Raw genomic sequence first — 50,695 nt, forward strand, 5'->3', positions numbered from 1 at the left:
ACGCGGTAGCCCACGTCGCCCTTGATGAAGACCTTGCCGCCGCGCATGGCATAGCCGATGACGTCGCCGGCGTTGCCGTAGACGACCACCTTGCCGGAGTTCATGGTATTCCCGATGCCGTCCTGGCCGTTGCCGTGGACGATGACCTCGGGGCCGTCCATGAATATGCCCAGGTCGTTGCCGGGAACGCCGTTGACTTCGATCTTCATTTTCGCTCTCAGGCCGTCGCCGATATACTTCTGGCCGCAGACGTTATCGACCACGACCTCACACTCGCCTCCGGCGGCCAGCGCCCGGATCTTCTCGTTCAGCGCCCGGTAGGGCATGTCCTTTGCGTCGATGTGCGCCATGTTATCGTCCCGCCGGCTTGATGCCGAGAATTTCCAGGGTCTTCTCGTCCAGGCCTATGCCGCGCAGTCTTTCTCTATTGCCGCGCAGGCTTTCGATGGAGTTGATGCCCAGCGCGCCCAGCACTTCCTGGATCTCGTGGCTCCAGGCGCTAAGCAGGTTCGTGAGCCTCTGCGCCCCTATTTCCGGGTCGAGCCGGGAAACGAGGTGCGGCTTCTGCGTGGCGATGCCCCAGGAGCAGTTGCCCGTGTTGCACTTCTGGCAGACGCGGCAGCCCAGCGCCACCAGCGCGGACGTGCCGATCATTACGGCGTCCGCGCCGAGGGCCACGGCTTTGACGACGTCTGCGCTCTGGCGGATGCCTCCGCCCACGACGATCGACGCCTGGTTGCGGATGCCTTCCTGCCTCAGGCGGTCGTCCACGGCGGCGACAGCAAGCTCTATGGGTATGCCGATGTTGTCCCGGAATATCCTGGGTGCGGACCCGGTACCGCCCCGGAAGCCATCGATGGTGACGATGTCGGCGCCGGCCCGGACGATGCCGCTGCTGATGGCCGCGATGTTGTGCACGGCCGCCAGCTTGACGGATACGGGCTTCTTGTACTCGGTCGCCTCTTTAAGGGCATAGATTAGCTGCGACAGGTCCTCTATCGAATAGATATCGTGATGCGGCGCAGGCGACAGGGCGTCTGTGCCTACCGGGATCATCCTGGTCTTTGCGACTTCCTGGTCGATCTTTTCGCCCGGGAGGTGGCCGCCGATGCCGGGCTTTGCGCCCTGGCCGATCTTGATCTCGATGACGGCTCCGGCATTCAGGTATTCTTCGTGGACGCCGAAGCGGCCGGAGGCTACCTGCACGATGACGTTATCCTTATACTTGTAGAAGTCCCGGTGAAGGCCTCCTTCGCCGGTGTTCATGAGGATCCCGTTTTCCCGGGCCGCCAGCATGAGCGCCTTGTGAACGTTATAACTGACTGCGCCGTAGGACATGGCGCCGAAGACGATGGGCAGGTTCAGCTTGAAGTTCGGGGCAAGCTCTGTCTTTAGCTGAATATCCTTGCCGCTGTATTCGAATTCCAGGCGGTCGGGCTTCCTGCCTAAATAGGTCCTCAGCTCCATCGGCTCCCTGAGGGGGTCGATGGACGGGTTCGTGACCTGGCAGGCATCGATGAGCATGTGGTCCCACAGGATCGGATAAGGCTTATCGGTTCCCATGGCAGTGAGCAGGATGCCGCCCGATTCGGCCTGCTTATAGATGTTCTTCCGTATCTCGTCGGTAAAATTCGCGTTCGGCTTGAACGTGAGTGGATTGTGCTCGATGCGGATGGCCTTCTTCGGGCACATAGTGACGCATCTCAAGCACGCGACGCACTTCGAGTCGTCCGCGACGATGCAGTCGAACTCCTTGCTGTATGAGACCGCGCCGAAGCCGCACTCCGTCGTGCACTTCTTGCAGCGCACGCACTTGCGGTCGTTGATATCGACGGTGAACTCGGGAGGAACTGTCGATGGAAGGGCTACCGTACTCATTCCACGTCCTCCTCCACCAGGCCGATGACCGGCGTGCCCGCCTTGGGCGCCCACACGCGGTCCGGCTCGGGCTCGATGATCCGGATGCCGGCCTCTTCGGACGACATATACAGGAAATCGTCCTTCGTAGCCGCGATCATGGGTCTTAGCTTTATGCGGTCGTTGAGGCCGATCATGCCCTTGTTGCAGCCCACGATGATCGAGAACGGGCCGTTCATGAGCGCGCTGCCGTAGACCATGCGTATGGCTTCGTAAACTTTTCTTTTTTGAGCGGGCATCCTGTCGATGTCCTTCCAGAAGGGCGGTGCCAGCGCTCCCGTCGCTATCTCGACGGGCAGCTTGTGCCTCCGGATCAATAAGTCGAATAAGTAGGCGATTACCTCGGTATCGGTCAGTAGCTCTAACTTGTAGCCGAACATCTCGAGGTATCTCTTGTTAATTCCATAGGATGAGATCTCGCCATTGTGGACTACGGACCAGTCCAGCAGGGCGATCGGGTGGGCTCCTCCCCACCAGCCGGGCGTATTCGTCGGGAACCGGCCGTGGGCCGTCCACAGGTAGGCCTTGTAGCCGTCGAGCTTGAAGAATTTGGCGATGTCCTCCGGATACCCGACTCCCTTGAAGCCGCCCATGTTCTTGCCGCTCGAGGAGATGAAGGCGCCGGCGAGGTTCGAGTTGACGTCCATGATCTGGTCGACCACGTAGTCGTCCTCCGGCATGCCGTCGAGCTTCGAGTCGTCGACCTTCACGAAGTAGCGCCAAAGGAGCGGCGGGTCGTGGATGTTGGCGACCTTTGCCGTCGGGATCTTCTCGTCCTTCTCGATGATGAAGCGCTCCGCCAGGAGCTCTTCCAGCCTGGCCTTGCAGTCCTCATCGTCGAACATCACGTGAAAAGCGTAATAATCCTTGTACCTCGGGTAAATGCCGTACGCTGCGAAGCCGCCGCCGAGGCCGTTGGACCGGTCGTGCATGAGAGTTATGGACTTAATGATCTTAGTCCCGTCGATGCGCTTGCCTTTTTTATTCAATATCCCCGATATGGCGCATCCGGAGGGATTCCTCTCGCACCTCACCTTCGTGTCGCACCTCATGCGACACTCACCTCTAAGGTATTTCGATATCTATTAAGCGACTTCATCCGGTTTCAACCCGTTTCCGACTTCAAATATATAAATTGTTCGATGATAGTAGGCAAGGTTATACATAATGTGTATATATAAACTTTGCTAACACCTGACATGGCCAGATATTATTGATTCATTTAATAAGTTTGCGGTATATAACCGTTATCAAAACCAATGGTTAAAAATGAGCCATAGTGCGGGCTTCGGAGCCTGCACCATGCCCTTAGATCTCTTCTTCTTTCTTTTCGGATACCAGCTTGGCTACCGCCACGACGGCGTCCTCTTCGGACTTAAGCGTGATGATCTTCACGCCCTGCGTGTTCCTGCCGATCTCCGAGATGTCTTTTATGTTTATCCGCATCATGATGCCGTCGTGGGTGACGACGAGAAGCTGGTCGTCGTCGGTGACCGAGGCGATCGCCACCACGCCGCCGTTGCGCATGGTCGTCTTGATGTTGATCATGCCCTGGCCACCGCGGTGATGTGGCGTGTACTCCGAAATAGCAGTACGCTTGCCGAAGCCGTTCTCGCAGACCGTCAGGATCGACGACCCCTCGCTCACGACCTCCATGCCGATGACCTTATCCTTCTCGGTGAGACGGATGCCGATAACGCCGCAAGCCTGGCGGCCCATGGCCCGGACCTCGGACTCGTTGAAGCGGTTCGCCTTGCCGTTCCGCGTGGCGATCAGCACTTCCTTCTGGCCGTCCGTCAGCTTAACGGAGATCAGCTCGTCGCCCTCGTCCAGCCCGATGGCGATGATGCCCGTCGACCGGATGTTCTTGAATGCCGAGAGGGACGTCTTTTTGATGGTTCCCTCGCGGGTACACATGATCAGGTTATGCCCATCGTTAAACTCCTTGATCGGGATCATGGCCGTGATGGACTCGTTCGGCAGCAGCGTGAGCAGGTTCACTATCGCCTTGCCCCGGGACTGCCTGCTGGCATCGGGTATCTCGTAGACCTTTAACACGTATACGCGGCCCTTGTTGGTGAAGAAGAGCAGATGGTCGTGCGTGGAGGCTGCAAAGACATCGACGACGAAGTCCTCTTCCTTGGTCTCCATGCCCATGACGCCCATGCCGCCCCGGCGCTGGGTCCGGTACGTATCGACCGGCTGCCTCTTGATGTAGCCCGTATTGGATATCGTAACGACGACATTCTCCACGGGAATGAGGTCCTCGTCCACGATCTCGCCCTCGGACTCCCTGATGATGGTCCTGCGCTCGTCTCCGTACTTCTGCTTAAGCTCCAGGAGCTCGCCCTTGATGATGTCCAGCACCTTCTGCGGGCTGGCCAGCACCTCTTTCAGGTGCTCGATCAGCTTTAATAGCTCGGCGCGCTCGTCCTCGATCTTCCTGCGCTCCAGGCCGGTGAGGCCGCGGAGCCGCATGTCCAGGATCGCCTTCGACTGCTCTTCCGAGAGGCCGTACTTCGACATGAACACGGCCTTCGCGTCGTCGGCGCTCGCGGAATTCCTGAGGATATTGACAAAGTCGTCGATGTTGTCCAGGGCCACGAGCAGGCCCACCAGGATATGTTCCCTGGCCTGGGCCTTCTTCAGCTCGAACTGGCTTCTGCGGGTGACGACTTCCTGCCTGTGCTTGATGTAGTATTCGAGCGTCTCCTTCAGGGTCAGCGTCCTGGGCTGGTTGTCCACCAGCGCCAGGTTATTGACGCCGAAGGTCGTCTCCATCTGGGTGTGCCGGTAGAGCTGGTTCAGCAGCACGCTGGCGTTGGCGCCCTTCTTGAGCTCGATGACAATGCGCATGCCGTCCCGGTCGGACTCGTCTCTCAGGTCGGAAATGCCCTCGAGCTTCTTCTCGCGCACCAGGTCGGCGATATTTTCGATGAGCTTTGCCTTGTTGACCATGTACGGGATCTCGGTGACCAGGATGACGTTCCTGCCGCCCTCCTCGGTGATCTCGGCCCTGGACCTGAGCTTTATGGTGCCCCTGCCGGTGAGATAGGCTTCCTTGATGCCCTCGCGGCCGTAGATGTACGCGCCGGTCGGGAAATCGGGGCCCGTAATGAATTTCAATAGCTCCTGCGGCTCGATGGCCGGGTTGTCGATCAATGCGACCGTGCCGTCGATGACCTCGGAGATGTTGTGCGGCGGAATGTTGGTCGCCATGCCCACGGCAATGCCCGATGAGCCGTTGATGAGCAGGTTCGGGAGCTTTGCCGGCAGCACGGATGGCTCCTTCAGCGACTCGTCGAAGTTAGGAACAAAGTCGACGGTCTCCTTGTCCAGGTCGTCGAGCATCTCGTCCGCGATCTTTGCCATGCGGACCTCGGTGTAACGCATGGCTGCGGCGCCGTCGCCGTCCACGCTGCCGAAGTTGCCCTGGCCGTCGATCAAAGGATAGCGTAGCGAGAAGTCCTGCACCATTCGGACGATGGTATCATAGATCGCCAGGTCGCCGTGCGGGTGGTACTTACCCATGACGTCGCCCACGACCCTGGCCGACTTCTTATAGGGCTTATCGTACGTGTTGCCCAGCTCGTACATGCCGTAAAGTACACGGCGATGAACGGGCTTAAGCCCGTCACGAACATCGGGAAGCGCCCGCCCCACGATAACGCTCATCGCGTAATCGATGTAGGACTTACGCATCTCCTCTTCCAGCTTAACTGGTATTACTGTCTCCTGTGTTGCCATATCTTATACATCCAGGTTCCTTACGAACTTCGCGTTCTGTACGATGAAGTCCCGCCTGGGCTCCACTTTATCTCCCATGAGCAGCGTGAACGTCCTGTCTGCCTCGACAGCGTCTTCCATGGTCACCTGCAGGACGGTCCTCGTCTGCGGGTCCATGGTGGTAGACCACAGCTGTTCGGGGTTCATTTCGCCTAAACCCTTGTAACGGTTTACGGAGACCCCGTTCTTTCCCATCTCCCCGAGGATGCCGGCGAGGGCCTCCTCGTTATACGCGTACCTCTCTTCCTTCCCCTTCTTCGCCCGGAACAGGGGTGGCTGAGCGATGTACACGTAGCCTGCCTCGATCAACGGCTTCATGTGGCGGAAGAAGAATGTCAGCAGCAGCGTTCGTATGTGCGCCCCGTCGACGTCCGCATCGGTCATGAGTATGATCTTATGGTACCGGGCCTTATCGATGACGAACTCTTCGCCAACGCCCGTGCCCATGGCCGTAATGAGGGCCCTGATCTCCTCGCTCGCGAAGACTCTGTCCAGACGGGCCTTTTCCACGTTCAGGATCTTACCCCTGAGCGGGAGGATGGCCTGGAACAGCCGGTTGCGGCCCTGCTTGGCGGAGCCGCCGGCCGAGTCTCCCTCGACGATGTAAAGCTCGCACTTCGAGGGGTCGCGCTCACTGCAGTCGGCCAGCTTGCCGGGCAGCGTTGTGTTCTCCAGCGCCGACTTCCGCCTCGTGAGCTCACGGGCCTTTCTGGCCGCCTCGCGGGCCTGGTACGCCTGTAGAGCCTTTTCGATGATCTTGCGGGCTTCGGACGGGTTCTCCTCCAGGTAATCGTCTAAACCCTCGCCGACGAGCGAGTTCACGATGCCCTGCACTTCGCTGTTGCCCAGCTTGGTCTTCGTCTGGCCCTCGAACTGCGGGCTGGTCAGCTTGACGCTGATGATGGCCGTTAAGCCTTCCCGGATGTCCTCGCCCGAAAACTGCATGTCGCCCTTGAGCAGGTTGTTCTTCTTCGCGTAATCGTTGAAACTGCGCGTAAGTGCCGAGCGGAAGCCGCTGAGGTGCGTGCCGCCCTCCGTGGTATGGATGTTATTGGCAAAGGCAAGGACGATCTCGCTGTAGCCATCGTTGTACTGCATGGCGATCTCAACGTCGGTGGTGTCCTTCTGCTTCTCGAAGTAGATGACCTTCTCGTTGACGGGCGTCTTACCCTCGTTCAGGTACTGGACGAACTGGACGATGCCGCCTTCGTAATGGAAAGTGTCCGAGACTCCCGAGCGGGCGTCCGTCAGGACGATCTTGATGCCCTTGTTCAGGAACGCTAATTCACGCATCCGGTTAACCAGGATTTCGTACTTGAACTCCGTCGTCTCGAAGATCGTGGGGTCGGGCTTAAAAATGGTGGTAGTTCCCGTGCCGATGGCCGTGCCTATCTCGTGGACCTCGTCCTTGGGCTTGCCCCGCATATAATCCTGAACCCAGAGCTTATCGTTCCTGCGGACTTCGACCCTGAGCCACTCGGATAGGGCATTCACTACCGATACGCCTACGCCGTGCAGGCCGCCAGAGACCTTGTAGGTCAGGTTGTCGAACTTGCCGCCCGCGTGGAGCTTTGTCATGACGATCTCCAGGGCCGGCCTCTTGTATTTCTCGTGCATCTCGACGGGGATGCCTCTGCCGTCATCGCTGACGGTCACGCTCCCGTCCTTATTGATCGTGACCTCTATGTTGTGGCAATAGCCGGCCAGCGCCTCGTCAATGCTGTTATCGACGACCTCATAGACCAGGTGGTGCAGCCCCCGGTAGTCCGTGGAGCCGATGTACATGCTGGGCCTTTTCCTTACGGCTTCGAGGCCCTCCAGCACCTGGATGCTCGAGGCATCGTATGCCTGCGCCGGGATTTCGTTTGACATTCTGTGCTCTACCCCTCCTTTTTTACAATGGGAAAAATTTCACGTCCTTTATAAGCTAGAAACTCTCGTATTATCTTAGCCTGTATAAATGAATTTTAGGGCCTATGTTTGCCCTTTCCCCTTCCTAGATTTAATAGTCCGACATCACATATATATTTAGTGCTCGGCACAGTAAATTACATATCCCCGGTAGGCTTTTTAAGGGGTAGAATGAGACTGGACGAGTACCTTGTGAGCGAGGGCCTGGTTCCCTCGAGAAACCGGGCAAAAAAGCTCATCGAAAAGGGCCAGGTCAAAGTGGACGGTAAAACGGCCTCGAAGCCTGCCCAGAAAGTGGACTATGGGCACGAGGTGACCATTGAGGGCGAGGACATGCCGGAGGGCTTTTTTAAGCTTAAGGGCATCCAGGAAGCGTCGGGTATTCTGCACGAGGGCGACGTCGTCCTCGACATCGGCTCCAGCGCCGGCGGATTTTTAATGTTCGCGTCGGGTATCGCTTCCCGGGTCACGGGCATTGAGTTCAGCGAGGAGTTCCGGCCGCCCCTTGAAGAGATCGTGAGCGCGTATCCCCGCGTACACGTGGTCTTCGGCGACGCCTTCAATATGGATGTAACGACGCTGGATGGGCCATATGACGTTATCCTGAACGATATGACCGTGGAGCCTCTTACGTCTGTAAAAGTCTTAAAACGCTTTTTACCGCTGCTTAAAGAGCATGGCCGGGTCGTGCAGGTCGTCAAGCTGGGCCCCAGGGGGGCTCCCGAGCCTATGGTCGAGAAGCTGGAAGAGTCTGGGCTGAAAATTTTGAAAGTTATCCGGCCCCACAAAATGGAAGCTTATATAATCGCTGCGATGTAATCCCCGTTGTGCTTTCGCGGAATATAACAGCGCGCGGGGGCGCCTCCTGATGTTCACCACGGTTCGCACGGTGGTACCACGGAGGGCACGGTTAATTTCTCACCACGGCGACACGGCGAACACGGCGCTCTTTAAAATTCGGCACGGCGGATGCACGGCGGCACGGTTTCCAGATAATATAATTTAGCAGTGGGTCTTCGAGGGGTAAGCAAGAGCGCTCAGCGCGGCGTTAGCCCTCTTCAGGATATTAAAGCAAGCAGGGGGTCTCCGAGGGGGCATCAGCCCCCTTCAGGAATTAAAAGTCCTCCTTGTCCTCCTTGTCCTCCGTGGTGAATAAAGCGACATGCTTGCCACTACTTATTATAAAAAGAGAAATTTAGTGTGGTCGCTCACCCGAAGATGGCGCCCATGCCCGCGGCGGCCTCGTCCTCTTCCTTATGGACGTAGTCGAGGATGTGCTTCTCCTCGTCGCCGGTGATCTTAGCTATAGGGATCTTGGACTCGTCGATGAGCCTCACGGCTTCCTTCATCTTCTCGGGGTTGTCCGCCCGGACGTAGAGATAATAGCCGGTTTTGCGACTGGTGCCCATGATGGCGGCCTCGCGGACGCTCGGGCCCAGGCGCTTGAAGAACTCTTCCTCAAGAAGCTTATCGACGGGCTTCTTCTCCTTATCATCGTAAAAATACACTGCTTCCATTTGAACACCTTCTGGATTTAACACCTTATTGCCAGCGATGGCTCATAAATATAATGCTCGAGGCTCACATGCGGTAATGTTTTCGGAGCTTACTTATCTGCTCGCCCAGGTACTCGATCTTTTCCATCTCGTTTTCGCCCAGGCCGGCCTTTTTCGCCAGCTGCAGATACGGTATCTGTTCCGGCGCCAGGCCCATGATGAACGAGCCCACGGCATCCGTCGCCACGAAGTCCTCGCCGGCGATGACGACGTCCGAGCGGATCGGGTCGCAGGCAAGCTCATGCCCCTGGCACCCGATTATGCCGTCGACGACCGTCAGCTCCGGCCCGAAGGCACGGTTCAGGTCGACGATCTTCTGGTGCAGGTCGTCGTGCATGATGCCCTTGGGCAGGATGCCGCCCATCATGTTCTTCATCGAGAGCGTGGAGAGCGACCAGACGTGCACCTTCAGCTTAGGCACAGACAGGATGCAGTCGTAGTCCAGGAAAGGCTTCGCGACCCGGACGCTCTTCAGGGACTTGCCGCCGGGTATGCTCACTTCCACGTGGGGCTGCGCATTGAGATCATACAGGGTCACGTCATAATCCTCAAGCGCATCCTCCAGCCCGACCACCCGGAAGGTCTCCATCGTGTCGTAGCTCGCCATTCCGCCCTCGCCGACGGCGAACTCCTTATTGCTCCAGCCGTGATCCAGCAGGTACTCGACGATCCCCCGGACGACATTCGGGTCCGTGGTGACGCCGGTCTCGGGGTGGCTGGAGTTCACGTAATTCGGCTTGATAAGCACCCGCTCATAACGGTCGAGGATATCGGCCGCCCCGATCATGTCCAGCGCCTTCTTAGGGCCTTCGATAGGGTCGCCCGTGTGGACTATCGATACGAGGGTGCTCTTCGCCATAGACAATACCAGTATAGTTATTCGTGGCGTGGATTAAAAATATTGCCTGAGCATCCCCGGCCAAAATCCGGACGTTTCTAACTTATTAATTGAAAATAGGCGTATATAGCTACGGTTTTAGCCGTAGCTTAAACAATCGATATATATTGTGCACATATACTATATTGTACAGGTGATTATATTGACAGGAAAATTAACCAATTCGATGCCGCTGGCCCTGTTCGGGCTGGTCATCGTCGGTATGCTTATGGCCTTCACGGCCAGCGTGATGCTGCCGTCACAGGGTGTTACGGCACCGTATGGGCCTGCGGACAACGGCAAAACGATCACTTTAAGCGAGGGATCGACGTTCAAGATCATCCTGAACGAGAACCCGAGCACAGGGTACTCATGGAACACAACTGTATCGTCCGGCCTGCTGGTCGAGACCAGCGATTACGTCCGGGGCGGTAAGCCCGGGCTTATGGGCGCAGGCGGCACGCACGAGTGGGCCATCAAGGCCATCGGCAAGGGCGAACAGCAGTTTACGGCTGTTTACAAGCGCCCCTGGGAGCCTGTAACGGGCAACGAGACAGCATATACGCTGAAAATAATAGTCCAATAAGATTTTCAGGGTCGAAGCTTTATTCGACCCAATTTATTATAACATCATCATTTCTTTCTGGAGCTTTCTGGTTTTCATTCGCGGGGTATCCGAACACGAGCGTTGCCATAAGCCTATAACCCCTCGGGACATTTAATTCGGCCAGCGTCCTATTATCGCTCCCGAGCGGCCCGGCCAGCCCGATCCAGCAGCTGCCCAGGCCCAGCGACCTGGCGGCCAGCATCATGTTCTCAGCCGCGCAGGCGCAGTCCTCGGCTATCAGGCGCCTCTTCGGCGCAAAAATAAACACCAGGGCGGGCGCGTGGTGGAAGATATGCAGTGCAGGCGTATTCATCATTCTAACGTATCGCCTGGCATCACTGCCTCCGATCCCAAGGATAGATATTGCCCTGAACGTGATGCTATTTTTCCAGAGCCGCTTCGCCCGGTCCGCATACCGGTCTATAGCGGCCTTATCGGTCACGACGATAAATCGCCATTGCTGCTGGTTACTGGCCGAGGGTGCATAAATGCCCGCCTTAATGAGCTCAAGCAGCACATCGTCGGGCACCTGGTCGGGCTTATAATTGCGGATGGACCGTCTTCTGTAGATGTTCTCGAACACCGGGTTCGCGTACTTCTCCGATGGCCGGTCGCCCGGCCGTAATTTGTGATCTGTCATTTTATTCCTCCTAACAGCAGCCGCCTGGCGGCTTATCCGTCTCAGCGCCGCCGCCATCGCACGTTTCCGGGCCGCCCCTCAGCGCCGCCTTGATCATCGCCGCAGCGCACCCGACGCCACTTTCGACTTCTATCGCGGTGGTCGGGCAGTTCAGGTAGCAGGCTCCGCACTCCATGCAGGCCTCCTTATTGGCCAGCACCACAGCCTTATCACTGAAGGCAAAGACGGCGTGGGGGCAGACCTTTGTGCACATGCCGCAGCTTGTGCACTCTTCGGGGTCGAACTTTAATGTATTTTCTTTATACGAGTTGAACATTCAGGCCATCCCCAGAAAATGTGCCACGAAAAGTCCGACGAAGGCGAGTATGCCCAGCCCGAACATGACCGCTCCCGGCTTCAAATACGTGTATATCTCCTTCCTGACGCCCGTCCTCGACGTGAACGTCGAGCTTCCCGTGAAGTTCAGCGCCAGGAAAGCCGTGACCGGCGGCATTGCCAGTAAATAGCCCGCCGCGGCTATCGCGTTAAATACTTCAGGCCCAGGCTTCGTGAGCATGTAATATGCGAATGGCAGCGCTACGATCAGCCCCAGGATGAGCCCTTTTACGCTAAAGTCCCTCACGGGTATGAGCGGCAGCAGGATCGGGAATAGCACCGTGCCTGCCAGCACCGATGCCAGTACGGCCAGCGACGCCGTCGGGCCCATGGCAAAATACAGGACTATCGCAGCGATCGCCATGACAAAGAAGACGCTTACGAGCTCGATGGGTATGAGCTGTATACGGTCCCACAAGCCAAAGTGAACCCGGCGCATATCGGGCGTGGCCCTGTGTATCTTCAAATATACGGGCAGGTCATCCGCCCTTACGGGCCCGTATTCGACGTTCCAGCCGCACCATTCCTTCAGCGAGAACGCGGATACGCCTGCAGCGCCCAGCTGCGGCAGTATCAACTTGCGGTGGCTGACCACGCTCTCCAGATCTGTAACCTTAATGCGATTCATCAGCTCTTCGGTGCCGAAGGTGCCCTTACCAGCCGCGCACCAGACATTGATGCCCTTGGTGTCAAGCACCAGGATATAGCAGTCGACGCCTTTTAAATTCGAGCGCAGTGCATCGAAGCTCATCGTATAATTGGCCGTAACTAATACCGGCGATCCGGGCGTAGGCTTTCCCAGCGAATACAGGCCGGGCTCGACCCTGTGGTCGCCTCGATGCCAGCCCCACCTCGCCAAAAAGTGGTCGAAACGATCTTTAAACGTTAACATTGTAGTCGTGGGCTTTATAATCTGTTTATCAACCATTCCATTCGCCCCCTATTTTTTAAAGAGAAGCTCATTCATCACGGGGCCGAGCTTATCGCTAAGCACCCTCATAAAATAATCCGTCTTTATGAGCGAGATGCAACAGATGGTGTCGCCATCCTTTCGGCTGATCACGACCAGCTTATCGCCGGCCTTGATGCCGACCTTCTCCCGGACTTCCTTTGGCAGGACCATCTGGCCGCGCTCGTCGACGCTGATGACCGCCTCCACCCTGCTATCGCCGTCGTCCACGCTGGCCGTGCCGCTGCAACACAGGGCTTCCAGGTCTTTTTTAGATTTTCTTCCCATGGCTACCGCTATGGATTAATGTATTTCTGAATATTAATATTTTTCTGATTAATCAGAAAAAGCTGATAAAATGTATGGCTATTGCTTTTTCATGAACTCGGCGGGCGTATAGACCTCACCCACCCATTGAAAATGCTTTTTATTATTGGTCACAAGCGGTATCTCACGCTTATATGCATATGCTCCGATGCCATAATCGACCGCATTTTCTGAAAAATCATGTCGCTGCTGGGCATTTTTTGCGGCGATCAATGCCTGTCCTTTATCAAATGAAATGATCTCGATATCCAGGCCGTTCAAAATGCCCAGGAACCTGACCATTGATCCGCCCACCCTTTTCATCTCATAGTATGAAAGCTCCATAAAAGCAAGGGGGGATAGATAGCCTTTCACATCTCTTTTTCTCATCCATTCCAAAAAATTCGGATCGCTGCTAAAAACATTAGAATCCAGGCATATATCCATTAGTCAATACCTTCTCTCTTGAGTCTTTTAGCCCATGCTTCCCTGAACTCTTTTTCCGTTTTGTCAAAATCCTTGAAACCCTCTACAACCTCGTATATCAGATCTTTTAGGTTCCGGATGACGACTTTATCGTCCTCCTCCAGGAAAACGACTTTATCGCCGGGTACGATACCCAGCTTATTCCTGACCTCGGCAGGCAAAGTGATCTGGTTTTGGCTCGATACTTTACTCGAACTTGATTCCATTTATCATCACAAATTGTTAAATGGTAGTAATGATATTAAATGTATCTCAATTAACATTTAAATCGTACCAGGAAAGTATTAAAAGCTACGAATGCACTATGGAACCCGACGACAATGACCATCATCGAAACGGCAAAGTGCATTCTTAAGGAGGGCCCTGTTTGTGATTCGTGCCTGGGCCGCCAGTTCGGCAAGCTGTCGACCGGCCTCTCGAACGCCCAGCGCGGCTTCGCCATCAAGACGGAGATGTCCATGCAGGCCGCGGCGGACGGCGATAGGGAAACCCAGCAGCTTCTGGCTCCCGCCTTCCCGCAGGCCCGCAAGGTGCTCAGTATCGAGGGCCAGGACGAGGAATGCTGGCTTTGCCGCGGCCTGTTCCAGAACCAGGAGAACATACAAAAGTGGGCCGGCCGATGTATCGAGTCCGTCAGCGGCTACGAGTACGACACGCTCCTGGTCGGCACGAAAGTGCCGCCCATCTACTCCGAAAAGGAGGAAGTCATCTGGGCCGAGTGCGGCATCGCCAACGCCGAGCCCCTGAAGGCCGAATTAAATCGGGAGGTCGGCAAGGCCGTCTCGCTGAAGACCGGCAAAGAGGTCGACTTCAAGCGCCCTGACGTAGTCTTCACCATCGACCTGGCCGCCGACAAGGTTAAGCCCAAAGTCAATTCCCTGTTCTTTTACGGCCGCTATAAAAAATACGTCAGGGATATCCCCCAGACCCGGTGGCCGTGCCGGGAGTGCGGAGGAAGAGGCAGGAAAGGAGAGGCGGAGTGCGAGCACTGCAAGGGCACGGGCAAGATGTACCCCACCTCCGTGGAGGAGCAGATCAACCACGATGTAATCGACGCATTTAAGGCTGCCGACGCCATCCTGCATGGGGCGGGCCGGGAGGACATCGACGGCCGCATGCTGGGAGACGGCCGCCCGTTCGTCATGGAGGTCATCGGCCCGAGAATACGATGGGCCGACCTCGACGCCCTGAGGGAGCGCATCAACGCTTATGCCTCGGGGAAAGTCGCGGTCTCCGACCTCCACTACGTCGACAAGGACTCCGTAGAACAGGTAAAGAGCATAAAGCCGGACAAGTCGTACAGGCTTAAAGTTATATACAATGACGATATTTCAATAGAAACGCTTAAATCTTCGTTAGCTACTTTATCTAACTCGACTATCTTCCAGCGGACACCCGTAAGGGTCTCGCACCGCCGGGCGGACCTGGAGAGGAAGCGTAAGGTCCACGAGATAACGCTCGAGGAGCTCAACGAAGCCGACAAGTATTTCGTGATAACCGTCCGGTGCGAAGGCGGGCTCTACGTGAAGGAACTGGTATCCGGCGACAACGGCCGGACGAATCCGTCCCTGTCGGCCCTGCTGGGCAGGGAGTGCCGCGTTAAGGAGCTGGACGTCATTAACGTCGAAGGAGGAATATCATGGCAAGATCACATGGTGAAAGAAAAAAGACCAGGTACAAGTTCACAAAGGCGCTAAGGGAGAGGGGCTTCTCGCCCGTCAGCCGCGCCGTCCAGGAGTTCACGGTCGGGCAAAAGGTCCACATCGACATCGACCCGAGTGTCCACAAGGGCATGCCGTACCGCCGCTTCCAGGGCAGGACGTGCACCGTCATCGGGACCCGGGGCAGGGCTTACCTGCTGGAGATGTACGACGGCGGCCTTCGCAAGGAGATAATCGCCCGCCCGCAGCACCTCCGGCCCCAGAAGGACCAGCCCGCTGAGCAGTGACGGTGACGCGGAATGATCATCAAGAAGGTAATGAGCGAAGAATTAATAACCCTCCCTGAAGTCCGGGAGACCCTGAACGCGATCCGCGAAGACCGGGAAAAGGCGGGGCAGGAACTGCGCTACGAGCAGAAGCGCGCGGTCGAGCACGCCAACAAGTTCTCCAAGGTCGGCGCTAAAGAGTCCAGGGACATGGTGAACGAGCTTCTTACCCTCGAAAAGATGAAGCTGGACATCGCCATCAAGATCGCCAACCTCTGTCCCCGCTCAAAGGATGAGCTGCGGGCTATCTATGCGAAAGAGCGTTTCACTCTCAACGACGCGGAGCTTAAGAATATCTTAGACATCGTCGCTAAGTATCTCTAAGCAATCTTTTTTTATTAAAACGTGTTATATTGTATGAGGGCGACCCTTGATGCCGATGACCCATACTACTGATATTAAAGAGCAATACGCCTATATCATCGATTTTCTACCCACCGGGCATGCAGAGGATACCAGGCCAATACACCTGCGCAAGCCTCTGGCCCAATCGCTCGGGGCGGACTATTTCATCCTGCTCGAGCTGAGTGTCAAGGAAGACATCCGCATCGAGATCGAGAGTAAGGTATTCGTGGGCAAGGGCGAGAGGGACGTCGTTAAGCACGTCGAGAAGCGCCTGACGTACGAGGAGCTGACGCCGAGCGCCAGGGTCGAGCTTCCCTACATGATCGAGAAGATCGTGCGCGAGAACGAGGCCAAATACGTGGACTTCTTCAACAACGCGCAGCCCATCACGACGCGGCTCCACATGCTGGAGCTGCTGCCCGGCATCGGCAAGAAGATGATGTGGGCCATCATCGACGAGCGCAAGAAGGGCAAGTTCAAGAGCTTTGCGGACATCGAGGCGCGCATCAAGGGCCTGCACCACCCGGATAAGCTCATCGCCAAGCGCATCGAGCAGGAGATCCAGGACGAGCTGATGAAGTACCGGATGTTCGCCCGCTAAATGAAGCCCGATTTCGGCGTGGTCCCCGATAAGCGCAGGGACCAGCACTTTTTAATCGACCTTAATATTCTTAAAAAGATAGTTAGTTTTGCCGATATTCAGAAAGATGAGGATATCCTGGAGATCGGCGCCGGCCCCGGCAACCTGACGGAGCTCCTGGCACAAAAAGCCCGCCACGTCTACGCCATCGAGATGGACCCTTCCCTCGTTGAGCGACTGGAGGAGAAGTTCAATGGCACCAACGTTATGGTGATAAAGGGTAACGCCCTGAAGATAGACTTTCCGCGCTTCGACAAGGCCGTGGCCAACCTGCCATACTCCATATCGTCGGACGTCACGTTCAAGCTGCTCAGGCATCCGTTCAAGTACGGCATATTGATGTACCAGCGCGAGTTCGCGGAGCGCATGATCGCCCGCGTCGGGGACCCCGACTATTCGAGGCTTTCCGTGGACGTGCAGCACTTTGCCGGCGTGGAAATACTGATGCGTGTGCCCTCGCAGGCGTTCACGCCGCCCCCGGAAGTAGAATCTTCGGTGGTAAAATTAACCCCGCGGCCGGCGGCCTATTCCGTAAAGGACCGGGAGCTTTTCATGGCGCTGGTGACGGCCGCATTCACCCAGCGGCGCAAGCGACTCCGGAACGCCCTGGTGAATGGCGCCCATATACTGGGTATAAAAAACATGAGGGCGCTGATCTCCCTTCTACCTGGAGACCTGATGGAGAAGCGCGCTGAAGAGGTATCGCCTGAAGAATACGCCGCGCTGGCGGACAGGCTTTATGAGCTGACTGGCCATGAGCATCCGGATATATCGAAATAAAGAGTTCGAGCTGCTGGACGACGTCTACGACCCGGGCGAGGACTCTTACCTGCTGGTCGAGGCTGCTTTAAAAGAAATTAAGCCCGGCGACCGGGTCCTCGAGGTGGGCACGGGCAGTGGGGTAGTATCTCTCTTCATTAAAGATATTTCGCCGTATGTCGTCGCCACCGATATCAGCCCGATCGCATGCCGTAATGCCCGCATCAATGAAGTTCAGGCCATCAGGGCTGATCTTTTTAGCGGCATCTGCTCCCGGTTCGACCTTATCATTTTTAACCCGCCCTACCTGCCGACCGTGCCCGAAGAAAGGCTCGAGACGTGGCTCGACCGGGCATTTAACGGAGGGCTGACCGGCCGCAAAGAGATCGAGCGTTTCGTGAAAGATATCGACCGTATCCTGTCACCTGGCGGCCGCGTCCTGACGGTCATCTCATCGATCACGGGTATCGGCGAGACTGAGGCGCTGTTCAAGGAAAAAGGCTTCCGCATGGAGACCGTGGCCACGGAGAAGGTGCCCTTTGAGAAGCTGGTCGTGCTTAAATTTTCCCGGTAAGCATTATTACATCCTGCCCGATATTAGATTTGAGAGGTAAGTACGTTGAAGCCCGTGACTGTGGAGGAGATGAGGGCGCTCGAGGCGAACGCCGACTATTTTGGCGTAAGCTATGGGGAGCTGATGGAGAACGCCGGCCGCAAGGCTGCCGAGTCGATCATCGCGCTGTTTAAAAAATGCAGCGTGCTCGTCGTCTGCGGCACCGGCAACAATGGCGGCGACGGCTTCGTCACGGCCCGCTACCTGGAGAACGCCGGATACCGGGTTACAGTCATACTGTTGGGCCGGGTGGGGAGCGTGAAGACCGGGCCCGCTCTAGTCAACCTGGAGATCGCACGGGGCATGAACATGCCCGTCATCGAGGCCGATACTGCCGTGAAGATACCGAAGGAAGCCTTTCTGAACTGTGACCTCATCGTCGACGCCGTCCTCGGCACCGGATTTTCCGGCATACCCCGAGAGCCCGCCCTGACTGCGATCCGATGTATGAATGAAAGCCCAATACGAAAAGTATCTCTCGACATCCCCAGTGGCCTGGACGCGCATACGGGCGAAGGCGAGGAACACGTCGACGCCGACCTGGTGATCACTTTCTATGCGCCGAAAAAAGGGCTGGATCGCTACAAGGTCGAAGTGGCGGATATCGGCATTCCGGGGAAGGCATTCACGCATACCGGCCCCGGCAGCCTGGTCGGACTCAAGTCCCGGGGCGATTTCATGGAAAAGGGCGGCGGAGGAAGAGTCCTTATCATTGGCGGCGGGCCGTATACTGGCGCGCCCGCTTTAGCGGCGATGGCCGCGTACCGGGCCGGCGCCGAGATCGTGACCGTTGCGGCCCCGAAGCGCGCCGCGGGCATCATCGCCTCTTTCTCGCCCGACCTGATCGTCCGGCCTTTAAGCGACAGCCAGATCATCGGCGAGGAAGACGTGGAACAATTAAAATCCTTGATATCCCGCCACCATGCCGTGGTCATCGGCATGGGCCTGGGTAAGGAGCCGGGGATTGCAACGGCGATCGCGAAGATATTGCCGGCATGTAAAAAGGTCGTCATCGACGCGGACGCCCTGCAGGCGGGGATGCCTTTGAAGGGCATCATAACTCCCAACGCACATGAATTCGCCAGGATCAGCGGCAACGACATGAAGCCGGACGACCAGGCGGCGCAGGAAAAAGTCCGGGAGTTCTCGAAGGAAAAGGGCGTGGTCACGGTCTGGAAAGGCCGGCCGGCGGTCATCAGCGACGGGGTCGATTTTAAGGTCAACAGCACCGGTAACCCGGCCATGAACGTCGGCGGTACCGGGGATGTCCTCGCAGGCATCATCGGCGCCTTCTACTGCCGTAACGATGCGTATAAAGCGGCGTGCGCGGCCGCCTTTGTCAGCGGCGCGGCGGGCGATATGGCTTACGATGATAAGGGAATTGGACTTGTCGCCACGGATGTCATCCACTGGCTGCCCTATGTGATCAAAAAGTACCGGCCCAAATAAGACGAAAAATAGTTAAGGCACGTCAGCCAACTTTTCTTATCATGCGTTCCACCGATTTTACCCACGTCGAGGGCGATAAGGTCAAAATGGTCGACGTGGGCGCCAAGGAGGAGGTCGCCCGATTCGCCCGGGCGAGCGGCGTCATCCATTTAACGGCACAGACGATGGGCCTTATCAAAGAGGGCAACGTAAAGAAGGGCAACGTGCTGGCGACGGCCAGGATAGCGGCCATCCAGGCGGCCAAGCATACCTGGGAGACCATTCCCCTGTGCCACCAGATACCGATCACCGGCATCGACGTCGAGTTCGAGGTCGGCGAGACGACGATAAAGGCCGTCGCCGAAGTCCGTTCCGTCGGCAAGACCGGCGTCGAGATGGAGGCACTCTGCGCCGCCAGCAACGCGCTGCTGACCATCTGGGACATGGTGAAGGCCGTCGAGAAGGACGAGACGGGCAATTATCCCGAGACGAGGATCACCGACATCGTCGTCGAGAAAAAGACCAAGGCAAAGCAATGATCTCCATACGTGTCGTCCTGGTCGAGCCCCAGTACGAGGGCAACGTGGGCTCGGTGTGCAGGTCTATGAAAAATTTCGGCTTCAGTGACCTCGTGCTCGTCAGGCCCTGCAAGCTCGATAATTTTGCGAAGGCGATGGCGTCGCACGCCCAGGACCTGCTGGCTTCAGCCCTCATCGTCGATACTTTTAAGGAGGCGGTCGAGGGCGCAAATCTTCTCGTGGCCACCACGGGCAAGCCCGGCACCCACTTCAATAGCCATGTCCGGTACCCGTTCTATAACCCTAAGGAACTTCGGGAGATGCTCGAGGATAAGTCGGGCGCTGTGGCGCTGATCTTCGGCCGCGAGGATTACGGTCTTCCAAATGAGATCGTGGAGAAATGCGACGTCGTCGCTTACATCCCCACGGCGAATGAGTACCCAATCATGAATCTCTCCCACGCCGCCTCAGTCTTCCTGTACGAGCTGTCGGGCTTTACCGGCGGTAACGTCGCACTTGCGGGCCGGGAAATGATGGATAGGCTATACGGCCATTATGACGAGATGCTGGATAGCATAAACTATCCCGCCCATAAAAAAGATAAGACCCTGATGATGCTCCGGCGCATCTACGGCCGGGCGATGCTGAACCGTCGGGAGTACTACACCATGATGGGCGTGCTCCACGAGATCGGGCTTGCGCTCGAGCGGGCGAAAAAAAGATAATCTTTTAAAAATCATTTTCCATCATGAGATTTTTAGCTGTCACCGATTTTCATGGCAATTATGACAGGACGGTCGATATACTACAAAAAGCGGGCATCGTCGACGGCACACTGCTTGCCGGGGACCTGACCGATTTCGGGCCCGAGGAGAACGCGAAGCGGCTCATCGACATGCTCCCCAGGCCCATCCTTGCCGTGCCCGGCAACTGCGACCCGAAGGAGATCGTGCGGATACTGGAGCGGGAGGGCGTATGCCTCCACCTTGAACGGATCACCTTCGACGGGGTCACGTTCATCGGCATCGGCGGCTCGAACCCGACGCCGTTCGGCACGCCCTTCGAGTTAAGCGAGGGGGAGATAAGGGCTGAGCTGGAGCGGCTGTTGAAAGGCGCAAAAGGCCCGCTCGTGTTAATATCGCACGCCCCGCCCAAGGGCTATCAGGATCGGATCCCCAACGGTGCCCACGTGGGAAGTGAAGCCGTAACCCAGTTCGCCCCGAAGTTCAAGGCGATCATATGCGGCCATATTCACGAGGACCCGGGCATCTCGAAGATAGGCGAGACTCTCGTGGTCAACCCGGGCGTCGCGTTCGAGGGAAATGCCGCCATCGTCGATATCGATGAAAAGGGCAATGTCAGGGCTGAGATGATCAAGGGGTAAGCATGGCCGTAGTCACAAGAACGATATCCTTTCAGACAAAAGGCCGGGACGACATGATAGATATCACTTCGGGCGTCCAGGACATGCTTTATGCATCCGGCCTTAAGGACGGCATCGTGACCGTGTTCGTGCCCGGCAGCACTGCCTCCATTACTACGATAGAGTACGAGCCCGGCCTGCTCAGGGACTTCCCTCGCGCAATGGAAAAGCTGGCGCCCAGGGAAGCGCACTATGACCACGACGCCCGGTGGGGCGACGGCAACGGGCACTCTCACGTCCGCGCATCGACTATAGGGCCAGGCCTCGTCGTTCCTTTTCAAAATGGCCGGCTTATGCTAGGAACATGGCAGCAGATCGTCTTCGTCGACTTCGATAACCGGCCCAGGGCCCGCAACGTCATCGTGCAGGCCATGGGCGAATAAAATGCTTATTTTACGTTGACGTGCTTCTTATTCTCCCATATCCCGTGAAGGTTGCAGCTCTCCCGGGCTATGAGCGTGGTGCTCTTGTCCAGAGCAACCTTGAACGTGACCCTCGGGTATGAAAACTTGGGCTGTAATACCTCCCGGCTCATATCGATGTTACTGTCGGTCCGCCCGAGGCTGATCCATTCGATGAAGTGCGCCAGCTCGCTCGGGTGGTCGATTCCCACGCCGACGTTCACGGATACTTCAAAAGGCTTGTTCGCCTCGACCGAGTCCGGGCACTCGATCCTGGGCCAGTGCTTCTTTTCCAGGTCGGTCATGTTATTCGGGTCTTTCGGGTAGTTGATCTGCTCGAACAGGTTAGGAGTGGTTTCGGCAACTTTCATCATGTTCTTCACCTTGTGGGTAGCTTAGGCTCCAGGCCTATGTGCATTAATTAAATACTACGTATAATTCGCCACGTATAAATAACGTTCTCGAATAAAGTCCACAATGCCGGTACCATGGAAGACGGGAAAATATATACGCTCGCATCGATTATGGGCTACTTGCTATGTTCCGGAAGGCCCTCATCATTGCCGGCTTCCTCGCCTGCGCCTGCTTCGCAGTGGCGGCGAATGCCCAGGAAGCGCAAAACAATACGGCGCTCTACTGGTCGCCCGTGACCCTTGAATATCCGTGCGCGTCATTCACTATCGAGGATGCAAAAGACATTAACTATTCCATTTATGACCAGCTCGGTGCACAGAGCGTCCACGTTTCGGTCATTACAGCACAGCTCTACCTGAACAATGCACCCTACCGCATGGCCGGCATCCCGATCACATTCTCGTCCGATAACGACAGCGTCGCCTACCTGGAGCCTGACAACCGGACCCGGCCGAGCGATGCCAGCGGACAGGCTAAAATACTTCTGATAGCTCACAACCGGACCGGCCTGGTTAACATTACTGCCGAATCCGAGATCATCTACGGGCATAAGCTGAGCGACACCTGCACGGTCCGCGTGGTGGGCTGGGGGACCGTATCGGGCATCGTTACCGACCAGAACCGGAACGGAGTACCGGACGCGACCGTGACGCTGTGGCTCTGGAATGGCACGGCGAACACGAAAATGCTGGCCGCCCACGATAACCCGCAGCTCTCGAACGATGGCCGAACCGCGGCTATCGGCATGTACACATTCGTCTACGTTCCCGCAGGCTCGTATAACGTGACGGCCGAGAAGGACGGCCATCGCTACTATCGCCTGCTAGACATGTACGAGCAATCGGGCACGATCACGGCGAACGTCGCCATACCGGACTACGTGTACGTATCTCCTGCCACTCTGACTCCGACGCCCGTCGCGACGCCTGCAGCCTCGTCATCGGCCTCCACGCCGGTGCCGGTATCGACGCCCGCGCTGCCCGCATTATTCGCTCTGGGCGCCATTGGTGCCGCGGCTTTAATGAAAAGAAGGCTTTAAAGGCCGGAATCGTGCAGGAAGCCTGTGGCCGAGTCCAGTAACGCCACTGCGATCCCGCCGCCGATGAGGCCGCCGAGGAATCCCGTCTCGATGCCGAAAAGATGAATACAGATGGTCACGACCCATATGTACGTGGCAGCCATGATGCTCAAGTACAGCGAACCCATATCGTATTTTCTTTTACGGTTGAAAACAAACTTATGAATAAGAGTGACTCCTACTATGATCGCCGCGAACTCTACGACATAGAATATCAAGTCATGCATATACTTGCCAATAATATGTTATAACTATTTTTATTTATAATATATTATTTATAAATCAACTTTATTTTTGCATATTATCTCGAATTGATGAAAAGTCCCTATTTTTGGCACTAAGTTACAGAGGACACTATTTTTCACCACAAAGGCACCATGGCACAATGATTCACAAAGTCTTTTTTGGATTAAGTTACAAAGGCACAATGACCTGCTTTTTGTGTGTTAAGGCACAATGGATACAATGGCACGATGGCAAAAAGTGCTATCATGTTCATTCCACTGGCCTTTGTATCCTTCGTGCCCTGATGTCAATGAACCGGCTTTGTGTACTTTGTAACTTGCTCGAATTCGAATCCGCGAAACATTTAAAAGAAAACTTTGTGGGCCTCCGTGCCATCGTGCCTTTGTGGTGAAAAATAGTGTCCACTATGCCGTTTATATCTAATTTAAAAAATAGAATATGAATAAAATAAGAAGAGGAGCCTAGCGTACTTTCGTACCTGGCTCCGACGGCTTTTCAGGCGTCAGCAAAGTCGCCCCATTCGAATCCGCGGCCATGACCATGCCGAAGGACTCCACGCCCATTATCTTCGCAGGCTTCAGGTTCGTGATGACGACGACGGTCTTGCCGACCATCTCCTCGGGCGTGTACTGCTCCGCAATGCCGGACACGATCTGCCTGGGATTGCCTTCGCCGACGTCGATCATGTTCTTCAGGAGCTTCTTGCTGCCCTTAATGCGCTCGCTTGACACCACCCGGCCGACCCTGATCTGGATCTTCTGGAACTCCTCGACGGAGACCTGGGGCACTTCTTCAACCTTCTTGCCGCCGGCCCTGGCCTCGGCGACTGCGACGCGCTCGTTCAGGATCTTCTCCATCTCGTCGATCTTTTTGTCCTCCAGCTTGGAGAACAGTATAGCCGGCTTCGGGCGCTGCGTGTTCACGTACGGCAGCAGGGCATCTTCAAGAGGTACATTTGATAACGAGGCCTTATCGTACCCGAGCATGGCCCAGATCTCTTCCGCCTTCGCGGGCATCGCGGGCCAGGACAGGATGGCCAGCGCCTTCACGATCTGGACACAGTTATACAGAACGTTCTCGCAGGCCGCCTTATCCCCCTTAACCAGCTTCCACGGCTCGTGGCCCTGGAAGTAGGTATTGCCAAAATCGGCCAGCGTAATGATAGAGTCGCAGATCTTCTTGAACTCGTAGTTCCCGATCTCGGCCTTCGTGACGTTCAGGGCCGTCCTGATGGCTTCAGCCACGCCAGGTTCCATCTCGCCATTCACGTCCAGGCCTTTGGACTCGATGAACGTCAGCACCCGGTTCACGAAGTTGCCGAAGCTGCCGACTAATTCCTTGTTGACCTTCGTCTGGAACTCCTTCCAGGAGAAGTTGATGTCCTTGGTGTGCGATGTGTAGCTCAGGATATAATAGCGGAGCAGGTCCGGGTGGAACCCGTGGGCCAGGTAGTCGTCCTCGACCCAGACGATGTAGCCCCGGCTCTTCGAGAACTTCTTATCGTTGACCTTGATCATGCCCGAGGCGACGACGCCATACGGGAGCGTGTAGCCGGCGCCCTTGAGCATTGCGGGCCAGAAGATGCAGTGATGGTAAATGATGTCGCCGCCGATGAAGTGGATGATGCGTGAGTCGCCCTTCCAGATCTTCTTCCAGTCCTCGCCGATGGAGTTCATGTACTCCTCGGTAAAGGCGATGTAGCCGATTGGCGCGTCGACCCATACGTAAACGACAAGGTCCTCATGGCCGGGGTACTTGACGCCCCACTCCAAATTACGGGTTATGCACCAGTCCTTCAGGTCCTTCGCCCATTCCTTGGCATAATTGACGTTCGAGGTGGCGTGCAGATGGTTCAGGTAATCGGTCAGGAACGGCCCGAACTCCGATAGCTTAAAGAAGAAGTGCTCTTTTTCTCTTGTTTCAGCCTTGCCCCCGCAGATCCTGCACCTCGGGTCCAGGATGTCGCCCGGCTCCAGGTGCTTCTGGCAGCCGATGTCGCACTCGTCGCCCCGGGCCAGGGCGCCGCAGTACGGGCACGTGCCCTCGACGTAGCGGTCGGGGAGGCCACGCTGGCAGTGGCCGCAGTAGGCGACCTTAATCTTTTTGGGATACACGAAGCCGTTATTCTGCAGGTCCTTGACGATGGACCGCGTCCGCTCGTGGTTCTCGATATCGTCCGTGCTGCCGTAATGGTTAAAGTCGATCTCGAAATTTTTAAAGGTCTTTTCGAAGACCTGGTGATACTTTTTCACCAGCTCCCCGGGCGCGATGCCCTGCTCCTCGGCGTTTACGACGATAGGAGTTCCGTGGGTATCGGAGCCGCAGACGAAGGTCGTATTCTGGCCCATCATCCTCAGAGTCCTCACGAACATATCCGCGGGTATATACGTCCTGAGGTGGCCGATGTGCGCGGCGCCGTTCGCATAGGGCAGGCCGCAGGTCACCAAAACCGGTTTGTCGCTTGGGAACTCTGACATAATCTTCTCCTTTCAAATATATGGCGATTCGAGCGTCGTTGCTCGAATTCAACGATAATAATCTATTCGTATAGTATATAGTTTACCATTTACGGACCATAAGATGATAAAAATAGCATGATGCACTGGCCTTTTCTAGCCCGTCCAGTAATGCCCGTGACCGAGGGAAACTAAGGCCGCGGGCATTACTTAACGTCCCATTGGCATGGATCTCATGCCAGGTGTGGATTTAAATACTTATAAGCTTTCAATGATCATCTCGCCCCTGTGGTATTCCACGATCACCGTGCTTCCCACGGGGTTTTCTAACTTAAGCATATCATATTCCCCGTCCCGGGGATCGTAGTCGATCTCGAATACTTTATTCCCTACCTGAACCAGGGCTTTAAGCGTGTTCGTTATTGAGCTCATGTCGTCATAACCGACGATTTTACCGATATTATGTCCTTCTACAATTTGTCCGTGCATCGACAGCAACTCCGTTTTTGGGTCTAACCCTTGCCTGTCAAGAAATTATTGTTCTTCCATATAATAAATATTTCGATTAAACATTGAAAAACAGCGATAAACAACTATATTTGAGCTAATTTTTAGTTATATTGAATATTTAGAGAACATAATGTTCAAGAAATGAATAAATTAGCAAATATTCGATAAGCCATAATTTTAAAAGTACGTTAATATATAAATAAAAATGTGTTTATGCTCTGGCTCATTTAAAGAAGTAGTGGTAAAAGCCCAGCGACCAGTCGGCAACAGGCTGAGGCAGGCCGCCGGTCGTGTTCAAGTTTACCATGACGGCGCCCAGTCCCGTAAGCAATACAACTGCTATGACGACCAGTACTGCCAGCCCTGCGACGATCTCTACTATCGTACCTATCAGGCCAGGTCCCGTCCTATTTCTCACCGTTATATCCATGCGGTACCGGGGGTTTGGTTGTATATAGGGCTGTTTCTTCCGCGTATTTGCGGAAGGGAGGGGGCTCTTCTTTTGTTTGTCCATAATATGCTCAATTAGCGGCCGCTTATTATATTATATTCATCATAATCTCTATAGTAGTCAATAGTATCCGGGCGAAAGAGAAAAAACGACTTATTATTTGATAGAGCAAATACGGGTAACATCAGCATTATAGAACCGATAGGCCTGTACGGCGGGGTCATGCAGCTTGAAGTCTGGCGTTCGGCCATTCAGGAGTCCTGCTTCCTGGGGCAAAATCGGCAAATATCTTGCACATGAGTAACAGGCATGCCTTCGAAGGCGAGGTCAAGGTCGCTTTCCCGAGATATGGGCCAGGCATGACGGCGTTGACAGGCTTTAAAATGCATGGGGTTTTCTCATCCGTCAGGGAATGTTCACATACCCTTATCGATGGCGCTATCATAGGCCGTCGAGACCTTGTCGCTTCTGAATGAACGGCCCTGCTTCTCTTTATACACGTCATACATGATGTGGTACTGATCGACGCCGTATTGCTCGGCCATCTGGTTCACCAGGTCATAGCTGCGCTGGATAGCCTCGATGCTGTTCTGCATGTCCAGGTCCGCCAGCTCCCGGATATTTTTCTCGTAGATCGGCAGGGACTCCTGTGGTATCAGGAGCCTGTGGTCTTCAGGGGCACCGGGGGCCATTGTCCGGTTCAGCAGACGGCCAAGTATCGGTAAGCGCGGCCCCTGTAAATTATTATTGTCATCGAACAGTTGCAGCGCCACGACCCGGGAAAAAATATACGCGGCTACTTTTGAGAAAGAGATGATGCCACCGGTCACGACGCAGATTGTCATTATAGCCTGGGGTATGATCTTATAGTCGAAGGGCAGAGACGATATTCCTTCGGAACTGATGACGCCCATGTTCAGCAGGCCGTCATAAATTCCAACTCCTGCGACCCCGAGGAGATATCCATAGCAGATGAACAATAGATCGGGGGCATACAGGTATATGGCGATGGCCACGACTCCCGAAATGAGGATGGTGGCCACTTTATTTATGATATAGGCGTTCGCGGCATAGAATGCCCCGAGCCCGGCCAGGATGAAGTCCGGGCTATACCGGCCGCTGAGTAAGTCCACTATATGGCCGGCGTTCAATAGCCAGCCGGCGTCGCCCAGGGTGCTCAGAGAACGTACGCTCGTGCTGCCGCCCGTGAAAATGTCGAAGACGATAAAGGTAAAGGCATCTAGCAGGATCAATGCCACGAGTATGATGAGGCGGTAATCACTTTTCTTTGGCAACTGTCCGTCGGGCATGGTATTACTATTAGATTGTTTGGCGTGGTCCCACTTATAAGCTGTCTATATAATTAATAGAGTACGTTAGATAAATGGTCGGGCATATAGCGGTTTGTATAAATAATTAGAAGGCAGGCAGATACTATATATCCGGATAGCATGCCGGGTCATTGACGACTGATCGCGATTTTCTTAATTTCCCCCGGCCCGATCGTCATTCTCTTCGCGATATTGTCCGTAGCCATATCGATGACAAGGATATCCACGAGATAGCAGACCACGTATAGCATGTTCTCGGCCGGGTCCATGGCCAGTGTCCGGGCCTTGAACTTGGTCTCGATCAGTTTCAAGAGAACACGCGCCTCGAGGTCGACGACCGCAATAGTATTCGAATCGGTCGTCGCGTATAGCTTCTTACCGTCGGGCGTAACCACGATCTCCCCCGGCTTTAGCCGGCGTCCGGTGCCATCTTGAAGCTGGATCGTAGATTCCACATTTAATCCGTTCGCGCGTATCACGAGGATGCCTTCCCGGGCCGTGGACACATAGACCGTGCCACCGTCCGGGCTGATCCCGATGCCACCCGCTGAGCCGTTCAGGCTCAGGGAGCCGTCGATCTTCTTATTGCTCACGTCGATCCTGTAGAGGGCCGACGCCTCCGAATCACCCGCCTTATCCACGATGTATAGGGCACGACAATCGGGCGATACGATGAACATCACGGGATTTCTTGCGGACGGGAGCGTCGAAACGACCTTATTGCTTCCGGGCTCGAGGACAAAGATCGACTTATAGTTCACGAGCGACAGGATCTGGGATATCTCGCTGACGACGAAGAGCCAGGGCGAATCCTGGCAGGTCTCCAGTCGCGTCGGGGCCCGCACGGTTTTGATGGCGTTCGGCACATTGTGCCGCGTATCATACGCGTAGATCGTGTTATTCGCGCTATCGCTGATGAACAGGATATCGGTATGCCTATCCAGGGCAAAATCGTCGAAGTAGCTTTTACCATTGCCGAGCTTGATCCTGTCAAAAAATTTTGTCCGCGGGTTGTATTTTGCGACCTGATCGTTGCTCAGCGTGAAAACTGCGCCCATCGATGACCCTGTAATCGTTAGCCGCGGGGCTTATATAAACATGATATATTTATTTTATTAATCCTATATAGCAGGAGGTTATGGGTTGCGATTTTCAGGAGCGCAGCGCTTTATTAATCAATAATGTTGAAAAGCAGTGGGTCTCCGAGTATTTTACTAGTATCAGGCCCGAGATACGCCATCGCATCGTACGTGAATGGCTATTATACGATCTGCCACGTGCCGTTCGGGAGCAAAAAGCCAATGTCAGTAGTTAAGTGCTTATTGTAGAGGGGCCTGCTTGCTCGCCTTATAATTTCATTCTGGCTTTTAGTCCTCGAAGAGCACTGAGGACACTATTTTCACCACAGGGGGCAGTGGTTCCGTGTTTGTTATGTAGTCGTTTGTCCTTTGTTCGTGTCGTTCGCTGATTTGTCCGGTTTTTCAACACTAAAACACGAAAGACTTTTATATCCCACGTAAGGGGCACGAACCACACTAAAGTAGATGCTTTCACATCAAAACACTAAACAACTTCCCGAATGCGCGAACCTCGCTAAATTAACTTGAAACACTAGAGAAAGCATATTAAATAAAGCATAAGGGTCATGCCGTTCTCGTGGTTCAATCCTTTAGTGTTTTAGTGCCATTGGAGAGGTTGTTTCGTGTTTTAAGCGCCAGGCATGGAACTTAGTGATTTTCGTGCCCCTTACGTGGGATATAAAAATTTTCGTGCTTTCGTGTTGAAAAACCGACGGGCAGTACGAAAGTGGAAAAAGTGGCAAAGGACCACTAAACAAACACGGAACTACTGGACTTTGTGGTGAAAATAGTGTCCTCCGTCACCGTTATGCCTTAAAGAGCAGCAAACCATCATGACACAAACACGGAACTACTAACAGAGATTTTTTCTCGAATTGCATCGTGATACTTGGGCCATGATTTATTATAAAATATTTATATTAAGCCGTATAGGTGTTATTTCAGATATAAATATTAATGCAGAGCGATATATATTAAACCATTTTTTATATGGGACAGTGTCATGACGTCTAAATCCGGATCACAGAAGAAGTCTAAGAGTGCCCGGGGTAGAGATACCGGTGATAAGGATCGGCTAATCTCCGGGCTGAAAGACCGTGTCGCTTTTCTGGAAAACGAGCTCCGGCGAAAGAATGATCTCGATTCTTCGGACACTTCCGAGAGTAATCTGGTGGAGCGGGCGTTACGGGTGAGCGAGAAAAAGGATAGTTATCTCGTCGAACAAGTCAACGACTGGGTATGGGGGATAGACGCAAATGGCCTGTACACCTATGCCGGCCCTCAGGTACGCAAGCTCCTGGGGTATGAACCCGAAGAAATTATCGGGACATCCCCCTTCGACTATATGGCTCCTGAGGAATCGAAGAGGGTCGAAGCGCTATTTAACCCCATTTTTGAGGCACATGAGGAATTCTCCCTTCTCGAGAACAACCTGGTCAAAAAGGATGGAAGTACGGTCACGGTAGAGACGAGCGGCATGCCCGTATTCGACGCTAATGGTGTTTTTACCGGATATCGCGGCATCGACCGGGACATTACCGAGCGCAAGCGGGCAGAGGCGGCGCTGCAGGAGAGCGAAAGGCGATATCGTGGCATCGTCGAGGACCAGACCGAGCTTATCTGCCTTTTCGATGTCAGCGGGAAGATCACTTTCGTGAACGATGCCTATTGCAGATGTTTCGGGAAGAAAAGGGAAGAGCTGGTCGGCCACGAGTTCATGCCCCTGATCGTCGAGGAAGACAGGGAGACCGTTAAAACCTGTATCGCCGGGCTTAGCCTAAAAACCCCAATTGTTACGCTCGAGGAGCGTGTGCATTTACCGGACGGCAGCGTCGGATGGCAGGAGTGGAAGAACCGGATAATTTTCGATGAGCGAGGCGGGATCGCCGGTTACCAGGCCGTCGGAAGAGATATCACGGAGCGTAAGCGGGTCGAAAAAGACCTGAGGCTTACGCAGTTCTCCGTCGACCGGTCGGCGGACATGGCCCTCTGGGTGGCGCCCGACGCCCGCTTCATTTACGCCAACGAGGCTGCATGTAAGGCCTTCGGCTACACCCGGGAAGAATTTCTCTCTCTGAAGGCTTTCGACACTAACCCCTATTTTAACGAGAAGAACTGGGATGAGCACTGGAAAGAAATTAAAGCGCGCGGTTCTTTCACCTTCGAGGCAAGGCTGAGGAAAAAGGATGGCACCTTCTTCCCCGGAGAGATCACCGTGAACTACCTCGTCTATGAAGGCAAGGAGTATAATTGCTCTTATGTCAGGGATACCACGCTGCGCATGCAGGCCGAGGAGGCCGTAAAGTTCACTAATGCATATAATCGAAGCTTGATCGAGGCGAGCCTTGACCCGCTCGTCACCATCTCTCCCGATGGCAAGATCACAGATGTGAACATGGCCACCGAGATGGTGACCGGCATTTCGCGTGATAAGCTCGTGGGCACCGATTTCTTTGATTACTTCACCGATCCGGACATGGCCAGGAAGGGATATAAGAAGGTGTTTGAAGAAGGCTCGATTAAGGACTATCCGCTTGAACTCAGGCATACGGATGGGAGCATTACCCCTGTCCTCTATAATGCTAACGTATATCGCGACGAATCGGGTAAGGTCATCGGGGTGTTCGCGGCCGCTCGCGATATCACCAAACGCAAGCGGGCAGAAGAGTCGCTCATGGAAGCAAAAGCCCAGGCGGAACTCTACGTGGACCTGATGGGCCACGACATCAACAATATGAACCAGATCAGCATGGGCTTCCTCGAGCTGGCCCATAATATTATCGAGATGAATGGCCAGCTAGGCGAGGAGAACATCGTTCTACTGGATAAGGCGATGGATTCATTGAAGAATAGCTCCAGGCTCATCGACAGCGTAAGGAAGTTACAGCGGGAAAGAATGGGCATGTATGAGCCACAGATACTCGATGTTAATCTCGTAATAGAGGATGCCGTGGAACATTTCGATAGGATCCCGGGAAGGGACGTTAATATCATTTATGACCAGAATAAGCACTATCTCGTCAAGGCCAACAGCCTGTTAAAGGACGTGTTCATCAATCTCATCGGCAATGCGATAAAACATTCGAGAGGCCCGCTGGAGATCAACATCCATACTAGCCATGTCATGCATAATGGTAAAGTGTATTGTCGTGTCACTGTGGAGGACGATGGCCCCGGTATCACCGATGAAATGAAGGCGAAATTATTCGACCGGCTCAGCCTGGACACCACGAGGGCCCGGGGCAAGGGCTTCGGCTTATGCCTGATCAAGATGCTCGTGGATGACTACCTTGGCAGATTCTGGGTGGAGGACCGCATCAAGGGCGACTATACCAAAGGTGCCCGGTTCGTGGTCGTTCTACCAGTCATTGAAAAGTGATTATTCGCTTACTTTTTAAGTAAAAGCCCAAAATAAACAGTGCTCCGGGACAATGTACAATTGCCCGTGAACGACGTACCCGGCACCAGATTAAACCTGAATGACGATTATGCCGATGATTCACGATCCTGGCAAAGAAGAACAAGTATTAAAATATTGCATTTTTATTGCTTTTTCACGCCTTTTTAATTTGCGCTGCGTCCTTCGCGATCCCCTTCCAGGCGTTTCCCTGCTTATCCATCCTGGCGAAAATGTTCCTCACGTTATACTCCTGCGAGCTCTTGATATCGTCGAGCTCGTCCCAGGTAATTGGCGTCGCGACGGGCGCCCCATTCTTCGCTCTTACGCCATAGGGCGCCACACCCGTCGCGCCGTAGGAGTTCCGCAGGTAGTCCAGGAAAAGGCGGCCATGGCGCTTCTCTTTTGAAAGTTCGATGGTAAAACGGTCAGGATATTTAGCGGCGAGCTTTTCGCCGAAGCCCCGGGCGAAGGACCTTATAGTATCAAAGTCGGCGCTCCTGTCCAGGGGCACGACGACGTGCAGGCCCCGGGAGCCAGTAGTCATAAGATAAACAGGGTACCCTTCGGCGTCGAGCGCTTCGCGAATGGTCTTTGCCGCAGAGCGTACGGCCTCGAAGTTATTATCGGGCGGGTCCAGGTCGAATATCAGCCTGTCCGGATAGTGTATTTTATCGGCACGGCTCAGAAAGACGTGCGGCGTGATCATCGCCTGGCTCGCAAGGTATACCAGCGTCGCCGCGTTATCACAGACCACCTGGTGCTGGATACCACTATTTCCCAGCTCGAGTATAGCGCGGTGAATCCAGTCAGGAAAATATTCAGAGGCCTCCTTCTGGAAGAAGCCATCTATGCCAATGCCGTCTGGGAAGCGCTGCAGTGTCATGGGCCGACTTTCGACGAGGGGGACCATGTCGTCGGCTATGCGCCGGTAATAATCGACCAGCTCGCCCTTAGTGATCATGTCCCCGGGAAATAGCACCTTTTCGGGGTGCGTGACCTTGATCTCATGGCCTTCGATGTGTAACATATCGATCATTTCGGCACCTCCCGGATGACGTCCCGGGGCGCCTTATCGTAGCGCAGCCCCTCATAGCGAGGCTGCCGGAGCTTTCCCTCCCGGGTCCATTCCTCGAAGGCGATCTGGGCGACCAGCTCCGGCTCAAGCCAGTGGACGTGGTCCCTGAGCCTGACCTCAGCGGAGAACGGCGACGTAGATCGCTCCAGCGGCTTAAAAAGCGACATCAGGTGGCGGAGCGTGGGCTCGTCGAAGCCCGTGCCCACCTTGCCCGCGTACATGAGCTTACCGCCTTTATAATAGCCCAGCAGGAGGGCGCCGAACTCGATGCGCCTGCCACTCGGCTCGGTGTAGCCGCCGATGACCATCTCCTGGTTCTGGACACACTTGAACTTGAGCCACTCGTCCGAGCGGCCATGGACGTATGGGCCGTCCGCCCGCTTGGCAATGAGACCTTCCCAGCCCTTCTCGCAAGCCTCCTTGAGGTAGGCTATGCCGCCGCCGATACGGTCCTCGACGAAGCGGATGGTATCGCCGTACGTGATCGCTTTTTCAAGGATACGCTTTCTTTCGATGAGCGGGACCTGCGTCAGCTCATAGCCTTCGTAGTAGAGAATATCAAAAATATAATAATAGACGATGACGCCTGTCCGGCGCGCTTCCGCCGGGTCCTGCAGGCCCATGCGGGGCTGGAGAAGCTGGAACCGGGTGTTACCATGTTCGTCAAGGGCTACAACCTCCCCGTCGACGATAAAGTCTGCTGAGCGCTCTTTTAGTAGCGCATCGGCGATCTCGGGGAAAGATGCGTTCTCCTCATGGCGGGTACGGGACATGAGCCGTATCTTATCGCCCTTGCAATAGGCGATGCACCTGACCCCGTCCAGCTTCCTTCCGAACGCCCATCCGTGGTCGTCGAACCGCTGGCCCGTGAGCGTCGCGAGCATCGGCTCTTCCCAGTCTGGCTGCTCCGTCTTTACGAGTTTCTTCTTCGCTTCAGGCGGCAGGCTCTCGAGCAGCAGGTCCATCTCATCCCTCTTTTGCGATCTCGTCCAGGCTGCGCCCGGTAAGCGCAGAGTCGGGCTCGGCCTTCTCGATATCCTCGTATGCGCCCTCGCGGGCCTCTTTCATCTTGAAGAACAGCCATCCCCGCTTTTCGAATCCCGTGCGCACGAGCGCGTAGGCGCCCTTGAGCTTCTTTCCCTCCAGCCAGACCTCGAGCTTTCCCTGGTCGTAGGCCTGCTCCATCGTTAACCTGTGTCCCTCGGGCTTCTCTTCCCGGAGGTTCCTGTATGTACCGATATCCCAGACCATAACGGTGCCTCCGCCGTACTGGCCTTCGGGTATTGTGCCCTCGAACGAGGCATAGTCGATCGGGTGGTCATCAGTGGGCATGGCGAGTCTCTTTACTTTCGGGTCCAGCGAGGGGCCTTTCGGTATAGCCCAGGACTTCAGGACGCCGCCCATCTCCAGGCGCAGGTCGTAGTGCAGGTGGCTCGCGTCGTGCTTCTGGATGACGTAGATGGGATGTTGTAACTCTTTATCCTCTCCCCCGGCGGGCTCGGGCGTTTTTTCGAAGTCCCGCTTACTCCTGTAGGGCTCGAGCGATTCTTTCGGGGACATAAAAACTCCAGTTATCTGATATTATGCTCAAAGAAATAAAATCATTTCTTGCATATTCGCGAAATGCTAAATGTCATACATTTGCAATGATAGGGCTAGAGACGTACGTACAACCCTTCGGTTTCTGGCACGAAGCCGAACCATCAAGTGAAAGCCATGCGCACGACTATTTTCCAGATGGCTTTTTAATGATCGAGCTGGTTGTATTTTTCTTCTTCAGCTTCTCAATGAGCCCCGACACCCTCTCTGTTGCCACTTTCGTCGCCTCGATATCTTTGGATATATCAATATCCAGGATGTCGCCTTCCCCTGACCCGCCCGGCAGCATGCACACAGGCAGCTCGAACTCGATGCTCTCGTCCGCCCTCAACAGCAGCACGGCCCACCCGTCCTCCATCCTATCGATCGTAGCCTTCATGTGGCGCACCTCATCGCGCCATACGACGGCGAACATGATAATACCTTAGCCGATGTCATCTCATACTCCGGCGTGACCGTGAAGGCCGTACCATTGGACCTCACGACAATGTTGCCGTTCTGATCGGTGCGGTATACCGCCGAGCCCTTCTGCGCCAGCAGGGAAAGCTCGGCCTTGCTCGGGTGGCCGTACTTATTCGGACCGACCTCGATCACGCTTACCACCGGGGATACTGCCGATATGAAGGCCCAGTATGCCGAGTACTGGCTGCCGTGGTGGGGGACTTTGTATACGTCGCTTTTCAGGTCATAGCCGGAGGATAGTATCTGCATCTCTTCCGGTATCCCGGCGTCGCCCATGAGCAGGAAGGAGACGTTATGGTGTATGACCTTCAGCACGATCGAGTTCTCGTTGACCCCGCCATCGTTCTTCGAGGCCGGAGGCGCCAGCACCTCGACCTTCACGTCGGGCCCAAGCTGGAACGTCTGGCCGGCTTCGGCAACCGTATATGGTATGTTCTTCCGGTCGATCAGCGTAAGGTAATCCTCATAGGTCTTTGTCGTATACGGCATGCCGCTGTCCAGCACTTCCTTCACGGGGATCTCCCGGAGCACGGAGAGCAAGCCGCCGATGTGGTCGGCATGAGGATGCGTGGCCACGAGGACATCGATGGAAGTGATGCCCTGGCTTTTCAAGTAGGACACTAGCTTCGGCCCTTCTACTTGCCGGCCGCCGTCGACGAGCATGCTCTTATCGCCGGCCTTGACCAGGATGGAGTCGCCCTGGCCCACGTCGATGAAGTGCACCTCGACCGGAGCGGCCTTCGATATTCCCGCCTGGCTGTGGCCGCCGAAAAGGGCAAAGTAGCCGATGACCGTGATAGCGAAAATTAGGAAGATCCCGATAGCAATGTCTACTGTCTTCAACCGGCGGCCGTATTCGGACAAATCATTACACCGCTCTACAGGTCAATTTTAATTTATTTAAATCATTTAAGGCATGAATGACGCGCGATGGGTCGTCGGGGCAAATTTTACGCAGGTATGGCGCTCTGGATAGGTACTAAAAGTTAAATTTATTTATTATGGCTAATAAAACATTGACATAAGACTTAGCCGCTTAAATTTATTATAACATTCGTTCGATATGGATAAATAATATAAAGACGTTAACCTAATTCTAAGTTTAGACGATATTAAAACAAATACTCTGATCATTATATTTTTGGACGTGATATAAATGGCGAAGGAAAAGGGTGTCCCGAAAATAGTCGAGTTACCGAAAGTCCCTACAGGGATAAACGGATTTGACGATATCACCTATGGAGGGCTGCCAAAAGGCCGGCCGACGCTGGTCGCGGGCGGGGCAGGCAGCGGTAAGACCATGTTCGCCATGGAATTTATCGCGCATGGGGCTATGCAATTTGGCGAGCCGGGGGTTTACGTCACCTTCGAAGAGAACGTTACCGACCTGAAAAAGAACTTTGCCTCGCTTGGCTTTGACCTTGAAAAGATGATGGAGGAAAAGAAGATCGCCATCGACCACGTCTTCGTGGAGCGAAGCCAGATCGAAGAGACGGGCGAATACAACCTGGAAGCTCTTTTCATTCGGCTGGGATATGCGATCGACTCCATCGGCGCAAAGCGCGTCGCGCTGGACACCATCGAGGTCCTGTTCGCTGGCTTGAGAAACGACGCCATCGTCCGCTCGGAACTATTACGCCTATTCCGCTGGATGAAAGACCGGGGCATCACTGCGGTCGTTACGGGAGAAAGAGGGGAGAAGACTTTAACGCGCTATGGTCTGGAGGAGTACATCGCCGATTGCGTGATCCTGCTGGATAACCGCGTGATGAACGAGCTTGCGACGCGGCGGCTCCGAATCATAAAATACCGCGGCAGCACGCATGGTATCGACGAGTACCCGTTCCTTATTGGAAATAAGGGCATAACGATATTCCCGATCACTTCAATTAAGACGGATTATAAGATATCGAGGGAGCGCGTATCGACGGGCATCGCCAGCCTCGACCATATGTTCGGAGGGAAAGGCTACTTCCGTGGAAGCTCCATCCTCGTATCGGGCACCGCCGGCACCGGCAAGAGCAGCTGTGCTGCGTATTTTGTCGACGCGGCCTGTAGGCGGGGCGAAAAATGCCTTTACTTTGCCTTTGAGGAGACCCAGGACCAGATCATCCGGAACATGGGCTCCATCGGCATCGACCTCCAAAAATGGGTGAAAAAGGGGTTATTAAAGTTCCACATCGCCCGGCCGGCCCTCTATGGCCTGGAGATGCACATCGTAATGATGGAGGACGGCATTAAAAAATTCAATCCCGGGAATGTCGTCGTCGACCCGATCACCGACCTGTCGGCCGTCGGGAGCGGAAGAGAGGTCAAGTCGATGCTCACCCGGCTTAACGACCTGATGAAGGGTCACAGCATCACCGTATTCTTCACCGACCTGATCCGGGGCGATGTTCGACCGGAACATCCCGAGACCTTCATCTCGTCAATGATCGACACGTGGATCATTCTCCGGAACTTCGAGTTTAACGGCGAGCGCAACCGGGGCCTGACGATATTGAAATCCCGGGGCATGCGGCACTCCAACCAGATCAAGGAGTTCGTGATCACCAGTGAGGGCATCGACCTGATACAGCCATACGTTGGCTCGTCCGGCGTGCTTATGGGCAGCGCGAAGATATCCCAGGAGGCCAGGGATAACGCGACGATACTCGATGCCCAGCGCGACATTGAGTATGCGCGTATCAAGCTGGCAGAAAAACAAAAGGAGCTTGATGCCAGGATCGCCGCATTAAAGGTGCAGTACAAGGTGGATGAGAACGATCTGGTAAAAAGCCTGAAGCAGAAAGAGCAGGACCTGGAAATTGCGATGAAAGACCGCGAAATAATGTCCCGGGTCCGGCAGGCACAATGATCGAGGACAGAGAACTATGACATCCAGGATAAGCAAAGGAAAAATGATGAAAGATGGCGAAGAGTTCTGGGATTTACGGATATACGTGGCGGGAGAGACCCCGAAAATGCAGGATTCCGTACGGAAACTCCAAAAGATCTGCGATGAGCACCTGAATGGCAGGTACTCTATCGAAGTCATAGACCTCATGAAAAATCCGCAGCTTGCCGCCGGCGAGCAGATACTCGCCATACCCACGGTCATAAGAAAACTTCCGGAGCCGGTCAAGCGATTGATCGGGGACCTGACGATCGAGGAGAAAGTCATTGTCGGGCTTGATATAAAGAAGAAGGGAACAATATAGTGTCGGTACGGATAACTTGTGAGATCATATCCATGATATCGGTTATGCTTGTCGATGACCAGCCCGAGTTCCAGAGGATGGCTAAAAAATTGCTGGAGAGAGACGGAGGCCTGGATGTCACTGCCGTCGGCTCGGCGGAAGAGGCTCTCGAGCTCCTGAACAAAAAAACTTTTGACGTGATCATATCGGACTATGAGATGCAAGGGATGGATGGCATCGAGCTTTTAGAGACCTTGAGGGCACAGGGGAACGATGTGCCCGTTATCATCTATGCCAGCCAGGGAAAGGAGAACGCCATCATCAGGGCCGTGCGTAGCGGCGCCGAGCTCTTCCTGCAAAAGAGCGCAGACCCGAGATCGCAGCTCACGGAGCTCCGGTTCATCGTCGAGGAGATCGCGAAGCGAAAGCGCACCGAGTCCGCGCTGCGCAGGAGAGAGAATGATTTCCACGTGATCGTCGAGAGGAACGCCGATGCCATGCTCGTCCTCGATAATAGAGGGTCCATCCGGTACGCCAACCCGGCGGCCAATATCCTTTTTAACATGAAGGAATCCGAGCTGATCGGCAAGGTGCTCGGTTTCCCCATCATCCTGCAGGATCCCGTGGAGATGTACATCGTAAGGGGCTACCAGGAATTCGTCGCGGCCGAGATGCGCATGGTCGAGGTCGTGTGGGAAGAGGAGCCGTCGTACCTGATATCGTTCCGGGACGTCACGGGGCACGTACAATATGAGGAAGAGCTGGAAGAGAGGGTCCATGAGCGGACGGCAAAGCTTGAAAATACTAACAGGCAATTGCTTAACGAGATCGAGTCGAGGGTAGCCGCCGAGGAAGAGCTCCGGGCCGATATAGAGGAAAGAAGGACGGCGGAAGAGGAACTAAGGCGCGAGATCGAGCAGAGGGAAGCGGTCGAGAAAGCGCTGATCGAGACAAAGTCCCAGGCCGAGCTGTACCTCGACCTGATGGGCCACGACATCAATAACCTGAACCAGATCGGCATCGGGTATCTCGAGCTGGCCATGGAACTGTCTGACGTCGACGAGATCAAGACGCTCATTGAAAAACCCCTGGAAGCAATGAAGAGTGCCTCAGAGATCATCGATAACGTAAGGAAGCTGAAGCAGGCGACCATCGAGCATTCGGAGTCGGCCAATGCGACAAAGATCATTAATATAAACGATATATTACCGGAGATAATAAAGCGATATGCGCAAGTAACCGGCCGGAATATCACGATAAACGTCCAGTCTCCGAAAATATGCCCGGTGAAGGCGAACGACCTGATAAAGGACGTCTTTTCCAACCTGGTCGGCAACTCGGTCAAGCATTCCGACCCCATCAGGCCGCTTATGATAGATATTAATATAAAGCGTATTAAGGAAAAGGGCAAGGAATATTTCCTTTGCACCGTCGAGGACAACGGGCCCGGCATACCAGACTGGGTCAAGGACAGGGTCTTCCAGCGGTTCGAGAAAGGCGCCACAAAGGCAAAGGGTTCGGGGCTCGGCCTTTATCTTGTAAAAAAGCTGGTAGATGGCTACAACGGGGTCATATGGGTAGAAGATAGAATTCCTGGTGTATATAACCAGGGCGCCAAGTTTATCTTTACGCTACCCGTGGCAGAAATGTAAAAAACAGGCTGGTAACGGTTATCTTATCTGGCTAATCATCATTTTTTCTTAGCATTCGCCTCAGGCTGTAGTTCTCTGCCTTTAGCCGCTCGTTTTCCCGCAATAATTTTTCATGTTCGGCGTTCGTATCAAGAGCTTTTTTAGCCTTAACCTTACGGCCGGCTTCTTCATCCGGATCCTTAATATCGAGCGCGATAAGTACCTTCGACCTCGATGCGAGATCGCCGATCAGCGTCCTTACCGGAAAAGGCAGCTCTTTGATGAGCGCCGGCAGGGCAGAGATATTGTTGTCGACCGCCATTTCCGGGTGCTGTGTCAGGTCAATGACCTCGACAACGCAGCGGCCTTTGAGATCCTTCCGGCAAATGTCCTTTAAGTTCGCGATGGTCAGCCTCGACTTTAGCGTATCTCCGGCAACAAAAAGCCGCAGGACCATCGTACCTTCCGGATAGGGCTTCTGTTTGTCCATCTTAGCAGACCTTAAATTTAGTATAATAGGCAGAGTTGTATAAATAATATTTGATATTACGTTGATGATAATTATTTACCGTGTTGAACATGTCGTTTAAAGCCCCGAAGTTATTCAACACAGCATAAAATATTAAAAAAGATATGAGAGACCCTGTTACTTGGTCTCTTCCTTGCTCAGCACGCGCACGATGTCGCCGCGGACCGTAACGGGGATGGGCACCATAGCCTCCGAAAGCTCGACTGTGATCTCTTCCTTGGTCTCATCCACGCGCTTCACGCGGGCACGCTCACCCTTGAACGGGCCGGATATTAATTCCACGATGTCGCCCTCGGATATGCCGGTGACGACGGGCTTTGGCGCCAGGAAATGCTGGACCTCGGCGATCGAGGATGCGCCCTTGACGACCGCTTTGGCGTGAGGGATGTTCTGGATGGCGTGCTCCACGATCTCGTGCATGGGCGACTCGACGAGCACGTAGCCCTTCAGCTCTTCCGGTACGAGGATGGAGCGGATGTCGTAGTTCTCCTTACGCGCCACCATTGCGATGAGGTTAGCCACCGACCGCTCCTGGTTCGCGGTGGTCTTCACAGCGTATACCGACGCCGTCGGCGTCTCTGCCTGCATTTGTTGTTCCTGGGCCATTTTTTACTACCACCTTATTTTAAGAACATAGTAGGTATCGGAACCATGAGCAGGTAGATGATGAACCCGATGATACCGATGAGTATGATGCCTATGCCCGCGACCTTGGAGATCGTCAGGAACTCGTCCATGCTCGGCTTGCGCGTGAGCTTGAGTATCCTGACATACTGCTTGATGGAATCGGTGATGCGTTCCAGCGATATTGAGCCTGCCTTATTCTCTGCCATAGTGAAGCCTCAAAAAAGGACGATGTGAATTAAGATTTTATCAACATTTATAGTTTTCGTTTATCACCCTACGAAATCCAGCCCGAATTTTTGCGTTTTTAATGTCTTTTGGGGATTGAAGACCGGCTGCTGCTCCTCCTGCGGCTTGCCCAGTATCTGGGAGGAGGACACGCCGGTGATGATGACCATCGTACGGATGACGTCGCCCAGGTCGGGGTCGACCGATGCGCCCCAGATCAGCCTTGCCTCCGGGTCGATGGCGTTATAGACCTCTTCGACGACGGCCTCCGCCTCGCCGATGGTCATGTGCGAGCCGCCGGTGACATTGACGATGGCGGCTTTCGCCCCAGAGATGTCCACGTCCAGCAGCGGGCTGAGCAGCGCGTTGCGCACCGAGAGCTCGGCCGCCTTATCGCCCTTGCCCTCGCCCAGGCCGATCATCGCCACGCCGCCGTTCGACATCACGGTCTTTATGTCCGCGAAGTCCAGGTTCACGAGCCCGGCCTTGGTGACCAGCTCGGTAATGCCCTTGACTGCGTGGGTGAGCACCTCGTCCGCCACCTTGAACGCCTGCTGCAGAGGCAGGTTCGGCACGACTTCCAGGAGCTTATCGTTAGGGACGACGATGACCGTGTCTGCCGACTTCCGGAGCTTCTCGAGGCCTTTTTCCGCGTTGTCCTTCCTGACCGCGCCTTCTACCTTAAAGGGCGTCGTAACGACCGCTATCGTGAGAGCGCCGCCCTCCCGGGCGACCTGCGCCACGACGGGCGCCGAGCCGGTGCCGGTGCCGCCGCCCAGCCCGCAGGTGACGAACACCATGTCGGACTGGCTGATTGCGGCTTTAATTTCCGAGAGGCTTTCTTTCGCCGCGCTCTCCCCGACCTCGGGAAGGCTGCCCGCGCCGAATCCCCTCGTTAATTTTTTGCCGATCAGGAATTTTTTATCCGCCTTCGTATGAAGTAAATGCTGCGCGTCGGTGTTCATGGCGAAGAGCTTTGCGCCCACGATGCCCTCGCTGGACATCCGGGCTATGGAGTTCGAGCCTCCCCCGCCGCAGCCGATGACGATGACGTTGGTCTTGAGGCCCTCCATGACGGCCATGATGTCTTCGTCGGTGTCCCCGACTTTTTCCGGCATCGCACCGGGCGCTTCGCCGTCGATAATATCGCTGGCGCGCTCGTCAGTGTCGATTATCTCGCCGTGATCGTCAATTACCTTCGCAGCTCTGCCAGAGCTGAAAATGCTTGGTTCTCCAGGTTCCATTACCCCATCCCCTACTATTGTATTGGTTGAATAATTATTTAATTTTATTCTCTTAACGCTTTCGGAGAAAACCATTTCCGGAGTGACCGTCGTGCCGTTGACGGTGACGGACTCTCCCTTCACGAGGCGGCCATAGGCCGGCCCCTCGGGAACGCCCAGCGCCTTCGCCTTCTCCGCGTCGAAGCGCCGGTCGATGACGTATAATTGCTCTTCCCAGTGGTCGTACTTGACCGTATATTTCTTCTTCAGCGCATCGATACACGCCTGCGTGATCTCCTTTACCGCCTGATCGACGGCCGCACGGTCCATGCCGCCCAGATACTCCGTGAGGGCCCCATTGTGGTCGTAAAAGAGCACGACGCCCTGCTCTTCCGCCACTTTTTGAACGTCGGCGCGGCCGGCCTTCCAGGCCATGGCCAGTAATTCGCCATTGATGGCGCCGGCGATGCCCATCGGGCAGGCGCCACAGGCGCCGGGCTTACAGTCGCCCATGGCGGCGGCAAGGCTCTTTGTAAATTTAATCTTCAGCGGCGGTGTACGTGAATTCGCGATCTCCAGCAGCCGGGGGCAGCGCAGCCAGGGCTTGCTCAGCTCCCGGATCTCCGTTTCCGTACGCATGGTATACCCGAATTTTTGCAGCATGCCGTCCAGCCGGTCCCGCAGCTCCTTCGGGATGGATTTACGATCGACATAGGCTTCGGCCGTTCCCGACTTATCGAAGGCCTGCTTCAGGACGTCCTCGGTCAGCTCCGGCACGGCGTGGTCTGCGATGATATGGCCGAACGCGACGCCGGTCTCCAGCGCGAGCGTCGTCTCCCGGGGCGCGTAATGGTTGCCCCCGATACCCACGAAGACGGGCATTTCGGGCGATTCTTTTATGCCAAGAATAGCTTTAGCGACGATGACGCCGGCGGACTTATCCGACCACTCCTCCATGGTGCTGCCGATCTCCACGTAGACGGACGGCACCTTCAGCGCCGAGGGCCCGTGATGCGTGGCCTCGTAGGAGACTGCGTACGGGGATACGGCACTCTTGAGGCTTTTTAGTAAGGAGACCGCGATATGCGGCGCGGGCACGGCCAGCTCATGGGGGCTTCCGCCGAACTTGCCCTCGCCGATGTTGCCGGTAAAATGAACGGTGAGCGTTTTTCGGTTTTCCATGCTCCGGTGCTTGGACGCAAAAATTATTGCCTCGGGCTTGAAGCCCATGCCGTCCAGCTTCTCGTCCAGGTTGTCCTGGAAGACGTGGTAATCGCCGATCTCGACCATTGTAAAGGCGCCATGCCGGTATACGCGGTAGTCGCCGTCGAAGGCCCGCTCCCAGCGGGCGAGCTCGAGCAGCCGGTCGCGGATGTTGACGCTCGCGGCGTCCGCAGTCGAGACGATGATCGTATATGTGCGCGCCATTGGACGAGAATTACCTTCAGTGGCTAAAAGTTTTGTGCTCTCCGGCGGATTTAAGGTATGCGAAGGCAATAATAAAATAATTTAAATGGAGGAGTAACATGGCGAAGAAGCTTACTGTTCTGGCCATTGGGGCCCACGCAGACCCCTTTGACATGCCGTACCAGTGCGGCGGCACCCTGGCTAAGCTCGCGAAGGCGGGAGACAGGGTAATTTGCGTATCGTCCTGCGACGAGAACCGGGAGGAGGCGACGAAGGTCGCCAAAGTGCTCGGCTGCGAGGCGAGGTTCCTGGACTTGAAGGAGGGTAACATCGAGAACGACAGGCCCACTGTCCACAAGGTCGTGGAGCTTATCCGGGACGTGAAGCCCGATATCGTCATTACGCACCAGCCTACCGATTATAACCCGGACCACCGGAAGCTGTCCCAGGCAGTTCTGGGCGCCTGCCTGCTCTCCCGTGTGGGCGAGGTCAAGACGAAGCACAAGCCCTACAAAGTGCCGTGCCTGTACTATTCGGAGACCTCCAGTGGCGTCAACTCGCACGGCGATATCTACGTCGACATCGAGGACACGCTCGCCACCAAGATAAAGGCGATAAAGGAGCACAAGAGCCTGTCCATGAAGAACGGCGTGGAGCACCTGGGCAGCATGGAGCACCTGGCGGAGCGGGAGGAAGCGACCGCGAAGTTCCGGGGCATGCAGGCGGAGATCGAGGCCGCCGAAGTGTTCGAGCGGGCCGTCAACTATCGGGTCATGCGGGCCTTCAGCACGCTGCCGTTCCCCGACGTGCCAGTGCACAACGAATAAGCATTTAACGTATCAGGCAGAACTAGCGAATACTATGCCAGCGGATACCGACGCATACGTGGGCAGGCTGATCACCTACCTGTCCGGCCAGAACGACTTCGTCTCGGCGGGAGACGTCCTGCGCGACCGGCTTTCGGGCCTGCACTCGGAGGACGAGATCGAGCCCGCCCTTGAGGCCGCCGCCCCCTTCCTCGAGACGAAGGAGGACGATAAAAAAGGCACTATGTACCGGCTCGCCCGGAACTTCGACGGCTACCGGGCCGTGTTCACGGCTGGCCGGAAGTCGGGCATGGACGTCTATAACTTCCTGTACTCGAATTACTCGAACGCTCTGGTGAACGGCGAATTCATCAAGGAGGCGCTGAACCGTATCCTGCAGCTCCCCTATTTCGTGGAGATGGAGGCGAAATACGCTCCGGGTAACCGCCCGGGCGACGCCGTCGTCCTCATGCTCTCCCAGTCCCCGGGGTTCGACGCCCTGGCCGTCATGTTCCGCATCTCGCCCAGCGTTGCGACATATTTACTCTTCCCCGAGGTGCTCTCGAAGTACGAGCTGACCCACCTGAAGGTCACGCTGGACCTGGCCTTCGCCTCGGACATGCTAAAGCGGGTACCGCCGGCGACCAGCGTCGTCATCAAGTACGAGGTCACGGCACAGGGGATGCTGAACCTGGAGACCCGGGGCGGCACCGGCATACCCTGACCGCTAAATCTATTTTTTAATTAGTGACTCAATCGTATTGGCGAGTAATTCTAACAAAGTATATGTTAAAGTCAGTAATTTTTGGATTGTATGATAAAGAACAAGAAGGACCATGTAGCTGACCATACGGCAGGTAAGCCGAAAGAAAAGAAGGCCGGCGGAGTACTGGTATCGAAGAACGGGCCTTACATCGTCACCGGCGGCCTGCCCCTCGAGAAGGAGTACATCGTCGCTGATAGCGAGGGCATTTCCGCCGAATGGAAGAAGGGAAAAGCCTACCCGGAGCAGGAGACCTACGCCCTTTGCCGATGCGGCGGCTCGAAGCATAAGCCGTTCTGCGACGGCACCCACGCGAAGGAAGGCTTCGATGGCACCGAGACGGCTACGAAAAAGAAATATCTCGCCCAGGCCGAGCGCATCGAAGGCCCTGGCTTTACGCTCACCGACGTCCAGGACTTATGCGCGGTATCCCGCTTCTGCCACCAGGCCGGCGGAGTATGGCGCCTCACGGCAGAGTCTGACGATCCGAACGATAAAAAGCTCGCAGCCCACATCGCAGGCCAGTGCTCTTCGGGCAGGCTGGTGATATGGGACAACGAGACCGGCAAGCCCATCGAGCCCAAGTTCGAGCCCTCGATCAGCCTGACCGAGGACCCCGAAAAAGAGTGCAGCGGGCCTCTCTGGGTGAAGGGCGGCGTCCCGGTAGAATCGGAGAACGGCACTAAATACGAGGTCCGGAACCGCGTTACCCTGTGCCGCTGCGGCATGTCGGGTAATAAGCCGTACTGCGACGGCTCGCACATCGGCTGCCACTTCAACGACGGCGACCCCGAGCTATAAGATCACTATTTTTTAAAATTTATAGCCAGGCTTTCCAGCCCTGGCATTATTTCGTCTAGCCGTTTAGCCTCATCCTCTTTTCCTTCCACGCGTGCGTCGCAGGCCTCTTCCATGCGGATGGTCAGCGCCCTGAGCTGCCGGCATTGCTCGAGGCGGGCTTTAGCCTCCGTCGACGGCTTCGAGCCGGGGTCTTCGACCATGGCGACGACGTCTCTCAGGCGCAGGGAAGCGCCGTCGATGCCCTTTGCTGCGGCGTGGAACTCATCTCCTGCGGCTTCCCATACGCACCGTTTATAAAAGTCCAGCCCCGACTTGATGGAGTCCACCGCCGAGTCCAGCACATCGAGCGCGTCCTCCAGCATGGGTCCGGTATAGGAGTCGATAAATTCCTCGTCGCTCATCTCCGCCCGCCCTTTCTCTAAGGGGACGGTCGTCTCCTGCCGGCCAGTCTCATGATCAACACGGTAAGGCTTGCCCATCAGCCATAAAAAGACGTATATGGCTACCAGCGCGAGCAAAGCGAAAAAGATCATGCCGAATGTATCGACCATCGATACACCATAAGGCCCGTCTTTTAAATAATATTTTGGGAGAGGCACATAGCTTCAATCGCAATCGTAGTAATAATAAAATTTATAATATATTAATGCATATATGATTATCGTAGAATATCAATTAATATTGAGGAGGGTAATAGGTGAGGTTTAGAACAATAGTCTTAGCGCTGTTACTGATACCACTTCTGGCGGTATCGGCGGGCGCCGCATATATCGAAGGCCAGGCGCCGCCTGCCGCCGGCGATGGGACGATGCAGATCATGGCCGATGACGGCGGAGTGGTCTCGAGCGGAGCCGTAAGTGATCCAGTCTTATACACGGCGATGAGCGACGGTGCAGTAGCGGACGGCAATCTTGTAATGACACCGACCTGCGGGAACTTCGTGGTACCATCGTGGTGCAGTAACTACTGTCCCCCGTGCTACAGCTGTCCCTCGTGCAACTACTGTCCCCCATGTATCACGTACCCGAGCTGTAATATTCAGCCGCAGCTCTGCTCCATTATACACAGCCCGACCATAGAAAAATCGGTGCCGTCGTACGTGATTAACAATTGGTGTAACCTGGTGTGCCCCTGCTTTAGCACCCCCATAGTATAAACTTAAGCGGGCCTACGGCCCGTTTTCTATTTTTCAAGTGATTGATATTTGTATACCTAGTGATATACAGATAGTGCCGGCATATGCCGGGCAGTGATCGTGATGACCGCGTTGACGGAGACCGCCGATAAGATCAAGAGCATGGAGATCCGGGGGGCCGGGAAGATCGCCCGGGCCGCCGCCGGAGCGCTGAAGGAAGAGGCCCTGTCCATCAGGACAAACGATATAAAAGAATTTAATAAGAGGATGGACGAGGCGTACAACTTATTATATAGCACGAGGCCGACGGCCGTTTCACTGCCCAACGCCCTGCGGGCGGTAATGCGCTATAATGCCGGCACAGTGGCAGAGGCGAGGCAAGCCATCGTCAGCAACGCCGACGCGTTCATCGCAGGCTCCGAGAACGCTGTGAAGCGTATTGGCGAGATCGGCGCCCACCGCATCAAGGACGGCGACACGATCATGACGCACTGTAACTCGTCCGCCGCGTTCTCCATCTTCGAGACCGCATTCAAGCAGGGCAAGAAGATCAACGTCATCGCGACCGAGACCCGGCCCCGCCAGCAGGGCTACGTCACGGTCGACTTCCTCCAGAAGGCGGGCATTCCCACGACGCTCATCCTGGACTCGGCCGTGCGCTACACGATGAAGAAGGTCGACCTGGTCATCGTGGGCGCCGATGCCATTACCGTAAACGGCAGCCTTGTCAATAAGGTGGGCACGTCGCAGGTGGCTTTAGCCGCGAACGAGGCCCGCGTGGGCTTCATCTGTGCCGCCGAGACCTATAAGTTCAGCCCCAGGACGCTGTTCGGCGAGATGGTCGAGATCGAGGAGCGCGACCCGGCGGAGGTCCTTTGCAACGAGCTGCGGATGAAGTGGCCGAATCTCCGCATTTCTAACCCGGCCTTCGACATCACGCCTCACAAGTTTATCGACATGATCATTACCGAGATAGGCGCTATATCGCCCGAGATGGCCTATTGGGTCATAAAGGACAAGCTCGGCTGGGAGCTGGAAGAGACGGCCGAGGCGAATGTCAAGGGGTGCGATGATGAGAATTGACTTTGATAACCTTTTAGAAAACGACACAAAAGGCCTCACCGATCTCGATGAAACGGCCGAGGTATGCTATCCCACGGGATGCGTCGATATGACCAAGAAGGAGCTGCTCGCCAAGATCTCCGAGATCGAGTTCAAGATCACCGGCACCTGGACCGAGGAGTTCCTCGACGTGTTCGAGAAGGAGTACCGGTACATGAAGGCGCCGGAGCTGGCGAAGGTACTGGTGGATAGGCTCACCGAGATCTTCGAATGGGACGAGAGAGCCTACGAAAAATTACTACAATGACGTCCAGATCTCCCTGAACTTTTTATAAAAATTGCCCCTTAACTATCGTTTGCCCGTTATGCCATCTTTGAATGTCCAATACGCAAGGCCGCAGGGCCATGGAGGACTCGCAAAGACTTTTTTAATAATGGAGTCTCCCATAGATCTGCATTCATGCCCTCGCCGCTCAGGTCCAATTTATTTTTCTCTAAAAGCATAACTATGTGTTTATTGCGGCCTCACCGGTCTCAACTGCCCGATAAAAGGCGATAACATATTTATTTCCAGTCTATAAACTAGCTAAACGTAGGGGGAGTCTAATGAGCTATTTCAATAGATTGGTAGTGCTAGCGTTATTCGGATTATTCATCGTGGCCGCCTCTGCGGCCAGTGCGCAGGTCACGCCGCTCGCCGTCGGAGCCGGTAATCTCGGCAACGGGATCACGAACACCTGGTATACGACCTCGGGCGTGGGAGGAGCCGCCACAACGGATTCCTTCGTGAACGATTATGTCGGCCAGACGGCTGTCCAGGGTTGCGGCGGCCCGTTCGGCTGGGGCGGCTGGGGCGGCTGGGGCGGCTGCGGCATAAGCCCGTTCGCGAGCTACGGGCCGTTCTCGACCGGCGTGGGCGGTAACTGGGGCGCCCAGAATTCGGCGGCCACCGGCTCGGCCGGCGCCTCGAGCTTCGGCCTCCAGCCTATCGGCGTCGTGTTCGGCGTGCCCGTCGCGGGACCAGGCGGCTACCTGTATACCTAGAATAGCGCAGTGCTACTCGACACAGGGGATAACATCCCCTTTTACTATTTTTATAAGGCTCTCCTGCAAAGTTACATGAAGACTGTTCAGCCTCAAAGTAACTCGAAGCTAGCTCTAAGTTCTCTAAGAATTTTAAAAAAATCGTTGGTGCGGCATGGTGTAAACTTGGTGCCGCTTGGTGGTATAATATAAAATTGGTGCCGCCTGGTGTAAGCTTAGTGGGGGTCGAAAATCGTGCTAACAAGCGGCACCAAGGTTACACCAGGCGGCACGGAATTTTATTTAATCACCAGGCGGCACCAACTATTTTAGAATATCTAATAATGTCTTAGAGCCAATTCAGGCCCGCTTTGAGACACTTTGTGACTAAAACAGTCTTAGAGTAATATGTCTTTTTTAAAGAGATTTGCTGTGTTGAATTACTCCCGTATTTTAAGATTTTTAAGAGACGGAGGGCACTATTTTCACCACAGAGGCACGAAGAGCACGGAGGCTCACAAAGTTTTCTTTTTAAATTAAGTTACAAAGTACACAAAGCCGGTTCATTGGCGATCAGGGCACGAAGGATACAAAGACACAGTGGAATGGACAAGAGCACTTTTTGCCCCTGTGCCTTCTTATCCTTTGTATCTTAGAAG

At 55.1% G+C, this 50,695-nt stretch carries 54 protein-coding genes and 2 pseudogenes; 25 read left to right on the forward strand and 31 right to left on the reverse strand.

Translation table 11 applies throughout. From position 1 onward, the window contains the following. The 5 genes and pseudogenes from VMC84_RS08390 to gyrB all read right to left on the reverse strand — a co-directional run. A pseudogene (locus VMC84_RS08390) lies at positions 1–350 on the reverse strand (hypothetical protein); the annotation flags it as partial. 1 nt (position 351) lies between these two features. Continuing rightward, a complete protein-coding gene (locus VMC84_RS08395) occupies positions 352–1,878 on the reverse strand; it encodes a glutamate synthase-related protein (RefSeq protein WP_325379576.1) in 1,527 nt (508 codons plus the stop codon). Next, on the reverse strand, positions 1,875–2,969 hold the full coding sequence (locus tag VMC84_RS08400; RefSeq protein ID WP_325379578.1) for a glutamine amidotransferase family protein: 1,095 nt from the start codon (positions 2,967–2,969) through the stop codon (positions 1,875–1,877). The genes VMC84_RS08395 and VMC84_RS08400 overlap by 4 nt, the downstream gene beginning before the upstream one ends. 256 nt (positions 2,970–3,225) lie before the next feature. After that, positions 3,226–5,664, reverse strand: coding sequence for a DNA gyrase subunit A (gene gyrA, locus VMC84_RS08405; protein ID WP_325379580.1), 2,439 nt, complete (start codon positions 5,662–5,664; stop codon positions 3,226–3,228). A 3-nt stretch (positions 5,665–5,667) separates the two neighbouring features. Beyond that, complete coding sequence (gyrB, locus tag VMC84_RS08410) at positions 5,668–7,575, reverse strand: DNA topoisomerase (ATP-hydrolyzing) subunit B (RefSeq protein WP_325379582.1); 1,908 nt, start codon at positions 7,573–7,575, stop codon at positions 5,668–5,670. A gap of 210 nt (positions 7,576–7,785) precedes the next feature. On the opposite strand from gyrB, the gene VMC84_RS08415 reads away from it, so the two are divergent. Then, a complete protein-coding gene (locus VMC84_RS08415; RefSeq protein WP_325379584.1) occupies positions 7,786–8,433 on the forward strand; it encodes a S4 domain-containing protein in 648 nt (215 codons plus the stop codon). Positions 8,434–8,822: 389 nt separating this feature from the next. On the opposite strand, the gene VMC84_RS08420 is transcribed toward VMC84_RS08415, so the two are convergent. Both VMC84_RS08420 and VMC84_RS08425 read right to left on the reverse strand, forming a co-directional pair. Further along, a complete protein-coding gene (locus VMC84_RS08420; RefSeq protein ID WP_325379586.1) occupies positions 8,823–9,131 on the reverse strand; it encodes a hypothetical protein in 309 nt (102 codons plus the stop codon). A 64-nt stretch (positions 9,132–9,195) separates the two neighbouring features. Then, entirely contained in the window at positions 9,196–10,029 is an 834-nt protein-coding gene (locus VMC84_RS08425; protein WP_325379588.1) for a DUF362 domain-containing protein, read from the reverse strand. A gap of 181 nt (positions 10,030–10,210) precedes the next feature. On the opposite strand from VMC84_RS08425, the gene VMC84_RS08430 reads away from it, so the two are divergent. After that, the gene (locus VMC84_RS08430; RefSeq protein ID WP_325379590.1) at positions 10,211–10,633 is read left to right on the forward strand and encodes a protease inhibitor I42 family protein; all 423 of its coding nucleotides are present in this window, start codon (positions 10,211–10,213) and stop codon (positions 10,631–10,633) included. 19 nt (positions 10,634–10,652) lie between these two features. Here the strand turns inward: VMC84_RS08430 and VMC84_RS08435 are convergent, their stop codons facing one another. The 6 genes from VMC84_RS08435 to VMC84_RS08460 all read right to left on the reverse strand — a co-directional run bounded on the left by VMC84_RS08435 (position 10,653) and on the right by VMC84_RS08460 (position 13,616). After that, positions 10,653–11,294: a nitroreductase gene (locus VMC84_RS08435; RefSeq protein WP_325379592.1), complete on the reverse strand. Its 642-nt coding sequence runs from the start codon at positions 11,292–11,294 to the stop codon at positions 10,653–10,655. Positions 11,295–11,304: 10 nt separating this feature from the next. Then, on the reverse strand, positions 11,305–11,610 hold the full coding sequence (hgcB, locus tag VMC84_RS08440) for a mercury methylation ferredoxin HgcB (protein WP_325379594.1): 306 nt from the start codon (positions 11,608–11,610) through the stop codon (positions 11,305–11,307). Continuing rightward, positions 11,611–12,597, reverse strand: a complete 987-nt coding sequence (gene hgcA / locus VMC84_RS08445; RefSeq protein ID WP_325379596.1) for a mercury methylation corrinoid protein HgcA — start codon at positions 12,595–12,597, stop codon at positions 11,611–11,613. Between the two features lie 12 nt (positions 12,598–12,609). Next, on the reverse strand, positions 12,610–12,906 hold the full coding sequence (hgcC, locus tag VMC84_RS08450; RefSeq protein ID WP_325379598.1) for an HgcAB-associated protein HgcC: 297 nt from the start codon (positions 12,904–12,906) through the stop codon (positions 12,610–12,612). A 78-nt stretch (positions 12,907–12,984) separates the two neighbouring features. Continuing rightward, positions 12,985–13,371: a type II toxin-antitoxin system VapC family toxin gene (locus tag VMC84_RS08455; protein WP_325379600.1), complete on the reverse strand. Its 387-nt coding sequence runs from the start codon at positions 13,369–13,371 to the stop codon at positions 12,985–12,987. Next, positions 13,371–13,616, reverse strand: a complete 246-nt coding sequence (locus VMC84_RS08460) for an AbrB/MazE/SpoVT family DNA-binding domain-containing protein (protein ID WP_325379602.1) — start codon at positions 13,614–13,616, stop codon at positions 13,371–13,373. Before VMC84_RS08460 ends, VMC84_RS08455 begins: the two co-directional genes overlap by 1 nt. Positions 13,617–13,730: 114 nt before the next feature. On the opposite strand from VMC84_RS08460, the gene VMC84_RS08465 reads away from it, so the two are divergent. Genes VMC84_RS08465 through VMC84_RS08515 form a run of 11 tightly spaced genes read left to right on the forward strand, consistent with a single transcriptional unit; the run spans position 13,731 to position 21,506 of the window. Beyond that, positions 13,731–15,107 carry a tRNA pseudouridine(54/55) synthase Pus10 gene (locus tag VMC84_RS08465; RefSeq protein WP_325379604.1) on the forward strand — a complete coding sequence of 459 codons (1,377 nt, stop codon included), beginning with the start codon at positions 13,731–13,733 and terminating at the stop codon, positions 15,105–15,107. Further along, the gene (locus VMC84_RS08470) at positions 15,050–15,358 is read left to right on the forward strand and encodes a 50S ribosomal protein L21e (RefSeq protein ID WP_325379605.1); all 309 of its coding nucleotides are present in this window, start codon (positions 15,050–15,052) and stop codon (positions 15,356–15,358) included. Before VMC84_RS08465 ends, VMC84_RS08470 begins: the two co-directional genes overlap by 58 nt. A 12-nt stretch (positions 15,359–15,370) precedes the next feature. Next, positions 15,371–15,721 carry an RNA polymerase Rpb4 family protein gene (locus VMC84_RS08475; RefSeq protein ID WP_325379607.1) on the forward strand — a complete coding sequence of 117 codons (351 nt, stop codon included), beginning with the start codon at positions 15,371–15,373 and terminating at the stop codon, positions 15,719–15,721. Positions 15,722–15,770: 49 nt separating this feature from the next. Beyond that, the gene (locus VMC84_RS08480) at positions 15,771–16,343 is read left to right on the forward strand and encodes a DUF655 domain-containing protein (protein WP_349256761.1); all 573 of its coding nucleotides are present in this window, start codon (positions 15,771–15,773) and stop codon (positions 16,341–16,343) included. Next, positions 16,344–17,162 (forward strand): 16S rRNA (adenine(1518)-N(6)/adenine(1519)-N(6))-dimethyltransferase RsmA, encoded by an 819-nt coding sequence (gene rsmA, locus VMC84_RS08485; RefSeq protein WP_325379611.1) that lies wholly within the window; start codon positions 16,344–16,346, stop codon positions 17,160–17,162. After that, positions 17,137–17,715, forward strand: a complete 579-nt coding sequence (locus tag VMC84_RS08490) for a HemK2/MTQ2 family protein methyltransferase (protein ID WP_325379613.1) — start codon at positions 17,137–17,139, stop codon at positions 17,713–17,715. Before rsmA ends, VMC84_RS08490 begins: the two co-directional genes overlap by 26 nt. A gap of 54 nt (positions 17,716–17,769) precedes the next feature. Next, positions 17,770–19,203: an NAD(P)H-hydrate dehydratase gene (locus VMC84_RS08495; protein WP_325379680.1), complete on the forward strand. Its 1,434-nt coding sequence runs from the start codon at positions 17,770–17,772 to the stop codon at positions 19,201–19,203. A gap of 41 nt (positions 19,204–19,244) precedes the next feature. Then, positions 19,245–19,721, forward strand: coding sequence for a cyclic pyranopterin monophosphate synthase MoaC (moaC, locus tag VMC84_RS08500; protein WP_325379615.1), 477 nt, complete (start codon positions 19,245–19,247; stop codon positions 19,719–19,721). Beyond that, positions 19,718–20,425, forward strand: a complete 708-nt coding sequence (locus VMC84_RS08505; protein WP_325379617.1) for an RNA methyltransferase — start codon at positions 19,718–19,720, stop codon at positions 20,423–20,425. The genes moaC and VMC84_RS08505 overlap by 4 nt, the downstream gene beginning before the upstream one ends. 23 nt (positions 20,426–20,448) lie before the next feature. Further along, positions 20,449–21,084 carry a metallophosphoesterase gene (locus VMC84_RS08510; RefSeq protein ID WP_325379619.1) on the forward strand — a complete coding sequence of 212 codons (636 nt, stop codon included), beginning with the start codon at positions 20,449–20,451 and terminating at the stop codon, positions 21,082–21,084. Positions 21,085–21,086: 2 nt separating this feature from the next. Then, positions 21,087–21,506 carry a secondary thiamine-phosphate synthase enzyme YjbQ gene (locus tag VMC84_RS08515; protein ID WP_325379621.1) on the forward strand — a complete coding sequence of 140 codons (420 nt, stop codon included), beginning with the start codon at positions 21,087–21,089 and terminating at the stop codon, positions 21,504–21,506. 5 nt (positions 21,507–21,511) lie between these two features. On the opposite strand, the gene VMC84_RS08520 is transcribed toward VMC84_RS08515, so the two are convergent. Then, on the reverse strand, positions 21,512–21,898 hold the full coding sequence (locus VMC84_RS08520; RefSeq protein WP_325379623.1) for a class II SORL domain-containing protein: 387 nt from the start codon (positions 21,896–21,898) through the stop codon (positions 21,512–21,514). Between the two features lie 164 nt (positions 21,899–22,062). Here VMC84_RS08520 and VMC84_RS08525 point away from each other — a divergent pair, with 164 nt between their 5' ends. Next, positions 22,063–22,977: a carboxypeptidase-like regulatory domain-containing protein gene (locus VMC84_RS08525; RefSeq protein ID WP_325379625.1), complete on the forward strand. Its 915-nt coding sequence runs from the start codon at positions 22,063–22,065 to the stop codon at positions 22,975–22,977. Here VMC84_RS08525 and VMC84_RS08530 read toward each other — a convergent pair. From VMC84_RS08530 to VMC84_RS08555, 6 genes are all read right to left on the reverse strand, one after another. Continuing rightward, on the reverse strand, positions 22,974–23,243 hold the full coding sequence (locus tag VMC84_RS08530) for a hypothetical protein (protein ID WP_325379627.1): 270 nt from the start codon (positions 23,241–23,243) through the stop codon (positions 22,974–22,976). The two genes, VMC84_RS08525 and VMC84_RS08530, sit on opposite strands and share 4 nt — an antisense overlap. 480 nt (positions 23,244–23,723) lie before the next feature. Beyond that, the gene (metG, locus tag VMC84_RS08535; RefSeq protein ID WP_325379629.1) at positions 23,724–25,739 is read right to left on the reverse strand and encodes a methionine--tRNA ligase; all 2,016 of its coding nucleotides are present in this window, start codon (positions 25,737–25,739) and stop codon (positions 23,724–23,726) included. 237 nt (positions 25,740–25,976) lie between these two features. Then, positions 25,977–26,150, reverse strand: a complete 174-nt coding sequence (locus tag VMC84_RS08540; RefSeq protein WP_325379631.1) for a hypothetical protein — start codon at positions 26,148–26,150, stop codon at positions 25,977–25,979. 301 nt (positions 26,151–26,451) lie between these two features. After that, positions 26,452–26,742, reverse strand: coding sequence for a hypothetical protein (locus VMC84_RS08545; protein ID WP_325379633.1), 291 nt, complete (start codon positions 26,740–26,742; stop codon positions 26,452–26,454). 353 nt (positions 26,743–27,095) lie between these two features. Beyond that, positions 27,096–27,989: a hypothetical protein gene (locus VMC84_RS08550; protein WP_325379635.1), complete on the reverse strand. Its 894-nt coding sequence runs from the start codon at positions 27,987–27,989 to the stop codon at positions 27,096–27,098. A 149-nt stretch (positions 27,990–28,138) separates the two neighbouring features. Continuing rightward, positions 28,139–29,068 (reverse strand): YncE family protein, encoded by a 930-nt coding sequence (locus VMC84_RS08555; protein WP_325379637.1) that lies wholly within the window; start codon positions 29,066–29,068, stop codon positions 28,139–28,141. 1,024 nt (positions 29,069–30,092) lie between these two features. Between VMC84_RS08555 and VMC84_RS08560 the strand changes: the two genes are divergently transcribed. Beyond that, the gene (locus tag VMC84_RS08560) at positions 30,093–32,468 is read left to right on the forward strand and encodes a PAS domain S-box protein (RefSeq protein ID WP_325379638.1); all 2,376 of its coding nucleotides are present in this window, start codon (positions 30,093–30,095) and stop codon (positions 32,466–32,468) included. Between the two features lie 175 nt (positions 32,469–32,643). Here VMC84_RS08560 and ligD (VMC84_RS08565) read toward each other — a convergent pair whose 3' ends face one another. From ligD (VMC84_RS08565) to VMC84_RS08585, 5 genes are all read right to left on the reverse strand, one after another. Next, positions 32,644–33,525, reverse strand: coding sequence for a non-homologous end-joining DNA ligase (gene ligD, locus VMC84_RS08565; protein ID WP_325379640.1), 882 nt, complete (start codon positions 33,523–33,525; stop codon positions 32,644–32,646). Further along, complete coding sequence (gene ligD / locus VMC84_RS08570; protein WP_325379642.1) at positions 33,522–34,529, reverse strand: non-homologous end-joining DNA ligase; 1,008 nt, start codon at positions 34,527–34,529, stop codon at positions 33,522–33,524. Before ligD (VMC84_RS08570) ends, ligD (VMC84_RS08565) begins: the two co-directional genes overlap by 4 nt. Before the next feature lies 1 nt (position 34,530). Continuing rightward, positions 34,531–35,124, reverse strand: coding sequence for a DNA polymerase ligase N-terminal domain-containing protein (locus VMC84_RS08575; protein ID WP_325379644.1), 594 nt, complete (start codon positions 35,122–35,124; stop codon positions 34,531–34,533). 166 nt (positions 35,125–35,290) lie between these two features. Further along, positions 35,291–35,542, reverse strand: a complete 252-nt coding sequence (locus VMC84_RS08580; RefSeq protein WP_325379646.1) for a DUF3006 domain-containing protein — start codon at positions 35,540–35,542, stop codon at positions 35,291–35,293. Beyond that, positions 35,539–36,489, reverse strand: a complete 951-nt coding sequence (locus VMC84_RS08585; RefSeq protein WP_325379648.1) for an MBL fold metallo-hydrolase — start codon at positions 36,487–36,489, stop codon at positions 35,539–35,541. The genes VMC84_RS08580 and VMC84_RS08585 overlap by 4 nt, the downstream gene beginning before the upstream one ends. Before the next feature lie 292 nt (positions 36,490–36,781). On the opposite strand from VMC84_RS08585, the gene kaiC reads away from it, so the two are divergent. From kaiC to VMC84_RS08600, 3 genes are read left to right on the forward strand one after another with little or no spacing between them, the layout of a single operon-like run. After that, entirely contained in the window at positions 36,782–38,482 is a 1,701-nt protein-coding gene (gene kaiC / locus VMC84_RS08590; protein ID WP_325379650.1) for a circadian clock protein KaiC, read from the forward strand. A 16-nt stretch (positions 38,483–38,498) separates the two neighbouring features. Beyond that, positions 38,499–38,825 (forward strand): circadian clock KaiB family protein, encoded by a 327-nt coding sequence (locus tag VMC84_RS08595; RefSeq protein ID WP_325379652.1) that lies wholly within the window; start codon positions 38,499–38,501, stop codon positions 38,823–38,825. Between the two features lie 44 nt (positions 38,826–38,869). Further along, the gene (locus VMC84_RS08600) at positions 38,870–40,456 is read left to right on the forward strand and encodes a response regulator (RefSeq protein ID WP_325379654.1); all 1,587 of its coding nucleotides are present in this window, start codon (positions 38,870–38,872) and stop codon (positions 40,454–40,456) included. Between the two features lie 31 nt (positions 40,457–40,487). Here the strand turns inward: VMC84_RS08600 and VMC84_RS08605 are convergent, their stop codons facing one another. From VMC84_RS08605 to VMC84_RS13800, 5 genes and pseudogenes are all read right to left on the reverse strand, one after another. Next, complete coding sequence (locus VMC84_RS08605; RefSeq protein ID WP_325379656.1) at positions 40,488–40,925, reverse strand: circadian clock KaiB family protein; 438 nt, start codon at positions 40,923–40,925, stop codon at positions 40,488–40,490. A gap of 156 nt (positions 40,926–41,081) precedes the next feature. Further along, positions 41,082–41,570 carry a transcription elongation factor Spt5 gene (locus VMC84_RS08610; RefSeq protein WP_325379658.1) on the reverse strand — a complete coding sequence of 163 codons (489 nt, stop codon included), beginning with the start codon at positions 41,568–41,570 and terminating at the stop codon, positions 41,082–41,084. Between the two features lie 14 nt (positions 41,571–41,584). After that, positions 41,585–41,797, reverse strand: coding sequence for a protein translocase SEC61 complex subunit gamma (locus VMC84_RS08615; RefSeq protein WP_325379660.1), 213 nt, complete (start codon positions 41,795–41,797; stop codon positions 41,585–41,587). A gap of 63 nt (positions 41,798–41,860) precedes the next feature. Further along, positions 41,861–42,934: a cell division protein FtsZ gene (gene ftsZ, locus VMC84_RS13795; RefSeq protein ID WP_349256762.1), complete on the reverse strand. Its 1,074-nt coding sequence runs from the start codon at positions 42,932–42,934 to the stop codon at positions 41,861–41,863. 756 nt (positions 42,935–43,690) lie between these two features. Continuing rightward, positions 43,691–44,467: pseudogene (locus VMC84_RS13800) on the reverse strand (D-aminoacyl-tRNA deacylase); the annotation flags it as partial. Positions 44,468–44,565: 98 nt separating this feature from the next. On the opposite strand from VMC84_RS13800, the gene VMC84_RS08625 reads away from it, so the two are divergent. From VMC84_RS08625 to VMC84_RS08635, 3 genes are all read left to right on the forward strand, one after another. Further along, positions 44,566–45,273 carry a PIG-L deacetylase family protein gene (locus tag VMC84_RS08625; RefSeq protein WP_325379664.1) on the forward strand — a complete coding sequence of 236 codons (708 nt, stop codon included), beginning with the start codon at positions 44,566–44,568 and terminating at the stop codon, positions 45,271–45,273. Positions 45,274–45,307: 34 nt separating this feature from the next. Next, complete coding sequence (locus tag VMC84_RS08630) at positions 45,308–45,976, forward strand: hypothetical protein (RefSeq protein ID WP_325379666.1); 669 nt, start codon at positions 45,308–45,310, stop codon at positions 45,974–45,976. A 90-nt stretch (positions 45,977–46,066) separates the two neighbouring features. Beyond that, positions 46,067–46,816, forward strand: coding sequence for a CDGSH iron-sulfur domain-containing protein (locus VMC84_RS08635; RefSeq protein WP_325379668.1), 750 nt, complete (start codon positions 46,067–46,069; stop codon positions 46,814–46,816). 5 nt (positions 46,817–46,821) lie between these two features. On the opposite strand, the gene VMC84_RS08640 is transcribed toward VMC84_RS08635, so the two are convergent. Then, entirely contained in the window at positions 46,822–47,367 is a 546-nt protein-coding gene (locus tag VMC84_RS08640; RefSeq protein ID WP_325379670.1) for a hypothetical protein, read from the reverse strand. Positions 47,368–47,513: 146 nt separating this feature from the next. Here VMC84_RS08640 and VMC84_RS08645 point away from each other — a divergent pair, with 146 nt between their 5' ends. The 4 genes from VMC84_RS08645 to VMC84_RS08660 all read left to right on the forward strand — a co-directional run bounded on the left by VMC84_RS08645 (position 47,514) and on the right by VMC84_RS08660 (position 50,057). Continuing rightward, on the forward strand, positions 47,514–47,972 hold the full coding sequence (locus VMC84_RS08645) for a hypothetical protein (RefSeq protein WP_325379672.1): 459 nt from the start codon (positions 47,514–47,516) through the stop codon (positions 47,970–47,972). A 102-nt stretch (positions 47,973–48,074) separates the two neighbouring features. After that, positions 48,075–49,034, forward strand: a complete 960-nt coding sequence (locus VMC84_RS08650) for a ribose 1,5-bisphosphate isomerase (RefSeq protein ID WP_325379674.1) — start codon at positions 48,075–48,077, stop codon at positions 49,032–49,034. Then, on the forward strand, positions 49,021–49,320 hold the full coding sequence (locus VMC84_RS08655; protein WP_325379676.1) for a hypothetical protein: 300 nt from the start codon (positions 49,021–49,023) through the stop codon (positions 49,318–49,320). Before VMC84_RS08650 ends, VMC84_RS08655 begins: the two co-directional genes overlap by 14 nt. Before the next feature lie 323 nt (positions 49,321–49,643). Beyond that, entirely contained in the window at positions 49,644–50,057 is a 414-nt protein-coding gene (locus VMC84_RS08660) for a hypothetical protein (RefSeq protein ID WP_325379678.1), read from the forward strand. Positions 50,058–50,695: the final 638 nt, after the last annotated feature.

It is taken from the genome of Methanocella sp., assembly GCF_035506375.1.
Classification (GTDB): domain Archaea; phylum Halobacteriota; class Methanocellia; order Methanocellales; family Methanocellaceae; genus Methanocella.

Coding starts and splice junctions, on each gene's coding strand:
- VMC84_RS08395 (WP_325379576.1), bottom strand. CDS start 1,878: ATGAGTACGGTAGCCCTTCCATCGACAGTTCCTCCCGAGTTCACCGTC.
- VMC84_RS08400 (WP_325379578.1), bottom strand. CDS start 2,969: ATGAGGTGCGACACGAAGGTGAGGTGCGAGAGGAATCCCTCCGGATGC.
- gyrA (WP_325379580.1), bottom strand. CDS start 5,664: ATGGCAACACAGGAGACAGTAATACCAGTTAAGCTGGAAGAGGAGATG.
- gyrB (WP_325379582.1), bottom strand. CDS start 7,575: ATGTCAAACGAAATCCCGGCGCAGGCATACGATGCCTCGAGCATCCAG.
- VMC84_RS08415 (WP_325379584.1), top strand. CDS start 7,786: ATGAGACTGGACGAGTACCTTGTGAGCGAGGGCCTGGTTCCCTCGAGA.
- VMC84_RS08420 (WP_325379586.1), bottom strand. CDS start 9,131: ATGGAAGCAGTGTATTTTTACGATGATAAGGAGAAGAAGCCCGTCGAT.
- VMC84_RS08425 (WP_325379588.1), bottom strand. CDS start 10,029: ATGGCGAAGAGCACCCTCGTATCGATAGTCCACACGGGCGACCCTATC.
- VMC84_RS08435 (WP_325379592.1), bottom strand. CDS start 11,294: ATGACAGATCACAAATTACGGCCGGGCGACCGGCCATCGGAGAAGTAC.
- hgcB (WP_325379594.1), bottom strand. CDS start 11,610: ATGTTCAACTCGTATAAAGAAAATACATTAAAGTTCGACCCCGAAGAG.
- hgcA (WP_325379596.1), bottom strand. CDS start 12,597: ATGGTTGATAAACAGATTATAAAGCCCACGACTACAATGTTAACGTTT.
- hgcC (WP_325379598.1), bottom strand. CDS start 12,906: ATGGGAAGAAAATCTAAAAAAGACCTGGAAGCCCTGTGTTGCAGCGGC.
- VMC84_RS08455 (WP_325379600.1), bottom strand. CDS start 13,371: ATGGATATATGCCTGGATTCTAATGTTTTTAGCAGCGATCCGAATTTT.
- VMC84_RS08460 (WP_325379602.1), bottom strand. CDS start 13,616: ATGGAATCAAGTTCGAGTAAAGTATCGAGCCAAAACCAGATCACTTTG.
- VMC84_RS08465 (WP_325379604.1), top strand. CDS start 13,731: ATGACCATCATCGAAACGGCAAAGTGCATTCTTAAGGAGGGCCCTGTT.
- VMC84_RS08470 (WP_325379605.1), top strand. CDS start 15,050: ATGGCAAGATCACATGGTGAAAGAAAAAAGACCAGGTACAAGTTCACA.
- VMC84_RS08475 (WP_325379607.1), top strand. CDS start 15,371: ATGATCATCAAGAAGGTAATGAGCGAAGAATTAATAACCCTCCCTGAA.
- VMC84_RS08480 (WP_349256761.1), top strand. CDS start 15,771: ATGCCGATGACCCATACTACTGATATTAAAGAGCAATACGCCTATATC.
- rsmA (WP_325379611.1), top strand. CDS start 16,344: ATGAAGCCCGATTTCGGCGTGGTCCCCGATAAGCGCAGGGACCAGCAC.
- VMC84_RS08490 (WP_325379613.1), top strand. CDS start 17,137: ATGAGCATCCGGATATATCGAAATAAAGAGTTCGAGCTGCTGGACGAC.
- moaC (WP_325379615.1), top strand. CDS start 19,245: ATGCGTTCCACCGATTTTACCCACGTCGAGGGCGATAAGGTCAAAATG.
- VMC84_RS08505 (WP_325379617.1), top strand. CDS start 19,718: ATGATCTCCATACGTGTCGTCCTGGTCGAGCCCCAGTACGAGGGCAAC.
- VMC84_RS08510 (WP_325379619.1), top strand. CDS start 20,449: ATGAGATTTTTAGCTGTCACCGATTTTCATGGCAATTATGACAGGACG.
- VMC84_RS08515 (WP_325379621.1), top strand. CDS start 21,087: ATGGCCGTAGTCACAAGAACGATATCCTTTCAGACAAAAGGCCGGGAC.
- VMC84_RS08520 (WP_325379623.1), bottom strand. CDS start 21,898: ATGATGAAAGTTGCCGAAACCACTCCTAACCTGTTCGAGCAGATCAAC.
- VMC84_RS08525 (WP_325379625.1), top strand. CDS start 22,063: ATGTTCCGGAAGGCCCTCATCATTGCCGGCTTCCTCGCCTGCGCCTGC.
- VMC84_RS08530 (WP_325379627.1), bottom strand. CDS start 23,243: ATGCATGACTTGATATTCTATGTCGTAGAGTTCGCGGCGATCATAGTA.
- metG (WP_325379629.1), bottom strand. CDS start 25,739: ATGTCAGAGTTCCCAAGCGACAAACCGGTTTTGGTGACCTGCGGCCTG.
- VMC84_RS08540 (WP_325379631.1), bottom strand. CDS start 26,150: ATGAGCTCAATAACGAACACGCTTAAAGCCCTGGTTCAGGTAGGGAAT.
- VMC84_RS08545 (WP_325379633.1), bottom strand. CDS start 26,742: ATGGACAAACAAAAGAAGAGCCCCCTCCCTTCCGCAAATACGCGGAAG.
- VMC84_RS08550 (WP_325379635.1), bottom strand. CDS start 27,989: ATGCCCGACGGACAGTTGCCAAAGAAAAGTGATTACCGCCTCATCATA.
- VMC84_RS08555 (WP_325379637.1), bottom strand. CDS start 29,068: ATGGGCGCAGTTTTCACGCTGAGCAACGATCAGGTCGCAAAATACAAC.
- VMC84_RS08560 (WP_325379638.1), top strand. CDS start 30,093: ATGACGTCTAAATCCGGATCACAGAAGAAGTCTAAGAGTGCCCGGGGT.
- ligD (WP_325379640.1), bottom strand. CDS start 33,525: ATGATCGATATGTTACACATCGAAGGCCATGAGATCAAGGTCACGCAC.
- ligD (WP_325379642.1), bottom strand. CDS start 34,529: ATGGACCTGCTGCTCGAGAGCCTGCCGCCTGAAGCGAAGAAGAAACTC.
- VMC84_RS08575 (WP_325379644.1), bottom strand. CDS start 35,124: ATGTCCCCGAAAGAATCGCTCGAGCCCTACAGGAGTAAGCGGGACTTC.
- VMC84_RS08580 (WP_325379646.1), bottom strand. CDS start 35,542: ATGAAGGCTACGATCGATAGGATGGAGGACGGGTGGGCCGTGCTGCTG.
- kaiC (WP_325379650.1), top strand. CDS start 36,782: ATGGCGAAGGAAAAGGGTGTCCCGAAAATAGTCGAGTTACCGAAAGTC.
- VMC84_RS08595 (WP_325379652.1), top strand. CDS start 38,499: ATGACATCCAGGATAAGCAAAGGAAAAATGATGAAAGATGGCGAAGAG.
- VMC84_RS08600 (WP_325379654.1), top strand. CDS start 38,870: ATGCTTGTCGATGACCAGCCCGAGTTCCAGAGGATGGCTAAAAAATTG.
- VMC84_RS08605 (WP_325379656.1), bottom strand. CDS start 40,925: ATGGACAAACAGAAGCCCTATCCGGAAGGTACGATGGTCCTGCGGCTT.
- VMC84_RS08610 (WP_325379658.1), bottom strand. CDS start 41,570: ATGGCCCAGGAACAACAAATGCAGGCAGAGACGCCGACGGCGTCGGTA.
- VMC84_RS08615 (WP_325379660.1), bottom strand. CDS start 41,797: ATGGCAGAGAATAAGGCAGGCTCAATATCGCTGGAACGCATCACCGAT.
- ftsZ (WP_349256762.1), bottom strand. CDS start 42,934: ATGCCGGAAAAAGTCGGGGACACCGACGAAGACATCATGGCCGTCATG.
- VMC84_RS08625 (WP_325379664.1), top strand. CDS start 44,566: ATGGCGAAGAAGCTTACTGTTCTGGCCATTGGGGCCCACGCAGACCCC.
- VMC84_RS08630 (WP_325379666.1), top strand. CDS start 45,308: ATGCCAGCGGATACCGACGCATACGTGGGCAGGCTGATCACCTACCTG.
- VMC84_RS08635 (WP_325379668.1), top strand. CDS start 46,067: ATGATAAAGAACAAGAAGGACCATGTAGCTGACCATACGGCAGGTAAG.
- VMC84_RS08640 (WP_325379670.1), bottom strand. CDS start 47,367: ATGGTCGATACATTCGGCATGATCTTTTTCGCTTTGCTCGCGCTGGTA.
- VMC84_RS08650 (WP_325379674.1), top strand. CDS start 48,075: ATGACCGCGTTGACGGAGACCGCCGATAAGATCAAGAGCATGGAGATC.
- VMC84_RS08655 (WP_325379676.1), top strand. CDS start 49,021: ATGATGAGAATTGACTTTGATAACCTTTTAGAAAACGACACAAAAGGC.